At 60.2% G+C, this 55544-nt stretch carries 53 protein-coding genes and 1 pseudogene (2 of these 54 cut by a window edge); 24 read left to right on the top strand and 30 right to left on the bottom strand.

All coding sequences use genetic code 11. From position 1 onward, the window contains the following. Positions 1-1298, top strand: partial view of a SulP family inorganic anion transporter gene (locus AB5I78_RS00275; RefSeq protein ID WP_242200504.1) — the 3' portion only. The gene continues 250 nt to the left of window position 1, outside the view; the window shows 1298 of its 1548 coding nt (coding positions 251-1548); its start codon lies beyond the left edge, outside the window; the stop codon is at positions 1296-1298. 69 nt (positions 1299-1367) lie between these two features. On the opposite strand, the gene AB5I78_RS00280 is transcribed toward AB5I78_RS00275, so the two are convergent. Then, complete coding sequence (locus AB5I78_RS00280) at positions 1368-2015, bottom strand: hypothetical protein (protein WP_145158496.1); 648 nt, start codon at positions 2013-2015, stop codon at positions 1368-1370. Positions 2016-2383: 368 nt separating this feature from the next. On the opposite strand from AB5I78_RS00280, the gene coxB reads away from it, so the two are divergent. From coxB to AB5I78_RS00300, 4 genes are all read left to right on the top strand, one after another. After that, entirely contained in the window at positions 2384-3511 is a 1128-nt protein-coding gene (gene coxB, locus AB5I78_RS00285) for a cytochrome c oxidase subunit II (RefSeq protein ID WP_119741308.1), read from the top strand. A 58-nt stretch (positions 3512-3569) separates the two neighbouring features. Then, positions 3570-5156, top strand: a complete 1587-nt coding sequence (ctaD, locus tag AB5I78_RS00290) for a cytochrome c oxidase subunit I (RefSeq protein ID WP_106576019.1) — start codon at positions 3570-3572, stop codon at positions 5154-5156. A 150-nt stretch (positions 5157-5306) separates the two neighbouring features. Beyond that, positions 5307-5858 (top strand): cytochrome c oxidase assembly protein, encoded by a 552-nt coding sequence (locus AB5I78_RS00295; RefSeq protein WP_369302755.1) that lies wholly within the window; start codon positions 5307-5309, stop codon positions 5856-5858. Positions 5859-5893: 35 nt separating this feature from the next. Next, on the top strand, positions 5894-6781 hold the full coding sequence (locus AB5I78_RS00300; protein ID WP_145158502.1) for a cytochrome c oxidase subunit 3: 888 nt from the start codon (positions 5894-5896) through the stop codon (positions 6779-6781). Positions 6782-6787: 6 nt separating this feature from the next. On the opposite strand, the gene AB5I78_RS00305 is transcribed toward AB5I78_RS00300, so the two are convergent. Beyond that, positions 6788-6991, bottom strand: coding sequence for a twin transmembrane helix small protein (locus AB5I78_RS00305; RefSeq protein WP_016969525.1), 204 nt, complete (start codon positions 6989-6991; stop codon positions 6788-6790). A 28-nt stretch (positions 6992-7019) separates the two neighbouring features. Here AB5I78_RS00305 and AB5I78_RS00310 point away from each other — a divergent pair, with 28 nt between their 5' ends. Genes AB5I78_RS00310 through AB5I78_RS00330 form a run of 5 tightly spaced genes read left to right on the top strand, consistent with a single transcriptional unit; the run spans position 7020 to position 10943 of the window. Then, positions 7020-7784 carry an SURF1 family protein gene (locus tag AB5I78_RS00310; RefSeq protein ID WP_369302754.1) on the top strand — a complete coding sequence of 255 codons (765 nt, stop codon included), beginning with the start codon at positions 7020-7022 and terminating at the stop codon, positions 7782-7784. Next, entirely contained in the window at positions 7750-8334 is a 585-nt protein-coding gene (locus AB5I78_RS00315) for a hypothetical protein (RefSeq protein WP_262206030.1), read from the top strand. The genes AB5I78_RS00310 and AB5I78_RS00315 overlap by 35 nt, the downstream gene beginning before the upstream one ends. 10 nt (positions 8335-8344) lie before the next feature. Next, a complete protein-coding gene (locus AB5I78_RS00320) occupies positions 8345-9424 on the top strand; it encodes a heme A synthase (RefSeq protein ID WP_369302753.1) in 1080 nt (359 codons plus the stop codon). Next, positions 9412-10311, top strand: coding sequence for a heme o synthase (gene cyoE / locus AB5I78_RS00325; RefSeq protein ID WP_106576024.1), 900 nt, complete (start codon positions 9412-9414; stop codon positions 10309-10311). Before AB5I78_RS00320 ends, cyoE begins: the two co-directional genes overlap by 13 nt. Continuing rightward, complete coding sequence (locus AB5I78_RS00330; RefSeq protein WP_369302752.1) at positions 10308-10943, top strand: SCO family protein; 636 nt, start codon at positions 10308-10310, stop codon at positions 10941-10943. The genes cyoE and AB5I78_RS00330 overlap by 4 nt, the downstream gene beginning before the upstream one ends. Positions 10944-11753: 810 nt before the next feature. On the opposite strand, the gene AB5I78_RS00335 is transcribed toward AB5I78_RS00330, so the two are convergent. From AB5I78_RS00335 to AB5I78_RS00345, 3 genes are read right to left on the bottom strand one after another with little or no spacing between them, the layout of a single operon-like run. After that, positions 11754-12527, bottom strand: a complete 774-nt coding sequence (locus tag AB5I78_RS00335; RefSeq protein WP_106576026.1) for a MetQ/NlpA family ABC transporter substrate-binding protein — start codon at positions 12525-12527, stop codon at positions 11754-11756. A 50-nt stretch (positions 12528-12577) separates the two neighbouring features. Then, positions 12578-13252, bottom strand: a complete 675-nt coding sequence (locus tag AB5I78_RS00340) for a methionine ABC transporter permease (protein ID WP_106576027.1) — start codon at positions 13250-13252, stop codon at positions 12578-12580. Continuing rightward, a complete protein-coding gene (locus tag AB5I78_RS00345; RefSeq protein ID WP_145158580.1) occupies positions 13252-14259 on the bottom strand; it encodes a methionine ABC transporter ATP-binding protein in 1008 nt (335 codons plus the stop codon). The genes AB5I78_RS00340 and AB5I78_RS00345 overlap by 1 nt, the downstream gene beginning before the upstream one ends. Positions 14260-14524: 265 nt before the next feature. Between AB5I78_RS00345 and katE the strand changes: the two genes are divergently transcribed. Continuing rightward, the gene (katE, locus tag AB5I78_RS00350; protein WP_106576029.1) at positions 14525-16666 is read left to right on the top strand and encodes a catalase HPII; all 2142 of its coding nucleotides are present in this window, start codon (positions 14525-14527) and stop codon (positions 16664-16666) included. A 101-nt stretch (positions 16667-16767) separates the two neighbouring features. Here katE and AB5I78_RS00355 read toward each other — a convergent pair whose 3' ends face one another. From AB5I78_RS00355 to AB5I78_RS00370, 4 genes are read right to left on the bottom strand one after another with little or no spacing between them, the layout of a single operon-like run. Next, entirely contained in the window at positions 16768-17487 is a 720-nt protein-coding gene (locus tag AB5I78_RS00355; RefSeq protein ID WP_119741320.1) for a PA5502 family lipoprotein, read from the bottom strand. A 37-nt stretch (positions 17488-17524) separates the two neighbouring features. After that, entirely contained in the window at positions 17525-18313 is a 789-nt protein-coding gene (gene znuB, locus AB5I78_RS00360) for a zinc ABC transporter permease subunit ZnuB (protein WP_094949676.1), read from the bottom strand. Further along, positions 18306-19091 (bottom strand): zinc ABC transporter ATP-binding protein ZnuC, encoded by a 786-nt coding sequence (gene znuC / locus AB5I78_RS00365; protein WP_369302751.1) that lies wholly within the window; start codon positions 19089-19091, stop codon positions 18306-18308. Before znuC ends, znuB begins: the two co-directional genes overlap by 8 nt. Next, entirely contained in the window at positions 19091-19573 is a 483-nt protein-coding gene (locus AB5I78_RS00370; protein WP_106576033.1) for a Fur family transcriptional regulator, read from the bottom strand. Before AB5I78_RS00370 ends, znuC begins: the two co-directional genes overlap by 1 nt. A 58-nt stretch (positions 19574-19631) precedes the next feature. On the opposite strand from AB5I78_RS00370, the gene AB5I78_RS00375 reads away from it, so the two are divergent. Continuing rightward, the gene (locus AB5I78_RS00375; protein ID WP_145158520.1) at positions 19632-20561 is read left to right on the top strand and encodes a zinc ABC transporter substrate-binding protein; all 930 of its coding nucleotides are present in this window, start codon (positions 19632-19634) and stop codon (positions 20559-20561) included. Between the two features lie 142 nt (positions 20562-20703). On the opposite strand, the gene AB5I78_RS00380 is transcribed toward AB5I78_RS00375, so the two are convergent. After that, positions 20704-21657 (bottom strand): homoserine kinase, encoded by a 954-nt coding sequence (locus AB5I78_RS00380; RefSeq protein ID WP_369302750.1) that lies wholly within the window; start codon positions 21655-21657, stop codon positions 20704-20706. Between the two features lie 56 nt (positions 21658-21713). Next, a complete protein-coding gene (locus AB5I78_RS00385) occupies positions 21714-22004 on the bottom strand; it encodes a DUF2782 domain-containing protein (RefSeq protein ID WP_145158523.1) in 291 nt (96 codons plus the stop codon). Between the two features lie 74 nt (positions 22005-22078). Between AB5I78_RS00385 and polA the strand changes: the two genes are divergently transcribed. Then, a complete protein-coding gene (gene polA, locus AB5I78_RS00390; protein ID WP_242200483.1) occupies positions 22079-24874 on the top strand; it encodes a DNA polymerase I in 2796 nt (931 codons plus the stop codon). A gap of 268 nt (positions 24875-25142) precedes the next feature. Here the strand turns inward: polA and yihA are convergent, their stop codons facing one another. Continuing rightward, positions 25143-25784: a ribosome biogenesis GTP-binding protein YihA/YsxC gene (gene yihA / locus AB5I78_RS00395; RefSeq protein WP_242200480.1), complete on the bottom strand. Its 642-nt coding sequence runs from the start codon at positions 25782-25784 to the stop codon at positions 25143-25145. Positions 25785-25976: 192 nt separating this feature from the next. On the opposite strand from yihA, the pseudogene AB5I78_RS00400 reads away from it, so the two are divergent. From AB5I78_RS00400 to AB5I78_RS00425, 6 genes and pseudogenes are all read left to right on the top strand, one after another. Further along, positions 25977-26278 (top strand): annotated as a pseudogene (locus AB5I78_RS00400) (cytochrome c5 family protein). 33 nt (positions 26279-26311) lie between these two features. Beyond that, on the top strand, positions 26312-26938 hold the full coding sequence (locus tag AB5I78_RS00405) for a cytochrome c (protein ID WP_369302749.1): 627 nt from the start codon (positions 26312-26314) through the stop codon (positions 26936-26938). Between the two features lie 169 nt (positions 26939-27107). Then, positions 27108-27746: a thiol:disulfide interchange protein DsbA/DsbL gene (locus AB5I78_RS00410; protein WP_119741330.1), complete on the top strand. Its 639-nt coding sequence runs from the start codon at positions 27108-27110 to the stop codon at positions 27744-27746. A 10-nt stretch (positions 27747-27756) separates the two neighbouring features. Then, a complete protein-coding gene (locus AB5I78_RS00415; protein WP_119741332.1) occupies positions 27757-28635 on the top strand; it encodes an endonuclease/exonuclease/phosphatase family protein in 879 nt (292 codons plus the stop codon). Further along, positions 28632-30689 carry a diguanylate cyclase gene (locus tag AB5I78_RS00420; protein WP_369302748.1) on the top strand — a complete coding sequence of 686 codons (2058 nt, stop codon included), beginning with the start codon at positions 28632-28634 and terminating at the stop codon, positions 30687-30689. Before AB5I78_RS00415 ends, AB5I78_RS00420 begins: the two co-directional genes overlap by 4 nt. Before the next feature lie 88 nt (positions 30690-30777). Continuing rightward, positions 30778-31554, top strand: a complete 777-nt coding sequence (locus tag AB5I78_RS00425) for an N-acetylmuramoyl-L-alanine amidase (RefSeq protein ID WP_369302747.1) — start codon at positions 30778-30780, stop codon at positions 31552-31554. A 3-nt stretch (positions 31555-31557) separates the two neighbouring features. Here AB5I78_RS00425 and AB5I78_RS00430 read toward each other — a convergent pair whose 3' ends face one another. Continuing rightward, a complete protein-coding gene (locus tag AB5I78_RS00430; protein ID WP_369302746.1) occupies positions 31558-33345 on the bottom strand; it encodes a KinB sensor domain-containing domain in 1788 nt (595 codons plus the stop codon). A gap of 10 nt (positions 33346-33355) precedes the next feature. Next, on the bottom strand, positions 33356-34702 hold the full coding sequence (gene algB, locus AB5I78_RS00435) for a sigma-54-dependent response regulator transcription factor AlgB (RefSeq protein WP_369302745.1): 1347 nt from the start codon (positions 34700-34702) through the stop codon (positions 33356-33358). Positions 34703-35094: 392 nt separating this feature from the next. Between algB and AB5I78_RS00440 the strand changes: the two genes are divergently transcribed. The 5 genes from AB5I78_RS00440 to AB5I78_RS00460 all read left to right on the top strand — a co-directional run bounded on the left by AB5I78_RS00440 (position 35095) and on the right by AB5I78_RS00460 (position 39478). Continuing rightward, complete coding sequence (locus AB5I78_RS00440; RefSeq protein WP_369302744.1) at positions 35095-35379, top strand: hypothetical protein; 285 nt, start codon at positions 35095-35097, stop codon at positions 35377-35379. A gap of 78 nt (positions 35380-35457) precedes the next feature. Then, on the top strand, positions 35458-35622 hold the full coding sequence (locus tag AB5I78_RS00445; RefSeq protein WP_003170804.1) for a DUF1328 domain-containing protein: 165 nt from the start codon (positions 35458-35460) through the stop codon (positions 35620-35622). A gap of 2 nt (positions 35623-35624) precedes the next feature. Then, on the top strand, positions 35625-36092 hold the full coding sequence (locus tag AB5I78_RS00450; protein ID WP_119741338.1) for an inhibitor of vertebrate lysozyme family protein: 468 nt from the start codon (positions 35625-35627) through the stop codon (positions 36090-36092). A gap of 727 nt (positions 36093-36819) precedes the next feature. Next, a complete protein-coding gene (gene gltP / locus AB5I78_RS00455) occupies positions 36820-38151 on the top strand; it encodes a glutamate/aspartate:proton symporter GltP (RefSeq protein ID WP_369302743.1) in 1332 nt (443 codons plus the stop codon). A gap of 97 nt (positions 38152-38248) precedes the next feature. Continuing rightward, entirely contained in the window at positions 38249-39478 is a 1230-nt protein-coding gene (locus tag AB5I78_RS00460) for a nucleoside recognition domain-containing protein (protein ID WP_145158541.1), read from the top strand. 94 nt (positions 39479-39572) lie between these two features. Here the strand turns inward: AB5I78_RS00460 and AB5I78_RS00465 are convergent, their stop codons facing one another. From AB5I78_RS00465 to AB5I78_RS00540, 16 genes are all read right to left on the bottom strand, one after another. Further along, entirely contained in the window at positions 39573-40184 is a 612-nt protein-coding gene (locus tag AB5I78_RS00465) for an ABC-type transport auxiliary lipoprotein family protein (RefSeq protein ID WP_369302742.1), read from the bottom strand. Beyond that, positions 40181-41119 (bottom strand): MlaD family protein, encoded by a 939-nt coding sequence (locus tag AB5I78_RS00470; RefSeq protein WP_369302741.1) that lies wholly within the window; start codon positions 41117-41119, stop codon positions 40181-40183. The genes AB5I78_RS00465 and AB5I78_RS00470 overlap by 4 nt, the downstream gene beginning before the upstream one ends. Position 41120: 1 nt before the next feature. Beyond that, the gene (locus AB5I78_RS00475) at positions 41121-41924 is read right to left on the bottom strand and encodes an ABC transporter ATP-binding protein (protein WP_369302740.1); all 804 of its coding nucleotides are present in this window, start codon (positions 41922-41924) and stop codon (positions 41121-41123) included. After that, complete coding sequence (locus AB5I78_RS00480; protein ID WP_145158549.1) at positions 41921-43069, bottom strand: ABC transporter permease; 1149 nt, start codon at positions 43067-43069, stop codon at positions 41921-41923. Before AB5I78_RS00480 ends, AB5I78_RS00475 begins: the two co-directional genes overlap by 4 nt. A gap of 54 nt (positions 43070-43123) precedes the next feature. Then, positions 43124-44155, bottom strand: coding sequence for a DUF5924 family protein (locus AB5I78_RS00485; protein ID WP_106576053.1), 1032 nt, complete (start codon positions 44153-44155; stop codon positions 43124-43126). A gap of 70 nt (positions 44156-44225) precedes the next feature. Next, the gene (locus AB5I78_RS00490; RefSeq protein WP_369302739.1) at positions 44226-45608 is read right to left on the bottom strand and encodes a M16 family metallopeptidase; all 1383 of its coding nucleotides are present in this window, start codon (positions 45606-45608) and stop codon (positions 44226-44228) included. 57 nt (positions 45609-45665) lie between these two features. Then, positions 45666-47324: a Na/Pi cotransporter family protein gene (locus AB5I78_RS00495; RefSeq protein WP_106576055.1), complete on the bottom strand. Its 1659-nt coding sequence runs from the start codon at positions 47322-47324 to the stop codon at positions 45666-45668. A 210-nt stretch (positions 47325-47534) separates the two neighbouring features. Next, positions 47535-48302, bottom strand: coding sequence for a TerC family protein (locus tag AB5I78_RS00500; RefSeq protein WP_106576056.1), 768 nt, complete (start codon positions 48300-48302; stop codon positions 47535-47537). Positions 48303-48367: 65 nt separating this feature from the next. After that, positions 48368-49675, bottom strand: a complete 1308-nt coding sequence (locus AB5I78_RS00505; RefSeq protein ID WP_106576057.1) for a CitMHS family transporter — start codon at positions 49673-49675, stop codon at positions 48368-48370. Between the two features lie 274 nt (positions 49676-49949). Next, the gene (locus AB5I78_RS00510) at positions 49950-51911 is read right to left on the bottom strand and encodes a DUF4105 domain-containing protein (protein ID WP_262206015.1); all 1962 of its coding nucleotides are present in this window, start codon (positions 51909-51911) and stop codon (positions 49950-49952) included. After that, entirely contained in the window at positions 51908-52228 is a 321-nt protein-coding gene (locus AB5I78_RS00515) for a DUF2388 domain-containing protein (RefSeq protein ID WP_145158555.1), read from the bottom strand. Before AB5I78_RS00515 ends, AB5I78_RS00510 begins: the two co-directional genes overlap by 4 nt. 26 nt (positions 52229-52254) lie before the next feature. Next, positions 52255-52563 (bottom strand): DUF2388 domain-containing protein, encoded by a 309-nt coding sequence (locus tag AB5I78_RS00520; protein WP_106576060.1) that lies wholly within the window; start codon positions 52561-52563, stop codon positions 52255-52257. A 105-nt stretch (positions 52564-52668) separates the two neighbouring features. Then, the gene (locus AB5I78_RS00525; RefSeq protein WP_106576061.1) at positions 52669-52989 is read right to left on the bottom strand and encodes a DUF2388 domain-containing protein; all 321 of its coding nucleotides are present in this window, start codon (positions 52987-52989) and stop codon (positions 52669-52671) included. Positions 52990-53146: 157 nt separating this feature from the next. Then, complete coding sequence (locus AB5I78_RS00530) at positions 53147-53326, bottom strand: DUF1127 domain-containing protein (RefSeq protein ID WP_369302738.1); 180 nt, start codon at positions 53324-53326, stop codon at positions 53147-53149. 262 nt (positions 53327-53588) lie between these two features. Continuing rightward, positions 53589-53804, bottom strand: a complete 216-nt coding sequence (locus tag AB5I78_RS00535) for a DUF1127 domain-containing protein (RefSeq protein WP_003214752.1) — start codon at positions 53802-53804, stop codon at positions 53589-53591. A gap of 318 nt (positions 53805-54122) precedes the next feature. Continuing rightward, a protein-coding gene (locus AB5I78_RS00540; RefSeq protein ID WP_369302737.1) for an acetyl-CoA hydrolase/transferase family protein crosses the window boundary here: on the bottom strand, positions 54123-55544 show its 3' portion. It continues 72 nt past the right edge of the window; 1422 of the gene's 1494 nt are visible here — the last part of the coding sequence; its start codon lies off the right edge, out of view; it ends in the stop codon at positions 54123-54125.

The raw sequence follows: 55544 nt of genomic DNA on the forward strand, positions 1-55544 counted from the left end.
TGATGCTCGGCCCCATCCTGTTGCTGGCGGGGTTCCTGCAATTGGTGGCCGGGCGATTGCGTCTGGGCTGCTGGTTTCGCGTCACGGCGCCGGCGGTGGTGTACGGCATGCTGGCGGGGATCGGCGTGCTGATTGTGCTCTCGCAGGTCCATGTGATGCTCGACGGCGCGCCCAAGCCTTCCGGGCTGGATAACCTGGCGGGCTTCCCGGCCGCGGTGGTTGAGGCGATACCAACCCTGGGCGCAGGCCTTGGCTGGCAAGCGGGTTTGCTGGGGCTGTCGACGATGCTGGTGATGTACCTGTGGGATAAATTGCGCCCGCAAAAACTGCGGTTTGTGCCAGGCGCCTTGTTGGGCGTGGGCTTGGCGACGGTCACCAGCCTGGTGCTGGCGTTGCAGGTCAAGCGTGTGGAAGTCCCGGAAAACCTTGCCGATGCCATCGACTGGCTACGCCCCAGCGACTTGCTGAACCTGGCCGATCCGCAACTGTTGATCGCCGCGTTCGCCGTGGCCTTTATCGCCAGCGCCGAAACCCTGCTGTCGGCTGCTGCGGTTGACCGCATGCACAGCGGCCAGCGCTCGGATTTCGACAAGGAATTGTCCGCTCAAGGTGTAGGCAACATGCTTTGTGGCCTGGTCGGCGCGCTGCCAATGACCGGCGTGATCGTGCGCAGCTCGGCCAACGTGCAGGCCGGTGCGACCACGCGCTTGTCGGCGATGTTCCACGGTGTATGGCTGCTGGGGTTCGTGCTGCTGCTGTCGAGCGTGCTGCAAAGCATCCCGGTGGCGAGCCTGGCGGGCGTGCTGGTGTACACCGGGATCAAGCTGGTGGACGTGAAAGCATTTCGCGCATTGGGCCGATACGGGCGGATGCCGATGTTCACCTATGCCGCGACGGCGCTGGCGATCATCTTTACCGACTTGCTGACCGGTGTACTGGTGGGCTTCGGGCTGACGTTGGTCAAGTTGGCCTTCAAGGCGTCGCGACTGAAAATCAGCCTGATCGACCTGCCCCAGGACGGTGAGATGGAGTTGCGCCTGACCGGTGCGGCGACCTTCCTGAAAGTGCCGGCACTGACCCAAGTGCTGTCGACGGTGCCCGCAGGGACCACGTTGCATGTGCCGCTGAGCAACTTGAGTTACATCGACCATTCCTGCCTGGAGTTGCTGGAGGAATGGGGCCGGGCCAATGCGGCCAAGGGCTCTACGCTTGTGATCGAGGCGCGCGGCTTGAAGCGCAGGCTTGAAGGCCGGGTGCGCACGACCGTGGGGATAGGTTCGGCACCGTCCACTAGCTGACAGAACCCAATCAAAAATGTGGGAGCGGGCTTGCTCGCTCCCACATGGGTTTTGCATCATATTGAAGAGTTAAGCCGGCTGATCCAGCGCCAACTCAACCCCCAGCTGCCGCGACAGGCACGGCCAGCGCTTCCACGCCGCTTCCGTGTTCGGGCTTTTGAGCGTTTCGCGGTAAGCCTCGACCGACTCCAGCGCAAAGCTGTCTTCGTTGAGCATTTCATCCACCGCCAAATGCACGGCTTCGTCCAACTGGTTGGCAAATGCTTCGCCGATCAGCTGATGAGCGATCAAGTTGGCCACGGTGGTGTCCGCTGGAATCAACGGCTGACCGAAGTGCGTGATGTACAGATCGTTGACTTCTTCTACCAGGCGATGGGCCAGGTAGGCCTCGTCCAGCAGGCCGTCGAGGCCTTCGTGGCCGGCAAGAATCGCGGGCGGTTGCAGGAAGAAATGCTCGGCGATTTTCAGTACCGGCTTGATCTGGCTTTCGATGCCAGCTTCGCGCGCCACGTCATTGGCGGCTTCCAGCAAGTCAGGGACAAGCTCGATGTAGGCGGTAACAAAACGGGTCATGACAATGTTGCGATCACCGTCAGCCAGGGAAATGGCCGAATGCAGGTGCGGCAATTGTTTTTCCAGTTGCTGGGCAAGCTGGCCAGTGCTGGCTTCGTGTTGATGGGCACGGGAAATCTGCTCGCGCAATGCGGCGGTGTTCATGAAAGCTCCATTGAAACAGGCGTAGGAAAAGGGAAAGAACAAGGTAGCTCGTTTATACGAGGGCCTAAGACGCGTTTGTCATAATTATTTCATGGTTATGCGCATGCGTTATATCGAATCGCCATCGTTCGTCGGATAAACGTTTGCGCCCCCGTATTTATTGGGCCCGCCCGTCTGTTTGTGCTCATTTGCCCCTACACATTGCGGGGTTGCCCGGCTGTCTATACTCGATTTTGTACGCAATTAGCTGATGACGCCCAACTGCATGAAGCAGGCAAGGCTTGGCGGTTGTAAGCAGTATGGAAGCCGCTCCCTTCGCCGCAGGTGCAAACCGGCGGGATAACAAGAAACATAAAGGGGAACCCGCAATGACGCGACATCCACACGTTTGGATGGGCCTTCTGTTGTGGTCGGTATTCGGCCAGGCGCACGCCGCCTGGACAACGAATATGGCGCCAGGGGCTACTGAAGTCAGTCACGCCGTGTTTGACCTGCACATGACCATCTTCTGGATTTGTGTGGTGATCGGCATTGTCGTGTTTGGCGCGATGTTCTGGTCGATGATCCTGCACCGCCGGTCCACGGGCCAGGTGGCTGCCAAATTTCACGAGAGCACGACCGTGGAAATCCTCTGGACCGTAGTGCCGTTGCTGATCCTGGTAGCGATGGCCATTCCGGCGACCAAGACCCTGATCAACATCTACGACAGCACCGAGTCGGATATCGATATCCAGGTCACCGGTTATCAGTGGAAGTGGCATTACAAATACCTGGGCCAGGACGTGGAATTCTTCAGCAACCTGGCCACCCCTGCCGAGCAGATCCATAACCAGGCCACCAAGGGCGAGCACTATCTGCTCGAAGTCGACCAGCCCCTGGTGCTGCCGGTAGGCGCCAAAGTGCGCTTTCTGGTGACTGCCGCCGATGTGATTCATTCGTGGTGGGTACCGGCCTTTGCGGTCAAGCGCGACGCCATTCCCGGCTTCGTCAACGAGGCCTGGACGCGTATCGAGAAGCCCGGCATCTACCGTGGCCAGTGCGCTGAATTGTGCGGTAAGGACCACGGCTTCATGCCGATTGTGGTCGAGGTCAAATCCCAGGCCGACTACGACACTTGGCTCGGCGAGCGCAAGGCAGAAGCGGCCAAGCTCAAGGAGCTGACCTCCAAAGAGTGGACGCTTGAAGAGCTGGTGGCGCGTGGCGACAAGGTCTACCACACCACCTGCGTGGCCTGTCACCAGGCTGAGGGCCAAGGCCTGCCGCCGATGTTCCCGGCGCTCAAAGGCTCGCCGATCGCCACCGGGCCTAAGGAAGATCACCTGCACCGCGTGTATTTCGGCAAGCCCGGCACCGCCATGGCCGCCTTCGGCAAACAGCTGTCGGAAGTGGACATCGCCGCCGTGGTGACCTACGAACGCAACGCCTGGGGCAACAACAAAGGCGACATGGTCACGCCCAAAGACGTGCTGGCTTTGAAACAGGCGGAAAGCAAATGATGGCCTCAACTGCGTATGCCCTGAACCGCACAGCCCATTCCTTTGCAGGAGAACGGCCATGAGCACTGTGATCGATGACCATGGTCACGCCGACCATGCCCATGGCCCCGCCAAAGGCCTGATGCGCTGGGTGCTGACCACCAACCACAAAGACATCGGCACGATGTACCTGTGGTTCGCCTTCACCATGTTCCTGCTCGGCGGCTCGTTCGCCATGGTGATCCGCGCCGAGCTGTTCCAGCCCGGCCTGCAGATCGTGCAGCCGGCGTTCTTCAACCAGATGACCACCATGCACGGCCTGATCATGGTGTTCGGCGCGGTGATGCCGGCCTTTGTCGGCCTGGCCAACTGGATGATCCCGCTGATGATCGGCGCGCCGGACATGGCCCTGCCGCGCATGAACAACTTCAGTTTCTGGCTGCTGCCAGCGGCGTTCCTGTTGCTGGTTTCCACGTTGTTCACACCCGGTGGCGGGCCGAATTTCGGCTGGACCTTCTACGCCCCGCTGTCCACCACCTACGCGCCCGAAAGTGTGACGTTCTTTATTTTTGCCATCCACCTGATGGGCATCAGTTCGATCATGGGCGCGATCAACGTGGTCGCGACCATTCTCAACCTGCGCGCCCCTGGCATGACCCTGATGAAGATGCCGCTGTTCGTCTGGACCTGGCTGATCACCGCGTTCCTGTTGATCGCGGTGATGCCGGTGCTGGCCGGCTGCGTGACCATGATGCTGATGGATATCCACTTCGGCACCAGTTTCTTCAGTGCCGCCGGCGGCGGTGACCCGGTGCTGTTCCAGCACGTGTTCTGGTTCTTCGGCCACCCCGAGGTGTACATCATGATTCTGCCGGCCTTCGGCGCCGTCAGCTCGATCATCCCGACCTTCTCGCGCAAGCCGCTGTTCGGCTACACCTCTATGGTCTACGCCACGGCGAGCATCGCGTTCCTGTCGTTCATTGTGTGGGCGCACCACATGTTCGTGGTGGGCATTCCGCTGGTGGGCGAGCTGTTCTTCATGTACGCCACGCTGCTGATCGCCGTGCCGACGGGCGTGAAGGTGTTCAACTGGGTCAGCACCATGTGGCAAGGCTCGCTGACCTTCGAGACGCCGATGCTGTTTGCCGTGGCCTTCGTGATCCTGTTCACCATTGGCGGCTTCTCCGGTCTGATGCTGGCGATTGCCCCGGCGGACTTCCAGTACCACGACACCTACTTTGTGGTGGCGCATTTCCATTACGTACTGGTGCCTGGCGCGATCTTCGGCATCTTCGCCTCGGCGTACTACTGGCTGCCCAAATGGACTGGGCACATGTACGACGAAACCCTGGGCAAGCTGCACTTCTGGCTGTCCTTCATCGGCATGAACATGGCGTTTTTCCCGATGCACTTCGTGGGACTGGCCGGCATGCCGCGCCGGGTCCCGGACTACAACCTGCAGTTCGCCGACTTCAACATGGTCTCCTCGATTGGCGCCTTCATGTTTGGCGCCACGCAGATCTTCTTCCTGTTTATCGTCATCAAGTGCATCCGCGGCGGCCCGCCGGCGCCGGCCAAGCCGTGGGATGGCGCCGAAGGTTTGGAGTGGAGCATCCCCTCGCCCGCGCCGTATCACACGTTCACCACGCCGCCGGAGGTCAAGTGAATACCCGGTTCGCCATGCCTATACAAATCCCCTGTGGGAGCGGGCTTGCTCGCGAAAGCGGTGTTTCAGTCGCCGCAAATAGTGCCTGGCTTACCGCATTCGCGAGCAAGCCCGCTCCCACATTGACCGCGTTCGGTTCAGGTGATCGCCATGCTTGAGTCCATCCCCATCAAGCGCCTGGTCACCCGTCTGCTGATTCTGGTGGTGGCGATGTTCGCCTTCGGCTTCGCCCTGGTGCCGATTTACGACGTGATGTGCAAGGCGTTCGGCATCAACGGCAAGACCGCCGGGCAGTACGAAGGTGAGCAAGTCGTCGACCCCACGCGCCAGGTGCGAGTGCAGTTCCTGTCGACCAATGCCATCGACATGGTCTGGGAGTTTCACTCCAAGGCGGACGAAGTGGTGGTCAACCCCGGTGCGGTCACCGAGATGCTGTTCGTCGCCTACAACCCCACCGACAAGGTCATGAAAGCCCAGGCAGTGCCGAGCATTTCCCCGGCCGAAGCGGCGATGTACTTCCACAAGACCGAGTGCTTTTGCTTCACCCAGCAAGTGCTGCAGCCCGGTCAGCGCATTGAAATGCCGGTGCGTTTTATCGTCGACCGCGCCATGCCCAAGGATGTGAAGCATTTGACTCTGGCGTACACGCTGTTTGACATCACTGCGCGCCAACCGCCGGTGGCCGTCCATACCGGCGGCTAGCTACTGTTTGCCCCCTCAATCAGGAGAGCGAATACATGTCGTCTCATGATACGTACTACGTACCAGCGCAAAGCAAATGGCCAATAATTGCCACCCTGGGCATGCTCACCACCGTGTACGGTTTGGCTGTGTGGTTCAACGATCTGAAGGCGGCGCGCCCGGAATCCCACGGGCCGTGGATCTTTTTCGTCGGTGGGCTGTTGCTGGCCTACATGCTGTTCGGCTGGTTCGGCGCGGTGATCAAGGAAAGCCGCGCCGGTTTGTACAGCCCGCAGATGGACCGCTCGTTTCGCTGGGGCATGACCTGGTTCATCTTTTCCGAGGTGATGTTCTTCGTCGCGTTCTTTGGCGCCCTGTTTTATGTGCGGCACATGTCGGGGCCATGGCTGGGCGGTGAAGGGCACAAGGGCATCGCGCACATGCTGTGGCCGAATTTTCAGTTCACCTGGCCGCTGCTCAACAACCCTGACCCAAAAATGTACCCGCCACCGGAGGGCACCATCAGCCCCTGGGGCTTGCCACTGATCAATACGATCTTGCTGGTCAGCTCCAGCGTGACCATCACCCTCGCCCACCATGCCTTGCGCAAGGGCCATCGCGGCGCACTGAAAATCTGGCTGGCGCTGACCGTGCTGCTGGGCTGGGCGTTCCTGGCCTTCCAGGCCGAGGAGTACATGCATGCCTACAAAGAACTGGGCCTGACCCTCGGCTCGGGCGTGTACGGCGCGACCTTCTTCATGCTCACGGGCTTTCACGGCGCTCACGTGACCATCGGCACCATCATTCTGTTCGTGATGCTGATGCGCATCCTGCGCGGGCATTTCAATGCCGAGCACCAGTTTGGTTTCGAGGCGGCCAGCTGGTATTGGCACTTTGTGGATGTGGTGTGGATCGGCCTGTTCTTCTTCGTGTATGTGCTGTGAGGCGCCTTACCACGGCGCATGAGACACCAGCTGGCCGCTGAAAAAGCCCCAGGCGATCAAGCCCACGGTGATCGCGGCCAGTACGACACGCACGGTCAAGGCAGTGACGAGGCGGTTGGAGTTGCCCTCGTCCTTGACCAGAAAGAACAAACCACTGAACAGGCTCACGACAGTCGCGATCAGCATCAGGGCAATGGCTGCTTTGAGCATGGTCAGGTTCCCTTCGGATGGGCGGGCAATGAAAACAAGTATAGCCAGCGCCATAAAAGACTTTCGCCCAGGACTCGCACCCACGCTGGTGGTGCTGGTGCTGCTGCCGTTGATGGTGGGCCTGGGGTTCTGGCAACTGGCGCGCGGCCATGAAAAACAGTTGCTGGTGGACAGCTACGCCGAGCGGCGCGTGGCCGACCCCATCAGCAGTGTCCAGCTCAATGAGATGCCCGACCCCGCCTTTCGCCGCGTGCGCCTGCGCGGCCAGTTCGACGCCGAGCACAGCGTGTTGCTCGACAACCGCATGCGCGACGGCAAGGCCGGCGTCGAGTTGCTGCAACCCTTTCATGATCAGGCCAGCGGCCAGTGGCTGTTGCTCAATCGCGGCTGGCTGCCGTGGCCGGACCGGCGCACGCCACCGGTCTTCACCACACCCGGTCAACCGTTGAATCTCGACGCCTGGGTCTACGTCGCCCCCGGCGAAACCTTCCAACTGCACGCCGACCCAGCCACCACGCAATGGCCGCGCTTGCTTACCGCGCTGCACCCCGCCGCCCTGTGGAGTGAGTTGGGCCGTGGCGGTTTTGCCTACGAACTGCGCGCCGAACCCGGCCCGGGCACGTATGACACCACGTGGCCGGTGGTCGCCATGGGCCCGGAAAAACATTTGGGGTACGCCGTGCAGTGGTTCGCCATGGCCTTGGCGCTGCTGGCGCTGTACCTCTACCTCGGATGGCACAACAAAAAGGAGAAGTCCCATGGGAGCGGCCATGAATCCACCCAGCATGTCTGAGGCGCCCGACCGGCGCAAAGGCCGCTGGCAGCTGATTTTGATCCTGATGATGGTGATCGGCCCGATGGCGCTGGCCACCTTCATGTACAAGTTGCAGTTCTGGGTGCCGGACAGCCGCAGCTACCACGGCGAACTGATCGGCAACGGCCAGACCCGCGCCGACATTGGCGTGCAGGCCGATGAAGATCGCTGGCAACTGCTGGTCACCGCGCCCACCGCCTGCGCCGCTGAGTGCCAGCAGTTGGTGTACCTGGCGCGCCAACTGCAAATCAGCCTGGGCCGTGATGCCTCGCGCGCCAGCCATGCCTTGGCCAGCGCGCAGCCAGTGAGCAGCGCCTACGCGGCCAAGCTCAAAACCGAATACCCGCAACTGCACCGCTATCCGCTGGACCTGTCGACCTTCACCAAGGACGCCGCCGCACCCGGCGATGCGCAACTGTGGATCGTCGACCCGCACGGCAACTTGGTGCTGCGCTACGACGCCAAGGTCAAGGGCAAGGACCTGCTCAACGACCTGCGCTTGCTGCTGAAACTGTCGAACATCGGATAAGGGCATCGTCATGGCCAAACCTGGATTTCGCCTCGCGTTGTTTGCCACCTTGCTGGCGCTGATCGTCGTGCTGCTCGGCGCCTATACGCGCCTGACCCATGCCGGCCTCGGTTGCCCGGACTGGCCCGGCTGTTACGGTTTTATCAGCGTGCCGCAGAGCGAAGCCCAACTGGCGCACGCCGAGCTGCACTTCCCCGATACACCGGTGCAGGCCGACAAGGGCTGGGCCGAGATGACCCATCGCTATTTTGCCGGCACCTTGGGGTTGCTCATCGTGCTGTTGGCGGCGCGCTCTTGGAGCCATCGGCATGATCCAGGTCAGCCGGTGAAACTGCCGCTGTTTTTGCTGGCGGTGGTGTTCGCCCAGGCCGCGTTTGGCATGTGGACGGTGACATTGAAGTTGTGGCCGCAAGTTGTAACCGGCCATCTGCTCGGCGGTTTTGCCACCTTGAGCTTATTGTTTCTGCTGACCCTGCGACTGTCCGGCGTGCTGCCCGCGTTGATCGTGCCCAAGCGCCTGCAATATTGGGCGACCGCCGGGTTGGTGTTGGTGATCGGCCAGATTGCGCTGGGCGGCTGGGTGAGTTCCAACTATGCGGCGGTGGCCTGTATCGACCTGCCCACGTGCCATGGCCAGTGGTGGCCGGCGGCGGACTTTGCCAACGGCTTTCATCTCACTCAGCACATCGGCCCCAATTACCTCGGTGGCCAGCTCGACAGCGAAGCGCGTACGGCTATCCACCTGACCCATCGCCTTGGCGCGATGTTGGTGACACTGGTGCTGTTGGGGCTGGCCTGGCAATTGCGCGCAGTAGGCATGACGCGACTGGCGGGCTTGTTGCTGATCGCCCTGGCGGTGCAAATCAGCCTGGGCGTGAGCAATGTGGCGTTCGGCCTGCCGCTGCCGGTGGCGGTCGGCCATAACGCAGGCGGCGCAGCGTTGCTGCTGACATTGGTGCTGGTCAATTACCACGCGCGCACCAGCCTGGTCCGGGTGCGCCATCAGTTGCCGTTCGGCTGGCGCTTCATTCCGCGCAAACACGTTTCGGGCCTCATCACCCTTAAAGGAGAGACGCCATGGCGACCTTGATCGACGCGCGCCGCGATCAGGCGATCTGGCGAGATTACCTGGAGCTGACCAAGCCAAAGGTGGTGGTGCTGATGCTCATCACCTCCTTGGTGGGCATGTTCCTCGCCACCCGCGCCGGGGTGCCATGGGCGGTGCTGATTTTTGGCAACCTGGGCATTGCGCTGTGTGCCGGCGGTGCGGCGGCGGTCAACCATGTGGTGGATCGGCGCATCGATGCGGTGATGGCGCGCACGCACAAACGGCCGATGGCCGAAGGGCGGGTGTCGCCGGTGGCGGCATTGGCCTTTGCTTTGTTTCTGGCTGTTGCAGGCTTGGCCTTGCTGCTGGCGTTCACCAATCCATTGGCGGCCTGGTTGACGCTGGCTTCGCTGCTCGGCTACGCGGTGATCTACACCGGCTTCCTCAAACGCGCAACGCCACAAAACATCGTGATCGGCGGCCTCGCTGGCGCGGCGCCGCCGCTGTTGGGCTGGGTTGCCGTGACCGGGCATGTCAGCGCCGAGCCGCTGCTGCTGGTGTTGATCATCTTCGCCTGGACCCCGCCGCACTTCTGGGCCCTGGCCATTCACCGCAAGGAGGAATACGCCAAGGCCGACATCCCGATGCTGCCGGTCACCCACGGCGAGCACTACACCAAGGTGCACATCCTGCTCTACACCTTCGCCCTGCTGGCGGTGAGCCTGATGCCGTATGTGATTCACATGAGTGGCCTGCTGTACCTGGCGTGTGCGCTGGTGTTGGGCGCACGCTTTCTGCAATGGGCCTGGGTGCTGTACCGTGGCAGCCAGCCGCACGCGGCGATCAACACCTTCAAGTACTCTATCTGGTACCTGTTTGTGCTGTTTATCGCCCTGCTCGTAGACCACTACTTACTGTTGAACCTATGACTCGAACTCAAAAAACCGTCTTTATCCTGGTGGCCATCGTCGCGTTGATCATGGGCCTGACCGTCAACAAAGTGCTCAGCGGCAAAGGCCAGGGCGACCCTACTGCGCTGATCGACGCGGGCATCATCCTGCTGCCGCAAAGCCGCCAGCTGCCGCCGGTGACCATGACAGACCAGAACGGCCAGCCGGTGCTGGTCAACGAGTTGAAAGGCAAATGGAGCCTGCTGTTTTTCGGCTACACCTTCTGCCCCGACATCTGCCCCACCACCCTCGCCCAACTGCGCCAGATCAAGAGCGAGCTGCCCAAAGAGGCGGTGGATAAGTTGCAGGTGATTCTGGTCAGTGTCGACCCGAACCGCGACACGCCGGCTCAGCTCAAGCAATACCTGGGCTACTTCGACCCGCAATTCGAAGGCCTGACCGGCGCGAATGTGGACGATGTGCAGAAGGTCTCGAATGCGGTGAGCATCCCGTTTATTCCAGCGGATACCAGCAAGCCCAACTACACCGTCGACCACAGCGGCAACCTGGCGCTGATCGGGCCGGACGGCACGCAGCGCGGGTTTATTCGTGCGCCGCTGAACAATCAAAAGCTGGTGGCGCAGTTACCGGGGTTGCTGCAGCGTAAATAACAGGCACCGCACCGTACATGTGGGAGCTGGCGTGCCTGCGATGGCGGTGGATCAGAGGCTGATAGGCTGACTGACCCACCGCCATCGCAGGCAAGCCAGCTCCCACAGTGCTTTGTGCAAGGTTTGAACAACGCGTAGCGGGTAAGTGCGCCGGCCTGATCTTCCAAACAACACAAAAACAAATGTGGGAGGGGGCTTGCCCCGAAGGCGGTGGTTCAGTCAATAAATTCGGTGACTGACACTGCGCCTTCGCGAGCAAGCCCGCTCCCACAGGAGTTTTGTGCAAGGTTTGAACAATGCGTAAGCAGGCAAGTGTGCCGGCTTGATCTTCCAAGCAACATAAAACAAATGTGGGAGGGGCCTTGCCCCCGAAGACGGTGGTTCAGTCGATAAATTCGGTGACTGACACTGCGCTTTCGCGAGCAAGCCCGCTCCCACAGGGGTTTTGTGCAAGGTTTGAACAATGCGTAAGCAGGCAAGTGCGCCGGCCTGATCTTCCAAACAACACAAAAACAAATGTGGGAGGGGGCTTGCCCCCGAAGACGGTGGTTCAGTCGATAAATTCGGTGACTGACACTGCGCTTTCGCGAGCAAGCCTGCTCCCACAGGGGTTTTGTGCAAGGTTTGAACAACGCGTAAGCAGGCAAGTGTGCTGGCTTGATCTTCCAAACAACACAAAACAAATGTGGGAGGGGGCTTGCCCCCGAAGACGGTGGTTCAGTCGATAAATTCGGTGACTGACACTGCGCCTTCGCGAGCAATCCCGCTCCCACATTTTTTGATCTTCAGAGTTTTGAAGATCGGGGCAGATCAGAACGCCGGCAGGATCGCGCCTTTGTACTTCTCAAGAATGAACGCTTTCACTTCCGGCGTGTGCAGGGCTGCAACCAGCTTCTTCACGGCGTCCGAGTCTTTGTTGTCTTCGCGGGTCACCAGGATGTTCACGTAAGGCGAGTCGTTGCCTTCGATCACCAGGGCGTCCTTGGATGGGTCCAGTTTGGCTTCCAGGGCGTAGTTGGTGTTGATCAGCGCCAGGTCGACCTGGGTCAGCACGCGCGGCAGTGTGGCGGCTTCCAGTTCGCGGAATTTGAGGTTTTTCGGGTTACCGGAGATGTCCTTGATGGTCGACAGGATGTTGGTCGGGTCCTTCAGGGTGATCAGGTTGTGCTTGGCCAGCAGCAGCAACGCGCGGCCACCGTTGGTGGCGTCGTTCGGGATCACGACATTGGCGCCATCCGGCAGGTCTTCGAGTTTTTTGTACTTGCTGGAGTAGGCGCCCAAGGGCTCCAGGTGCACGGCACCGACGCTCACCAGGTGAGTGCCCTTGGCCTTGTTGAACTCATCCAGGTACGGCTGGTGCTGGAAGAAGTTGGCGTCCAGGCGCTTTTCAGCCACTTGTACGTTCGGCTGCACGTAGTCGGTGAAGACTTTGACCTGCAGGTCCACGCCTTCTTTGGCGAGTGCGGGCTTCACAAACTCCAGGATTTCCGCGTGCGGCACTGGCGACGCGGCGACCGTGAGGGTCTCGGCAGCGTGGGCGGAAAACGCGGCAACGGCAGCGAAAGCAACCAGTAGTTTTTTCATCCAGCAAGCTCCTTGTTCGGGCATGCGCCGGCGGGGGCCGGCCATGGCCGTTATTTTCGAGAAAAGTGCACCACCAGCTTATCGCCGACGGTTTGCAGAATTTGCACCAGGATCAGCAGCATCACCACAGTGACAACCATCACGTCAGTCTGGAAGCGCTGGTAACCAAAGCGGATCGCCAGGTCGCCCAAGCCGCCGGCGCCGACAACACCGGCCATGGCCGTGTAGGAAACCAGTGTAATGGCCGTCACCGTAATCGCAGCGAAAATACCGGGCCGCGCTTCGGGCAGCAGTGCATTGATGATGATCTGACGCGTGCTGGCACCCATGGACTGCGTGGCTTCGATGATGCCGCGGTCCACTTCACGCAAGGCGGTTTCCACCAGGCGCGCGAAGAACGGCGTCGCGCCTACGACCAGTGGCGGAATCGCACCGGCCACGCCCAGTGAGGTGCCGGTGATCAGTATGGTGAACGGGATCATCACGATCAGCAGGATGATGAACGGCAGCGAACGCAGGATGTTCACGATCAGCGACAGCAGCGCGTACAGGCCTTTTTGTTCGAACAGTTGGCGCGGGCTGGTCAGAAACAGCAGCACACCCAGTGGCAGGCCGAGCAGGATGGTAAAGAACAGCGAACCGAGCAGCATGGTCATGGTGTCGCCGGTGGCGAGCCAGATCTCGGACCAGTCGATATTGGCGAAGAAACTCAACAGGATTTCCATTAGCGCAGAACCTCCATGTGGACGTCTGCCGCGGTAAAGCGGGCGAAAGCGGCGTCCATGTCCCCACCGGTGACGGCGAGGGTCAGTTGGCCGTAGGGAATGTCTTTGATGCGGTCAATACGACCGGCGAGGATGCTGTAGTCCACGCCGGTTTCGCGGGCGACGGTACCCAGCAGCGGCGCGTAGGTTGCTTCGCCCTGGAACGTCAGACGCACGATACGGCCTGGCACGTGAGCAAAGTCATCGCGCTGCTCGCTTTCGTCGACCTGATCCGCTTCTTGCACAAAGCGCTTGGTGGTCGGGTGCTTGGGGTGCAGGAACACATCGGCCACCGAACCTTGCTCGACGATCACGCCAGCATCCATCACCGCCACTTGGTCGCATACGCGGCGGATCACGTCCATCTCGTGGGTGATCAGCACGATGGTCAGCTTCAACTCGCGGTTGATCTCGGCCAGCAGTTGCAGCACCGAGGCGGTGGTTTGCGGGTCGAGGGCGCTGGTGGCTTCGTCGCACAGCAGAATTTTTGGCTTGGTTGCCAGGGCGCGGGCGATACCGACGCGCTGCTTCTGGCCACCGGACAACTGCGCCGGGTATTTCTTGGCGTGGTCCGACAAGCCGACACGGGCGAGCAACTCAGCCACGCGCTGGTCGATTTCCTTGCGCGACAGTTCGCCAGCCAGCGTCAGCGGCAGCGCCACGTTGTCGGCAACGGTCTTGGAGGCCAGCAGGTTGAAGTGCTGGAAGATCATCCCGACTTGCTGGCGGAAACGGCGCAGGCCATTGGCGTCCAGGGCGGTGACTTCTTCGCCGTCGACATTGATCTGGCCACCGCTGGGTTGCTCCAGGCGGTTGATCAGACGCAACAGGGTACTTTTTCCCGCACCGGAGTGGCCAATCAGGCCGAACACCTGGCCGTTTTCGACACGCAGGCTGGTGGGGTGCAGCGCGGGGATTTCCTTACCGGCGACGCGGTAGGTTTTATGGACGTTATGAAACTCGATCACGTAGCGAACCTTGTGGGGCGCATGGAAAAGGGATCAGCGGTTAGCCGGGCGCGCATTTTAGCCTGTCCGTATAGTGTTTCTTAGCATTTATTTCGCATTCAACCAGCGATTTGGCAATAACGCGATCAAAGGTCATAAAAAAGGAACGGTGCAAATCCGTGTCAGTCACTACTTAAGCAACTCAATTTCCCAGGTGCCGTGCCTGGGGGTTTGCTCAAACGAGCCGGGGACCGCTCTGGCCAATTTGAATAAGGAGTTTTGACTGATGAGTACCAAGAAGCCAGCTACCCCGCCGAAGAGTGAGCTCGCGGGCACCGATACCCTGGACCGTGGCAACACCAACGCCAAGCTGCAGGCCCTGGAAGAGTTCCGTTCCGACGCAACCGGCCAGGCGCTGCGCACCAATCAAGGCGTAAAGATTTCTGACAACCAGAACACCCTGAAAGTCGGTGCCCGTGGCCCATCGCTGCTGGAAGACTTCATCATGCGTGAAAAAATCACGCACTTTGACCATGAGCGTATCCCGGAGCGCATCGTGCATGCTCGCGGCACTGGCGCCCACGGCTATTTCCAGACCTATGAGAACCATTCGGCGCTGAGCAAGGCCGGTTTCCTGCGCAACCCCGAGCATAAAACCCCGGTGTTTGTGCGGTTCTCCACCGTGCAGGGCCCGCGTGGCTCGGGCGATACGGTGCGTGACGTGCGCGGTTTTGCTGTGAAGTTCTTCACCGACGAAGGTAACTTCGACCTGGTGGGCAACAACATGCCGGTGTTCTTTATTCAGGACGCGATCAAGTTTCCTGACTTCGTGCACGCGGTCAAACCTGAGCCGCATAACGAGATTCCCACCGGCGGTTCTGCCCACGACACGTTCTGGGATTTCGTCTCGCTGCAGCCAGAATCCGCGCACATGGTGCTGTGGGCCATGTCCGACCGTGCCATCCCCAAAAGTCTGCGCGCCATGCAGGGCTTTGGCATTCACACCTTCCGCTTGATCAATACCGAAGGTAAGTCGAGCTTTGTGAAATTCCACTGGCATCCAAAAGTGGGCACCTGCTCGCTGGTGTGGGACGAAGCGCAAAAGCTTGCCGGTAAAGATACCGATTACCACCGTCGCGACCTGTGGGAAGCCATTGAAAGCGGCGACTACCCTGAGTGGGAATTGGGCGTGCAAATCGTTGCGGAAGAAGACGAGCACAAGTTCGACTTCGACCTGCTCGACCCGACCAAGATCATCCCTGAAGAATTGGTGCCGATTACGCCGCTGGGCAAAATGGTGCTTAACCGTAACCCGGATAACTTCTTCGCTGAGGTTGAACAGGTGGCTTTTTGCCCAGGCCATATCGTGCCGGGTATCGACTTCACCAACGACCCACTGCTGCAAGGCCGTCTGTTTTCCTACACGGATACTCAGATCAGCCGTCTCGGTGGCCCGAACTTTCATGAGCTGCCGATCAATCGGCCGGTCACGCCGTTCCATAACGGTCAGCGCGACGCTCAGCATCGCACCGTGATCGACAAGGGTCGCGCGGCCTACGAGCCGAACTCGATTGACGGCGGCTGGCCAAAAGAAACGCCACCGGCTGCGCAGGATGGCGGTTTCGAGACCTATTACGAACGTGTCGACGCCAACAAAGTGCGTGAGCGCAGCGAGTCGTTTGGCGATCACTTCTCGCAAGCCACGCTGTTTTTCCACAGCATGAGCCACCACGAGAAAGAGCACATCATCGCGGCGTACAGCTTCGAGTTAGGCAAGGTGGAGCGTGAGTTTATCCGCGCCCGTCAGGTCAACGAGATTCTGGCCAACATCGACCTGGAGCTGGCCAAGCGCGTAGCACAGAACCTCGGTTTGCCGGCGCCAACCAAAGGCACCGTGCCACCGCGTGAGTCTTCGCTCAAAGAGTCGCCGGCGCTAAGCCAGGTGAACCTGCTGTCGGGCGATATCAAAACGCGCAAAGTTGCGATCCTCGCGGCTAACGGCGTGGACGGCGCGGCAATTGCTGCGTTGAAGAAAGCGCTGGAGGCTGAAGGTGCACACGCCAAGCTGCTGGGGCCAACTTCGGCGCCGGTGACCACCGCCGATGGCAAGAGCCTGAAGGTGGATGCGTCGATGGAAGGCATGCCGTCGATTGCCTTTGACGCGGTGTTCGTACCGGGCGGCGCCAAGTCGGTGCAGGCATTGAGCGGTGATGGTGTGGCGTTGCACTTCCTGCTGGAGGCGTACAAGCACCTGAAGGCGATCACGGTTGCCAATGATGCCAAGCCGTTGCTGGATCTGCTGAAGCTTGAAGTGGATGCGGGGCTGATCGTGGGGTCGGATGCGAAAGCGTTCAAGGCGTTCTTTGCCGCGATTGCACAGCACCGGGTTTGGGATCGTGAGCCGAAGGCTAAGGCTATTCCGGCTTAAGTTATCGGCTGTTTGTTAGATCGCCATCGCGGGCAAGCCCGCTCCCACATTTGAATGTATTCACAGTTCAAAATGTGGGAGCGGGCTTGCCTGCGATGCTTTTATTGCGCCTTGCGCGGAATCAGCACTACCTGCGCCGGAATGTGTTTCACAATCTGCCGGTGAATCTTCAGGTCATACCCCGAATCAATTCGCTTCACCCGTTTGGTCAGCAATGTGGCCAGCCACGGGTAGTCCTGCGTGCGCGGCGCCTGAATGGTCACGTCGCACTGGTAATTCACCACGTCGGTGGCGATCGCGTCCAGTTGATGGCGAAGTTCTTCGATATCGACGAGGTTCAGCGCCACAGTGGTGCTTTCAGCGGCCGGGTCGATGACCTTGGCCGGCGGCTTGGCTTCAGCGGCTTTCAAGGCGGCTTCGGCTTTATCCAGCTCGGCTTTGCGCGCATGGCTGATGGCGCTGTTGACGCCACCGGTCAGTGCCGGGGCCTTGGGCATCAGCGCACGTGCACGGCTCAGGGCCGTGGCGGCAGCGTTGACATCGCCTTTTTGCAGCACAATCTGGCTGCGCTGCAAGTAGGCTTCGGCCAATTGACGCTGGTAAGGCTCAAGGGCCGGGTCGTTGGGCGACTGGGCCTGTAATGCGGCCAATTCGTCTTCGGCAGTGGCAAGCTCGCTGCTGGCCAGGTTTTGCTCCAGCTGCGCGATGGCCGCAGCGCGTGCGTCCGGTACCTCGGGGGCGGCGGGCGGCGTACTTTGACAGGCGCCCAGCAGCAGGGAAAATGCGGCAAGGAGCAGATAACGGGCGTTGAACAGCTTCATTCCTGCGACTCTCTAGTTGCGCAAAAAGCGAGCAAGTCTACACCCCTCGACGGGGCAGGACAAAACTCAGCAGAAAGAGGGCGGCCGCCGTGACGACAATCGACGGGCCGGCTGGCGTGTCCTTGAACCACGACAGCGCCAGGCCCCCGCACACCGCAAGCATGCCCAACAGGCTGGCGCCGATCGCCATTTGCTCGGGTGAGCGCGCATGGCGTTGGGCGGCGGCTGCGGGAATGATCAGCAGCGAGGTGATCAACAATACGCCGACAATCTTCATCGCGACAGCAATCACCACCGCGATCAACAGCATCAGGGTCATGCGCAGGGCGGGCACGGGCAAACCTTCCACCGTGGCCAGCTCTTCATGCACGGTGATCGCCAGCAACGGGCGCCACAGAGCCACCAGCAAGAGCAGCACGGCGGCGCTGCCACCGAGGATCCACGCAAGGTCTGTAGGGCTGATCGCCAGCAGGTCGCCGAACAGGTAGGCCATCAGGTCGATGCGCACTTCATGCATGAAGCTCAGCACCACCAGGCCCAGGGACAGGGTGCTCGGCGCCAGGATCCCCAGCAGTGTGTCGGAGGCCAGCGGTTGGCGCTGTTGCAGGGTCACCAGCAGCACCGCCAGCAGCAGGCAGCCCACGGTGACGGCGATGGTCGGGCTCACGTCCAGCAAAAAGCCCATGGCCACGCCCAGCAGCGCGGCATGCGACAACGTGTCGCCAAAATAGGCCATGCGCCGCCAGACCACAAACGAGCCCAACGGGCCCGCCACCAGCGCCAGAGCCAAGCCTGCCAGCAGGGCGTAGAGCAGAAAATCAGCCATGCTTGCAGCTATCTCCATGAACGTGTGTGTGACGGGTGGCGGGATCGTCAACCACGGCGCCGTGCAAATCATGGGCGTGGTCGTGATGGTGGTGATAGATCGCCAGGCTCGGGGCATTCTTGCCGAACAGCTCGACAAACGCCGGGTCGCTACTGACCTGCTCCGGATGGCCGGAGCAGCAAACGTGGCGGTTGAGGCACACCACCTGATCGGTGGTGCTCATGACCAGGTGCAGGTCGTGGGAGACCATCAACACGCCACAGCCGTGGCGGTCACGCAGGCGGGTAATCAGGCTGTACAGCTCGGCCTGGCCGGCAACGTCAACGCCTTGCACGGGTTCATCAAGCACCAGCAGTTCAGGCTCGCGCAGCAAGGCGCGGGCCAGCAGCACGCGCTGCATTTCGCCGCCGGAGATGCTTTGCACCGGGCTGTCGATCACCTGTTCGGCACCGACCTCCTTGAGCGCAGCCTGCGCGCGGGCGCGGTCTACACCGGGCACCAGGCGCAAAAAGCGCAGCACGGACAGCGGCAGTGTCGGGTCGACGTGCAATTTTTGCGGCATGTAACCGACGCGTAGCTTGGGCTTGCGCCATACGCTGCCACTGTCCGGCTTCAACAAACCGAGTACTGCGCGCACCAGCGTGGTCTTGCCGGCGCCATTGGGGCCGATCAGCGTGACGATCTGGCCCGGCTCGACGCTCAGCCCGATGTTATCCAGCACGTTTTGCCCGGCGAACGTGACACCAACCCCTTCGAGGCGGATTAACGCATTGCTCATCAAGCCCCCTGGCAACCCGAGCAGAGCCCGACCACTTCGACCGTTTGCCCTTCGACCCTGAAGCCGACGTCGGCCGAGCTTTTGATGATGGCGTCGCTGATGCTTTTTTGTTCAAGCTCGATGGCCGCATGGCACTCGCGGCAGATCAGGAACTGGCCCTGATGCGCGTGTTCCGGGTGGTTGCAGCCAACAAAGGCATTGAGCGAGGCGATGCGGTGCACCAGGCCGTTTTCCAGCAGGAAATCCAGCGCGCGGTACACCGTTGGCGGCGCGGCGCGACGGCCGTCCTGCTCGCTGAGCACGCCAAGAATGTCGTAGGCGCCCAGCGGCTTGTGGCTTTGCCACACCAGTTCCAGCACCCGACGACGCAACGCGGTCAGGCGCAGGCCCTTCTGTGCGCACAGGGTATCGGCCTCCGACAGCGCGGTGTGCACGCAGTGAGAGTGGTCGTGGGGGCGGCTGGCAATGGGTGTTTTAGGCATGAGCGGCGACAGACATTTGATAGAGACGTTATTATGTTACCCGTTCCTACGTCATTGAGTGGTCATCGTGTCCCGACTTTTTCCCGTTTTTGTCGTATTTGTCACCAGTTTGTTCATTGCTGGGGCCGCTCAGGCCGAGGTCAAGGTGCTGACGAGCATCAAGCCGTTACAGTTGATTGCCGCGGCTGTGCAGGACGGTGTGGCCATTCCCGAGGTGTTGTTGCCGCCCGGCGCTTCGCCGCACAACTACGCCCTGCGTCCATCCGACGTACGGCGCGTGCAGTCGGTGGACCTGCTTTATTGGATCGGCCCGGACATGGAAAGCTTTCTGCCGCGCGTGCTTAAAGGCCGAAGCCTGCCAACCGTGGCGGTGCAGGATCTTGCGGGGATGAAGTTGCGGCGTTTCGCCGAAGATAGCCACTCGCACGCCGATGATGCTGACGAACATGACCATGATCACCGCCCAGGCAGCCTGGATGCGCATTTGTGGTTGTCGACGGTCAACGCTCGGGTGATTGCGGCGCGCATGGCGGCTGACCTGAGCACTGCCGACCCGGCCAATGCCGCGCGGTATCAGAGCAACGTGCAGGCATTCGATGAGCGTCTGGATGCGTTGGATGCCCGTTTGAAGGCGCGCTTGGCGAGTGTGGGCGACAAGCCTTACTTCGTGTTCCACGAGGCCTTTGATTACTTCGAAGACGCTTACGGGCTCAAGCACGCTGGCGTATTCAGCGTGGCCGCCGAAGTGCAGCCCGGCGCCCAGCACGTGGCAGCAATGCGTACGCGGTTGCAGGAAGTCGGCAAGACCTGTGTGTTCAGCGAGCCGCCGTTGCGTCCGCGCTTGGCTGAGACGTTGGTGGCGGGGTTGCCGGTGAAGTTGGCGGAGTTGGATGCGTTGGGCGGTTACACCCCGGCCACAGCGCAGGGTTACGAGCAGGTGCTGGAGAAGTTGGGGAATGACCTGGCTGGGTGCCTGGAGTCGTTGTAATAGACGACACAGAACCACTGTGGGAGCGGGCTTGTGTGGGAGCGGGCTTGCTCGCGAATGGGAGTGTCAGTAAATACCTCTGTTACTGACCCACCGCATTCGCGAGCAAGCCCGCTCCCACATTTTCTGACCGAGTGCAGCTTTAGAGCGCGAACGGCAGATGGAGCGTGACCTGCTGACGCTGCGCCAGCCGATGCTCGAACTCCGCAGGGTCATGAATCAACACGTCCTGCCCGGCAAACGACTCCGCGGCGATCAGGCGTGACAGCCAGAAGCGCACACACGCCACCCGCAGCATCGTTGGCCACAATTCCGCTTCCTTGGCCGTGAATGACCGCAGGCCCGCGTAGGCACCTAGCAGTGCACGGGCGCGTTGCCCATCAATCGCGCCCTCGGCGTCCGAACACCAGTCATTCAAGGCGATCGCCACGTCGTACAGCATCGGGCCTGAGCAAGCGTTGTAAAAGTCGATCAGCCCGGTCAGGTGTGTGCCTTCGAACATCGCGTTATCGCGGAACAGATCGGCGTGAACGTTGGCGCGTGGCAGCGCGAGAATGTGAGCCTTGTGGGTTTCGATCTCGCTCAGCGCGTCTTGCAGCAGGCGCTGCTGCGCGTCGTTAAGGTGCGAGATCAGCTGCGCACCTTCGGTGAGCATCCAGTCCAGCCCGCGATCAGTCTTGCGCTCCAGCACTTTCTCGCCCTGAGTGGCCAGGTGCAAATGGCCGAGCAGGTCGCCAACCTGGGCGCAATGCTGCGCGTTGGCTTCCTTGATATGTTTGCCGGCCAGGCGTGGTTGCAGCAGCGCCGGTTTGCCCTTCAATTCGCGCAAGGCCACGCCGTCGGTGGTGCGCAGCGCATAGGGCACCGGCAAGTCAGCGTCATGGAGCACGTCGAGCAGTTCGATGAAAAACGGCATTTCTGCGACTGGGCCGCGCTCAACCAGGGTCAGGACGAATTCGCCCTGTTCCAGGCTGACAAAGAAGTTGGTGTTTTCGCTACCGGCGGCAATCCCCTGGAAATCAAGCAGGCGGCCGAGCCCGTAAGGGGCGAGAAAGGTTTCCAGCTCGGGCCGAGCCAGCGGGGTGAACACAGACATGGTTAAAACTGCCAGTACGGGCGCCGCGAGGGGCGGCGCCAATTTAAGTTAAGAAATCATTTCCATTCGAAGATCTTCCATGACGGAATCAGCATATCCGGCTGGTCAGAACGGATGAAGTTCGCATCGGTTCCGTCCGCGCGCACCAGGAAATATGGCGGCGCGCCCTTTACGGTGACCTTGATCGCGTACAGGAAACCGTTTTGGCGGTACTCCTGGATGGTTCTATCACCTTCGGTGCGGATCGTGACTTCCGGGTCTGCCGAGGGTGCGCTGTCAGCTGCCGTGGCGGCCAGCGGCAAGAACGCAATCAAGCCGGTCAACAACAGGCGATTTACTGTACGCATGATAACCTTGTCCCTTTGTCGTCATTGGTCCGGCTATTCTAGCGCCTGACCCGCCGAAAAGGTTGATCCTGCTCATGAGCCAAGCCCCCCTCGTCCTGGTGGACGGTTCTTCTTATCTGTACCGCGCCTTTCACGCGCTGCCACCGCTGACCACCTCCAAAGGCCTGCCGACCGGTGCGGTCAAGGGCGTGTTGAACATGCTCAAAAGCCTGCGCAGGCAGTACCCGGACAGCCCGTTCGCCGTTGTTTTCGACGCCAAGGGTGGGACCTTTCGCGATGAAATGTTCGCCGAATACAAGGCCAACCGCCCGAGCATGCCCGATGACATGCGCCTGCAAATCGAGCCGCTGCACCAAAGCGTCATCGCGCTGGGCTTCCCGCTGCTGTGCGTCGAAGGCGTCGAGGCCGATGACGTCATCGGCACTTTGGCCCGCAGCAGTGCGGCGGCAGACCGCCCGGTGGTGATTTCTACTGGCGACAAGGACATGGCGCAGTTGGTCGACGGGCACATTACCTTGGTCAACACCATGACCGGTAGCGCGATGGACATTGAGGGCGTGAAGGAGAAATTCGGTGTCGCTCCCGAGCAGATCATCGATTACCTGGCACTGATGGGCGATTCGTCCGACAACATCCCGGGCGTTCCGGGCATTGGCCCGAAGACTGCGTCCGGCTTGCTCGTAGGCGTGAATGGCGGCCTCAAAGAGCTTTATGAGCAGTTGGATATCGTGCCGACCCTGCCGATTCGCGGGGCCAAGAACCTGCCGGCCAAGCTGGAAGAGCACAAGGAGATGGCGTTCCTGTCCTATCAACTGGCGACGATCAAAATCGACGTACCGCTGGATGTAGGCCTGGAAGATCTGCACCTGATCGAGCCTGACCGTGAAAAGCTGCTGGAGCTGTACACGCTGCTGGAGTTCAAGAGCTGGATTGATGAGATTCAGCGCGACGCCAAGCGTGTCGAGCTCAAGGCTTCGACCGAGGCGGCGCCGTCTGCCGAAGCCGTGGCTGAGGTAGTAGCGGCCGCGCCGGTGGAGGCGTCCTACACGACCATCCTGGACCAGGCGACTTTCGATAGCTGGCTGAAGAAGCTCAACGACGCCAAGCTGTTCGCATTCGATACCGAAACCACCGGGATCGACGCGCAAAAAGCGCAGTTGGTTGGGGTTTCCTTCGCCGTGCAGCCGCATGAAGCCGCCTACATCCCGTTGACCCATTCCTATGTCGGTGCGCCCGAGCAGTTGGATCGCGACACGGTTCTGTTGGCGTTGAAGCCGCTGCTCGAAGACCCGACCAAACTCAAGGTCGGCCAGCACGCCAAGTTCGACATGAACATCCTGGCCAATTGCGCCATCGGTGGTGACCCTGCGCACGGCATCACCGTGCGCGGCATCGCCTTCGACACCATGCTTGAATCCTACGTGTTGAATTCCACCGCGACCCGGCACGACATGGACAGCTTGGCCAAGAAGTACCTGGACTACGACACTGTCAGCTTCCAGGACATCGCCGGCAGAGGCGTCAAGCAACTGACATTCGACCAGATCGCGCTTGAGCAGGCCGGGCCATACGCAGCTGAAGATGCGGATATAACCCTGCGCCTGCACCAGGCGTTGCATGCACAGCTGTCAGCCATACCGAGCCTGGCCAGTGTGCTGACGGATATCGAAATCCCGTTGGTGCCGGTGCTGGCGCGTATCGAGCGCCAGGGCGCATTCGTGGATAAGGACCTGTTGGGCATCCAGAGCATCGAGCTGGGTAACAAGATGGTTGAGCTGGAGCGCCAGGCGTTCGAGATCGCCGGTGAAGAATTCAACCTGGGTTCGCCCAAACAGCTCGGGGCGATTCTCTACGAGAAGCTTGGGCTGCCGGTGTTGAAAAAGACGGGCAAGGGGCAGGCGTCCACGGCCGAGGAAGTGCTGGCCAAGTTGGCTGAAGACGACTTCCTGCTGCCCAAAGTGCTGATGCAGTACCGCAGCATGAGTAAGCTGAAAAGCACCTACACCGACCGGCTGCCCGAGCAGATCAACCCGCGTACCGGGCGTATTCACACCTCTTATCATCAGGCTGTGGCGGCGACCGGGCGATTGTCTTCGAGCGATCCGAACCTGCAGAACATTCCGGTGCGCACCGCTGAAGGGCGGCGGATTCGCCAGGCGTTTGTCGCGCCCAAGGGCTACAAGCTGCTGGCGGCGGACTATTCGCAGATCGAGCTGCGGATCATGGCGCACTTGTCCAAGGACGAGGGCTTGATGAACGCGTTCCGTAACGACTTGGACGTGCACACCGCTACAGCGGCCGAGGTGTTCAAGGTTGAGTTGGCTGAGGTCAGTTCCAACCAGCGTCGCAGTGCCAAGGCGATCAACTTTGGACTGATCTACGGCATGGGCGCGCAGAAGCTTGGCAAGGATATCGGCGTCGATACCAAGACCGCCAAGGCGTATATCGACGTGTATTTCGCGCGCTACCCTGGCGTTCGCGAGTACATGGAGCGCACGCGTGCTCAAGCGGCCGATCAAGGCTATGTAGAAACCTTCTTCGGGCGTCGGCTGTACTTGCCGGATATCAATTCCAACAAGCCTCAGGAGCGAGCAGCTGCAGAGCGCACGGCGATCAACGCGCCGATGCAGGGCACCGCGGCGGACATCATCAAGAAGGCCATGGTGTTGGTGGATAACTGGCTGACGGAGTCAGGCCTGGATGCCAAGGTCATCCTGCAAGTGCACGATGAACTGGTGCTTGAGGTGCGCGAGGATTTGGTTGCGCACGTCAGCGAGAAGGTCCGCGAGTACATGAGCGCAGCGGCCAAGCTGGATGTACCGTTGGTGGTGGACGTAGGCGTGGGCGATAACTGGGACGAGGCGCACTGATTTCGCGGCTCTGCCACTGCCGGGGTGGTGGCAGAGCGCTTTAGATCGGAAAACGGTGTCAGTTATTTCCAATAGTTTTTTTAACCTGCCGGAACTTAACCTGTGAACTGCTACTCAGAGTTACTGAATGGGTGGTGAAGCCCTTCAATGCTCCTATGTTGTGTTAAGTGTTGGCAGATATCTGGACCCCGCCCTAGCGGTCCGGAACTTGGACCCCGAACTTCCCCTCCCCATACGAAGTCCGGGGTTTTTTTTGCCTGCAGAAAAGTTATTCCGCGACTTCCGCGCCCTTGTCCGCCAATTCCATCCAACCGGCCAACACAGTGTAGGCGTCTTCCAGGCCCATGCGCTTGGGCGCCGAGAACAGCTGGATGGTGATCGCATCACCCCAACCCTTACGGATCTCGGACTGCACTTTGAGCAGGGTGTTCTTGGCTGCGCCGTAGGTCAGTTTGTCTGCCTTGGTCAGCAGGATATGCATCGGCATGCCGCTGGCCACGGCCCAATCGAGCATCAGCAGGTCGAAGTCGGTCATTGGATGACGGATGTCCATCATCAAAATCAAACCCTTCAAACTCTCCCGGCCACCCAGGTAAGCCTCCAGGTGACGCTGCCAGTGCAGCTTCAACGGGATAGGTACTTTTGCGTAACCGTAGCCCGGCAGGTCGACCAGACGCCGATCATCGTCTAGCTTGAAGAAATTGAGAAGTTGCGTGCGGCCCGGGGTTTTCGAGGTGCGTGCCAGGCTGGCATGGGTCAGGGTGTTCAACGCGCTGGACTTGCCGGCGTTGGAACGACCGGCAAAGGCGACTTCAAAGCCTTCGTCATCGGGGCATTGGTCTACTTTGGCGGCGCTGAGCATAAACGTGGACTGTTGGCACAGGCCGAGGATGGGATTCTTGAGTTGCATGAGATTTCCGATGTGGGCGGTGCCGAAAAAGGGTGCGGCAAGCGGTGTCGTTTCCGTTTCAGTAGCGCCAGTATATAATGCCGCAGATTTTGTGTGTGCTTTGTCCCAGCGAAGGATGAGGTTCACGGGAGCGAAAGACCTTCATTGCGCATTAGAACGCAAAACGCTCTCAAACCCTGAAAAGGTCGATGTATGACCCGATGGTTGCTCGCTTTTGGTGTCCTGATTCCGCTTTACGGCGCTCAGGCTACACAGGATCCGGAGGCGGTGTACAACCGAGTTTGCGTAGCTTGCCATGCCGGCCAGCTGCCTAACGCCCCAAACGGGGTGACCAGGCAGCCTGGCAGCCAAGACTGGCTAAGGGCATGGACACGTTGGTGCAACACGTGACCCAGGGTTTCAAGGCAATGCCGCCGCGTGGTTTGTGCATGGACTGCAGTACTGAGGATTACCAGGCCATCATTGAATTGATGGTGAGTAAACCCGGTAGATAACTCTTAAACCCTTAGCCGTAGTTGGATTAGCTGATGAACAAACTGATCGTGAGTCTGCTGTTGACCTTGGGCATCACCAGTGTTGCCCATGCTGCAGGCGACGCTACAGCGGGTCAGGCGAAAGCCGCCGTGTGTGGTGCTTGCCATGGACCGGATGGCAATAGCCCGGCGCCGAACTTCCCCAAACTCGCCGGCCAGGGTGAACGTTACCTGACCAAGCAGATGCACGACATCAAGGACGGCAAGCGCACGGTGCTGGAAATGACCGGCTTGCTGACCAACCTCAGCGATCAAGACCTGGCGGACATCGCGGCGTATTTTGCCAACCAGAAAGGCAGTGTGGGAGCTGCCGACCCGAAACTGGTCGAAAAAGGCCAAGCGTTGTTCCGTGGCGGCAAACTCGCCGAAGACCAGCCTATCGGCGGCATGCCGGCGTGCAAGGCTTGCCACATTCCGGACGGCGGCGGTGTCGCAGCGGCGGGCTTCCCTCACCTGAGTGGTCAACATGCTCAGTACACGGCCAAGCAATTGAAGGATTTTCGCGAGAAGGTTCGCTATATCGATGGCGACGCGGGTAACAAAATGATGACTGATATTGCGGCCAAGCTGTCGGATAAAGACATCGAAGCGCTGTCCAGCTACATCCAGGGTCTGCACTGATCCGGGCAGGACGTTAACGCTCGATTAATCCATCGATGCAAGCATAAAAAGGGTGGCTTAGGCCGCCCTTTTTTGTGGCCGGTGCCGTTACACTAACGAACTCATGCCCGCGTAGACCTGTCACACCTAAAGGTCGCGTGAGGCGACTTTATTTGTCCAGGAGTAAAGCATGCGTAATCTGATCCTCAGCGCCGCTCTCGTCACTGCCAGCCTCTTCGGCATGACCGCACAAGCTGCCGATAATGTGCCGCTTGAAGCCGGTAAAACCTACGTTGAATTGGCCAACCCGGTGCCGGTTTCGGTGCCAGGCAAGATCGAAGTCGTGGAGCTGTTCTGGTATGGCTGCCCGCATTGCTATGCTTTTGAGCCGGTCATCAATCCATGGGTCGAGAAGCTGCCTGAGGATGTGAATTTCAAACGCGTTCCAGCGTTGTTCGGCGGCCCATGGGATGCTCATGGTCAACTCTTCATCACGCTGGACACCATGGGTGTAGAGCACAAAGTGCACGCAGCGGTGTTCAATGCCATTCAGAAAGAAGGCAAGCGCCTGGTCAAACCTGAAGATATGGCTGATTTCGTCGCCACTCAGGGCGTCGATAAAACCAAATTCCTTGAAACGTTCAACTCGTTCGCTGTGAAGGGCAAGATGGCCCAATACAAAGAGCTTGCCCAGAAGTACGGCGTACAAGGCGTACCTACGCTGATCGTTAACGGTAAATACCGTTTCGACATCGGCAGTGCTGGTGGCGAAGAGCAAGCGCTGAACGTTGCCGACCAACTGATCGCCAAAGAGCGCGCAGCCAAGTAAGGGGCCTACCATGCGCCGCTGGGGTACTGAACGTGTCGTTGGCCTGCATGATGCGAAGGTCAACGAGCATCACCTGGAATCCACAGGCCTTCCGGCAGATAGCCGCCTGCGCTTGCTCAGCTTCAATATTCAGGTGGGCATCAGCACCGAAAAGTATCGGCACTACCTCACCCGTGGCTGGCAGCATTTGCTGCCCCACAATGGGCGTGCCGTTAACCTGCAAAAAATCGGCAACCTGCTGAACGACTTCGATTTGGTCGCCCTGCAGGAAGCTGACGGCGGCAGCATACGCTCCGGCTACATCAACCAGGTGGAACACCTGGCGCAGCTCGGCGCGTTCCCGTACTGGTATCAGCAACTCAACCGCAACCTCGGGCGTCTGGCGCAGCACAGCAATGGTGTGCTCAGCCGCTTGAAACCGACCGCCATCGAAGATCACCCCTTGCCAGGCCCCAAAGGGCGCGGGGCGATCCTCGTGCGTTTCGGCGAAGGCCCCGAAGCCTTGGTGGTGGTGATGATGCACCTGGCGCTCGGGGGGCGTACGCGCAACCTGCAGCTCGCCTACATTCGTGAATTAATTGGCAACTACAAGCACCAGGTACTGATGGGTGACATGAACACCCATGCCAACGACCTGCTGCAGAATTCCCCGTTGCGGGACCTCGGGTTACTGGCGCCGCAAGTCGAAGCCACGTTCCCCAGTTGGCGCCCGCAACGCTGTCTCGACCACATCCTGCTCAGTCCGACACTCACACTCGAAAGTGTGCAAGTACTGGCGCAGCCCATCTCCGATCACCTGCCGGTCGCGGTAGAGATTCGTCTGCCGGGTTCGCTTACGGCTGATGCATTACCCGCGTTGAGCCCAGGCCCTCGCGGACCCCTTGCATGAGCGACGACGCCCAGCGCTGGAAAGAGAAATACCTGAAAAGCGTCGAGCAGCAAGACAAGCTCGAACGTCGCTGGGCTGCCCGTCTCGACCTGTTACGTCGAGGCCTGGTGCGCAGCACGCTGGCGGCTGAGGGCACCGATCGCGCGGTTGACCAGTGCATGAAAGAGATGCGCGACGTCGTGCGTACCGACGACATGGACGCCGCCCTCGCGGCCCTGCTGCCGCGCCTTGAAAAGGCGGTGCTGGATTCGGAACAGCGCCGCGAAACCCGGGTTGACCAGATCAGCACTGCGCTCACGGCCCTGGTTGCGCAGCTGCAAAAACTGCCGCTGCCGCGTGAAGTGGCACGCCCGCTGAAAACCTTTGCCAAGCAACTCGATGGTCGAGTCGGCCAGGCACGCGAGATTCCTTTGTTGCTCAGCGAGCTGAGCAGCCTGCAAGGTCAGGCGCTGAATAACCTGGACCCGGATGGCGAAACCCCGCGCCCTGGGCCGGGTTTGCTGCAACGCCTGTTTGGCGCGAAAGAGGGTTCGAATGAAGCGCCGGTGGCTGAAGCTGTACCCGCGCCGGCTGCGCCAAAATCCGCTGCGCCCAAGCCCACCCCTGAGCCTCAGGAGCCGGAGCAATCCGAAGAACTGACACAAGCCTTGCGCGCCTTTGCGCCACTGCCGCAAACGCCGGCAGCGTCACAACCCGAACACGTTGTGCCTGTCAAAGTAGCGGAGGTTGCCGGCGAAACCTTTGTCTTCGAGGCGCCGGCTGCAGAGGAGCCTGTCGTTCTGCCCGCCGAGGTACCTGAACCTGAAGCAGTGGAGGCGCGGGTTGAAGAAACCGCTCCAGAAAGCGCACTTGCCGCCTTTATCGAAGAAGCGCAGGTCGAGGTCGACACTCCGAACGAAACCGCCATTGGCAGCTTGTCTCTCCCGCCTGTGCTGGAAAGTCCCGAGCCTGACCCGGATGCGTTGGAATCGGATGGCGTCTACGCACTGCCGGACTCGCCGGAGCCTTCGTACAGCTCGGTTGCCAAGCACATCGAAGACACCTTGCTTGGCCTGCTGGAAGACCTGTCACTGCCCGAGCGTCACCGTCCTCAGGCTGAAGCCATGCGCGAGCGCCTGGCTCATGGCTTGAACTGGTACGAACTGTTGCCGATTCTTGATGACCTGGCGGTGTTGATGCTGGCGATCACCGACAGCGGCCAGCACGAGTTCGAGGCTTACCTCAAACAGCTCAATGAGCGCCTCGAAGCGTTCCAGGGCCATCTGCAAGTGGCCAGTGATGGCCACGCTGACAGCCGCTCGGCTGCGCGCGAGCTGGACACGCAGATTCGCGAGCAAGTCGACGGCCTGCAAAGCAGCGTGCAGGAGGCGGCCGACCTGGACAGCCTCAAGCACGTGCTGGAGAGCCACCTTGAAGGCCTGCTCGGCACCATGGATCAACATCAGCAGCAGCGTGATCAGCGAGAGCAGGAAGTGGCGGCGCGCCTCAAGGGGCTGGCTGAGCGGGTGGCGAATATGGAACAGGAAGCCCAGGGGTATCGCGAGCATCTGGAAGTCCAGCGCCAGAAGGCGTTGATCGATCCGCTCACCGGCCTGCCCAACCGGGCGGCCTGGAGCGAGCGTCTGGACCACGAAGTCAACGCTTGGCACCAGCGCGGCAACAGCCTGTCGCTGGCCATGCTGGACCTTGATCACTTCAAGCGCGTCAACGACGGCTATGGGCACTTGGCGGGCGACAAAGTGTTGAAGATCATCGCCAATGTGCTGCGCAAGTACCTGCGCCCGACTGACTTTATTGCGCGGTTTGGTGGTGAAGAGTTTGTGTTGCTGATGCCTGACTCCGCTTTGGCGGATGCCTTGGGCGTGGGCGAGGTGCTGCGCGCGGCGATCGAAGCGTGCCCTTTCCATTTCAAGGGCGAGCCGGTGACGATTACGGTGTCCATGGGCGTGGCGCAGTTCCAGCCGGGTGAGCGCAGTGACTTGGCGCTAAAGCGTGCCGACGAAGCACTTTATCGAGCGAAGGCCGCGGGACGTAATCAGGTGCAGGCGGCGTAAAAGATGTTCCATTTTGTAATTTGACCGCTCAAGCACAATCCGTACGTTACACTGTTGCATTATCGTCTTCAGCGTAATGTCTTCTGCCATGAAATCCCTTTACCTCGCCTTCGTACTGCTCCTGCTCGCCGGCTGCGCGAGCGGCCCTCGCCTGAACACCAGCCATCCTTCGCTCAATCACGACAATCGTGTGCAATTCGTTGTCGTCCATTACACCTCCACCAACCTTGAACGCTCCCTGGCGCTATTGACGCATGGCCAGGTCAGCAGTCATTACCTGATTGGCGATGATGCTTCAGGCACCATCTATAAGCTGGTGGATGAGAGCCAGCGTGCCTGGCACGCCGGGGAAAGCGAGTGGATGGGCCGCACCTGGCTCAACTCCAGCTCCATTGGTATCGAGATCGTCAATCCGGGTTATCGCGACACGCCGACTGGCCGCGTCTGGTACCCGTATTCCGAGGCGCAGGTGCAGTCGTTGGTGGTGTTGCTCAAGGACATCAGCAAGCGCAATGGCATCGATCCCAAGAACATCATTGGCCATAGCGATATCGCGCCGTTGCGCAAGCTCGATCCGGGCCCGTTGTTCCCGTGGAAGCGCTTGGCGGCTGAAGGGCTGGGAGCCTGGCCGAATGCGCAGGTCGTCGCTCGATTCCAGATGCAGTACGCCGCTAATCTGCCGAGCATTACTTGGTTCCAGGAAGAGTTGGCACGGTTGGGCTATCAGACACCACAGACCGGCGAGCTGGATGTTGCCACGCGGCACGTGATCGCGGCGTTCCAGATGCATTTCCGGCCGTCGCTGTTTGATGGCACGCCGGATGCCGAAAGCGCCGCAATCCTGCGCGCATTGAACCGGAGTTAGGCGCTAAAGCGGCAGCGCCATGTAGAACTGCGTGCCCTGCCCCGGCCTCGAGTAGACGCCCATGCGCCCGCCGTGCAGTTGCACGATTTCCTTGCACAGCGCCAGCCCCAGGCCGGCGCCGCCTTTCTTGCGTCCAACCTGCACGAAAGGTTCGAAGATGCGTCCCTGCTGGCCATAGGCGATACCTTCGCCGTTATCCTCGACGCTGATAATCACCCGCTCGCCATGCCGGCGCGCCTGCAGGCGAATTTGCCCGCCATCGGCGGTATGGCGCAATGCGTTGCCTAAAAGGTTGTCGAGTACGCGCTCAAGCTGGGCCTGGTCTGCGTACAGCCTGGGCAACCCGGATTGGGCTTCGACCAGCAATTCGACGTGCTGAGCATTTGCCAGCTCAGTAAAGCGTGCCCGTGCGTGTTCCAGCAAGTCGGTGACATCGCACGGCCCTAGCGTGAGTTTTTGCAGGCCGTTCTGGTAGCGCGAGAAGTTGAGCAAGTCGTTGATCAGCTGCATCAAGCGCTGCATTTCTTCATTAACCGTATCCAGCAGGTCCGCTTCACGGGATTCTGCGGGAAACTTCGCACGCTCGCGAAACAGACCAAAGGCCATGTGCATGCCGGTGACGGGCGTGCGCAGTTCGTGGGAGGCCCGCAAGACGAATTCGCTCCGCACGCGCTCGAAAGCGCGCTGCTCGGTCACGTCGTGCAGCACCATCACCGCCCCAAGAATATGCCCTTGGGTATGACTGACTGGCGTCAGGCTGTAGGTCAGCAGGCGCAATTCGCCCTCGACCTCCACTTCCAAATCCTCAGGTGCCCGCTCCAGGTTGCCGCCGCGCAGCACCAGTTGCAGTTGCTCATCCATTTCGGGGCGACCCAATGCTTCGCCCAAGCCCTGCCCCAAGCGTGCCTCGTCCCAGCCCAGCTGGCGCTGTGCCACAGGGTTGAGATGTTCGAGGCGACCTTGGCGATCGATCATCAGCAGGCCATCGTCGATGCTGTCGAGCACCGCTTGCAGACGCTGCTGGCCGGCCAGCAGTTCGTCGACATTGGTTGCCTGATGTTGGCGCAACGCTTCGGCCATGATGCCGAAGCGGCGGGTCAGCTGGTTCATTTCCGCGGCCGACGAGATGGGCAGCGTCACTTCGAAATCACCCTGCCCGATCTTGTCGGCGGCCTTGGCCAAGGCTTCGATGGGGCCACCAAAGCGTCGGGCGATACCGTGTGCCGTAATGAAGCCGATGATCAACACTGCCAGCCCGACCAGGCCCAGAAGACCGGCAATCAACAGCGCCCGGTCGCGGGATTTGTGTTCACTCTCGTTGATATTATCCAGCGCGTGCTTGTGCTCGGCGATCAGGCCATTGCGCAAGGCGTTAAAGGTTTCGGTCAGCTTCGGGTTTTTGCTATTTGCCACTGAGCTTTGCTGGGCTTCATCAAATGCCTTGAGGAAGTTCAGGTAGTCAACGCGTGCCTGGCTGAACCCGCTGAGCTTGCCGTCTTGCTGTTCATGGGCGATGCCCTCATCCAGCAAGGCGAAATACTGCTCTTTTGAGGTTTTCAGTACCTCGGGGTCCGGTTGCTCCTGCAGCATCAGGATCAACTGGTCGCCCAAGGTCTGACGCAGCTTGAGGCCAAGGTCCAGCGTGATGAAGTTGCTGCGGATCAGCGACTCCTGACTCTTGGCCATTTGCATGACACTGACCAGTCCCAGAACCAGTCCCAGCAGGGCGACGGTGATCAGCGCTGAGATACTCAGGAACAAACGAGTGCGCAGTTTCATCGCTAGCTTCATAGGGTACAGCTCACAGGTTGTACTGTTTACGTTTGCGGTACAGGGTCGACGCGTCGATACCGAGAGTGCGGGCCGCCTGATCCAGCGTGTCACTGGTGGCGAGTACCGCGCCGATGTGGGCTTTCTCCAGCTCATCCAGACTCAGCGCTGCCCCAATGCGCGGCGCATTGTTGGTCGGCTGCTCGGCCATCCCGAGGTGGCTGATTTCAACCTTTTCCTGGGGGCAGATGATGCTGGCTCGCTCCACAACGTTTCGCAGTTCTCGGATATTCCCCGGCCAGCGGTAATTGAGCAGTGCTTCGCGCGCTTCATCGCTGAAGCCGCGTGCCGGTCGGGCATATTCCTTGACGAAGCGCGCCAGGAAGCGGTCGGCCAAGGTCAGAATGTCTTCACTGCGCTCACGCAACGGTGGCAAGTGCAAGGTGATGACATTCAGGCGGTAGAGCAAGTCTTCACGGAAGCGGCCTTCGCGCACCATGTCTTCCAGGTTCAGGTTGGTCGCCGCGAGAATGCGTACATCAGCGCGTCGGGTGACCGGGTCGCCCACGCGTTCATATTCCTTGTCCTGAATGAAGCGCAGCAACTTTGGTTGCAAGGTGAGGGGAAAATCTCCGATCTCGTCGAGAAACAGCGTGCCGCCATCCGCCTGGTTGACTCGGCCCAAGGTGCTTTCGCTGGCGCCGGTAAAGGCGCCACGGCTGTGACCGAACAGTTCGCTTTCCATCAGCTCTGCCGTCAGCGACGGGCAGTTGATGGTCACGCAGGACTTCTTCGAGCGCTTGCTCCAGCCGTGAATGGCGCGCGCCAATTCACCCTTGCCCGTGCCTGACTCGCCGAGGATCAAGATGTTGGCGTCGGTGCCCGCGACTTGGCGCGCGGTTTCCAGCACTCCCATCATGGCCGGGCTGTGGGAATCGAGGCCGTCCTTGGGCTGGCGAACTTCGCCTTCCAGGGCTTCGAGGCGAGCGGAGAGTTGGCGCACTTCCAATTGCTTGGCCGTAGCGAGGCGCAGTTGGTCTGGGCTGCATGGCTTGACCAGGTAGTCGGCGGCGCCAGCCTGGATCGCGTCGACTGCGGTATCCACGGCGGAGTGTGCGGTCACAATCACCACGCGCATCCACGGCGCCTGGATGCGCATCTGCGCCAACACGTCCAGGCCATTATCCTCGCCCAGGCGCAGGTCCAGGAAGCACAGGTCGAACACCTGGCGCTGCATCAGTGCATCCGCCTGCGCGGCGCTGTTGGCGGTGGCTACGGTGTAGCCTTCATCTTCCAGGCAGTAACGGAAGGTGCGAAGGATCGCGGATTCGTCATCCACTAAAAGAATGCGGCCTTGAAGTTCCTTGGCTGATTCCATCTGTCCCGCGCTCCCCTTAACTATGAATGATGGTGTTTAGTCCCGGAATAATCGGGCAAGTTGCATGGTTTATTCTGATCGATAAAAGCCGTCTTCGCGCAGGTATCTGCACAACCTCCTACAAACGCGCGATTTGCTGGCCTTTTCATGCCTCGTAGCCACTTCGGCAAAGCTATTTCTCTTTTCGATCCCCTGACCCGACCACTGACCATCGTGCATTTCGCACGGCCTGGATAGGGGCATCGTGCAGGATGCTGGGCTATAGATTCGAGATGTATTGTTAACTCATTGATTTTGTTGAGTTTTATTTTGTAAAAAAACTGGCACGCGCCCTGCAATATCCCTCTCAACAGTGTCATGACCGAATAATCAGAATGCGGGAGAAATGCAGCATGACTCGCCAAAGCCTCAGCCAATTGCGTGTATCGCCACTGCGCTTGCAGCAAGGTCTGTTTGCCAGCTTGGCCTTGATGGTCACGTTGATTGCGGGCCAGCAATTCCAGCATTGGCAGCAGAGTCAGCAGCAAACCCTGCAATTCGAACGTCCGGTGATGACCCAGCACCATTTCAGTTCCGTCAGCAGCGTGACTGCCGACGTTACCGCCCCGCAATTGAGAGTGGCAGACCAGGATTCGACTCTTGGCGAGTTGCCTGCTCAAGAACGTTGGGTGTTCTAGGCAACAAAAGGCCGCTTATGTTGAGCGGCTGCACGGCACTACCGCTGTTACCCCTATAAAAGCGTAAGGAGAATCACCATGTTGAGTTGGGCAATCACATTTCTGATCATCGCCATTGTGGCTGCAGTCCTGGGCTTCGGTGGTATCGCGGGCACCGCCACGGGTATCGCAAAAATTCTGTTTGTGGTCTTCCTGGTGATGTTCATCGCTTCGTTCTTCTTTGGTCGTCGCGGCCGAGGCTGAATATGACCACTTTGTTTATCAAAGCCTGTGCTGCCGCCCTGATTCTGGGCGGTAGCGGCCTGGCGATGGCCGCCAATGACGGTCAATCCCGGGCTAACGAATTGCTCAGTGCGGACAAGCAGTACCGCGAAACCTGGCAAAGCGTGGTGAAGAAAGAACAACGCCTGCCGGAATGGGTGATGAACCTGTCCGGTACGGCCGAACAAATGAATGCCGTGGAAGAAGATGGCGATAAGTACCTGGTCGGGCCACTCTGCGAGACTGCAGACACCTGCCTGAACAAGCGCCTGATCGTTGCCTTCAGCTACGACAAGGAAGACGCCTACGCCATGTTGGTGGAAGTCCCGGCCGGTTTGCCGGCAGACAAATCCCCGACGCGGCACGCCGATTACCGTTTTATCGGTAAGCCGAACGAAGGCATGAAACAACTGCTGATGGAACAGCTTAAGAAAGATCCGAATTGGTACTAGGTTCCGTCTGACGCATCTGTCGTCAACGGAGCTGGCGTCCATAGAAAGAAGCCCTTTGCTTCTTTCTGTCTGCACCACTCGCCAAGGGTGGTGCATGACCAGGGGGCCGGGTTGCTCTGATCGAGTCGGATCGGCGTGACCTACGGGTACAGGGAGTGCCTGCGCAAGGGCCGGGTCAGGCGAAAAGCTGCGACGCAAGTTCACAAGTCCTCAAGCTTGCTGAACTTGCGGCGGGCTTATCGCGCATTAATCCTCTCGTATGTCGCCCATAGTCGCTATTTTCTATCTCGCCTCCTCCCAAGCGTTACCGGGTGTGTCGGTGCGACCTTCTATCTAGAAAATTAAGCTCGCGCTATAGGACTCTTCGGACGCCAACCCCATCTAATTCCAGGCATTTTTGCCAGTGACTCACAGACGTCCAACCTCTCTGAGCGAGCCGCTCGTGGCCGGTTCACGGCATATTCACCGGACGGAATGGCGGAATCGAACTGACCGTTCAGACAACTATTTTCAAAAAAAGCCATGCCGATTCGGCATAGGGTAGGCGTTTACGGCATTAGACGTCGCCCCCTTGCATGGGAATAGTTGCGCCTTTTTTCGCCTGCCAGTAAGCCATTTCGGCCACGCTGCGGTGACCTTCTACGGAGGCAGATGCACACACTTTTTCGCTTCCGAGCGTTCCAGATGGCGCATGTGCCTTAAGTCCACTTGAAGTAAGGGTAATGACATGAAGAAGGCAAAGCTAAGCCTCGCCTGGCAGATCCTCATCGGTTTGGTGCTGGGGATCGCAATCGGTGCAGTGCTCAACCATTTCAGTGCTGAAAAAGCCTGGTGGATCAGCAATGTGTTGCAGCCGGCGGGCGATATCTTTATCCGCCTGATCAAGATGATCGTGATCCCGATTGTGATTTCCTCGCTGATCGTCGGCATCGCCGGCGTGGGTGACGCGAAGAAGCTCGGTCGCATCGGCGTCAAAACCATCCTTTACTTCGAAGTGGTCACCACCATCGCCATTGTGGTCGGTCTGTTGCTGGCCAACCTGTTCCACCCAGGCGCTGGCATCGATATGAGTACCCTGGGTACCGTCGATATCTCCAAGTACACCGCCACCGCTGCCGAAGTGCAGCATGAGCATGCGTTCATCGAGACCATCCTCAACCTGATTCCCTCGAACATCTTCGCTGCCGTCGCCCGTGGCGACATGCTGCCGATCATCTTCTTCTCGGTGCTGTTCGGCCTCGGCCTCTCGAGCCTCAAGCCGGAACTGCGTGAGCCTCTGGTCACTATGTTCCAGGGCGTTTCCGAGAGCATGTTCAAAGTCACCCACATGATCATGAAGTACGCCCCGATCGGCGTATTCGCGTTGATCGCGGTGACCGTCGCCAACTTCGGCTTCGCCTCGCTGCTGCCGCTGGCCAAGCTGGTGATTCTGGTTTACGTCGCCATTCTGTTCTTCGCCTTCGTGGTGCTGGGCCTGATCGCTCGCCTGTTCGGCTTCTCGGTGATCAAGCTGATGCGCATCTTCAAGGATGAGCTGGTGCTGGCCTACTCCACCGCCAGTTCCGAAACCGTGCTGCCGCGCGTCATCGAGAAGATGGAAGCCTACGGCGCGCCGAAGGCCATCTGCAGCTTCGTGGTACCGACCGGCTACTCGTTCAACCTCGACGGTTCGACCCTGTATCAGAGCATCGCGGCGATCTTCATCGCCCAGCTGTACGGCATTGACCTGTCGATCGGCCAGCAGCTGATGCTGGTGCTGACCCTGATGGTGACCTCCAAAGGCATCGCCGGCGTACCGGGTGTGTCCTTCGTCGTATTGCTGGCTACCCTGGGCAGCGTGGGCATTCCGCTGGAAGGCCTGGCGTTCATCGCCGGTGTCGACCGTGTGATGGACATGGCGCGTACCGCACTCAACGTGATCGGCAACGCCTTGGCCGTGTTGGTCATCTCCCGCTGGGAAGGCATGTACGACGACGCCAAAGGCGAGCGCTACTGGAACTCCCTGCCGCACTGGCGCAGCAAACAGGCCTCGTCAACCGCCCAAGCCACTCGCGGCTGATAGCCCGCGGCGTGAACACAAACCCCGGAAAATTCCGGGGTTTGTCGTTTCTGTCAGCCCCGCTATCATTCGCCCCATCTTTCGGGGGATTCAACAGATGCTCAATGGCCTGTGGCTTGGCTTCTTTGTCGTGGCAATGGTGTCAGCACTGGCGCAATGGCTGATTGGCGGTAATGCCGGGATTTTTGCGGCGATGGTGGAAAGTATTTTCGCCATGGCCAAATTGTCGGTGGAAGTCATGGTGCTGCTGTTCGGCACCCTGACCTTATGGCTGGGCTTTTTGCGCATCGCCGAAAAAGCCGGGATCGTCGACTGGTTGGCCAAGGCCCTTGGCCCGCTGTTTCGCCGCCTGATGCCGGAAGTGCCGGCCGGCCACCCCGCTATCGGCTTGATCACCCTTAACTTCGCCGCCAACGGCCTTGGGCTGGACAACGCTGCCACGCCGATTGGCCTGAAAGCCATGAAGGCGCTGCAGGAACTCAACCCGATCCCCAACACCGCCAGTAACGCGCAGATTCTGTTCCTGGTGCTTAACGCGTCGTCGCTGACGCTGTTGCCGGTGACCATCTTCATGTACCGCGCCCAGCAAGGCGCAGCGGACCCGACGCTGGTGTTTCTGCCGATCCTGCTGGCAACCAGCGCCTCGACTCTGGTCGGCTTATTGTCGGTGGCGGTGATGCAGCGCCTGCGGCTGTGGGATCCGGTGGTGCTGGCCTACCTGATTCCCGGCGCATTGATCCTCGGTGGCTTTATGGCGTTGCTGGCGACCTTGTCCGCCACGGCGCTGGCCGGTTTGTCATCGATCCTTGGCAACCTGACGCTGTTCGGGTTGATCATGCTGTTTTTGCTGATCGGTGCGCTGCGCAAGGTCAAGGTGTACGAGGCGTTCGTCGAAGGCGCCAAAGAGGGTTTCGACGTTGCCAAGAACCTGCTGCCGTATCTGGTGGCGATGCTGTGCGCGGTGGGCGTGTTACGCGCCTCGGGTGCCTTGGACTTTGGCCTTGAAGGCATTCGCCACCTGGTGGCCTGGACGGGTTTGGACACGCGTTTTGTCGACGCGTTGCCGACCGCCATGGTCAAGCCCTTCTCCGGCAGTGCTGCGCGGGCGCTGCTGATCGAGACCATGCAAACCAAGGGCGTGGACAGCTTCCCGGCGTTGGTGGCGGCGACGATTCAGGGCAGTACGGAAACCACCTTCTACGTGTTGGCGGTGTACTTCGGCTCGGTGGGGATCCAGCGGGCGCGGCATGCGGTGGGGTGTGCGTTGCTGGCGGAGTTTGCCGGTGTCGTGGCGGCGATTTCGGTGTGCTACTGGTTCTTCGGTTAAGGCTTAAATGGCTATCGCAGGCAAGCCAGCTCCCACATGTTGATGTGTAAATACATTCAAAAATGTGGGAGCTGGCTTGCCTGCGATGAGGCCCTTAGCCTTTCGGTGCCGCATTGCCCTGCTGTACCACCCAATCCACCACCTGCTTATTCAACTGATCCCCCGCCTGCCCAAACGCGGCCACCACCGCCGGCACTTTGGTGTCACCCACCGGCTGCTTCACCTCAAACCGCCGGCTGGCAATAATGCGCTGATCACTCCCCCGCACCAGCCTTGCGTCCAGTCGGACGACTACCTCTACAGCACTGCCGTGGTACTCGCTCTGAAACGCCTGCAATTGCCCGCCCAGCTCGTAATCGGCCTGCAAGTTGGTCTCGTCGGTACTCAACAGCGTCACCCGCCCATCGCGCTGGAAACCGTCCATGAACCGGTTGCGCAGCAACACCGGCGTCGGGTCGCTCCAGCGTGAGTTCGCATAGCTGCTGATCAGGTCACCGTTGGGCACCACGGCAATGCGCGGGCTGTCGAGAAACTCGCTGCTCTGCGGCTTGCTCACGCGCAGCGACCAGCTCACCGGCGCGCCTTGGGTGGTCGTCTGGGCCGAAGCCAGGCGGTACACGTCCGAAGGGTCGGGCTTGGGCAGGATCGAGCAGGCGCTGACCAGCACCAGGGCCACAGGGGCGATCAGTTGATAAGCGCGCTTCATGGCGTGAACTCCTTATTCTTGTCGCTGCCCAGCAGGTAGCCGCTGGGGTTGGCTTCCAGGCGGCGGGAGATGGCGCGCAGCGAACCCAGGGTTTCGCGCAGTTCGCGCACGGCCGGCGCCAGTTCATTGAGGCCCTGCATGCCGCTGTTCACCGAGTCCTTGTTATTGGTCAGCAAGGTGTTGATGGTTGCGGTGCTTTGTTCGAGCGATCTCATTGCCTGCTCGGCGCTGCCGAAGGCTTGCTTGCCTTGATCGTTGAGCAGGCCGTTGGCGTTGCGCATCAGCACGGTGGTTTGCTCCAGGGCGGCCGTCGCCTGTTTGCTCACCTGCATCAATTGCTGCATCACCAGCTTGATGTCACCGCGTTGCTCGGCGATGGCGCCAGTGGTTTGTTGCAGGTTGTCCAGGGTGTTGCTCAGGCGCTCGACGTTCTCCCGGGAGAACATGTGGTTGGCGTTGTGCAGCAGCAGGTTGATGCTGGTCATCAGGTCGTTGCTGTTAGTGAGCAGGCGCGCGATCGGCGATGGCGAGGCGATGATTTCCGGCAGGTTGCCGTCCTTGCCCTTCAGTTCCGGGCTTTGCGGTGTGCCGCCGCTGAGCTGGATGATCGAGGTGCCGGTGATGCCGGTCAGGGCCAGCTTGGCCTGCGTGTCTTCCTTGATCGGCGTCTGCCCGGCCAGGCGGATACGTGCCAGTACGCGGCGCGGGTCGTTGGGGTCCAGGCGAAGGCTGGTGACGTCGCCCACCTTGATCCCGCTGTACTGCACCGAGCTGCCTTGCGACAGGCCGCTGACCGCCTCGTTGAACACCACTTCATAATCCTGGAAGGCACTGTCGACGCTGGACTTGGCCAGCCACAGGCCAAACAGCATCGCGCCGACCACCACGATTACGCTGAACAGACCGATCATCACATGATGGGCTCGGGTTTCCATGTCATACCTCGTTGAGCGATTGAGCGGCATCCAATGCCGCGCGGCCGCGGGGGCCGTGGAAATATTCGTGAATCCAGGGGTCGTTCGTTTCCGAGACGACATCAATGGCATCGGCCACCAGCACTTTCTTCTGCGCCAGCACCGCCACACGGTCGGTGATGGTGTACAGCGTGTCGAGGTCGTGGGTGACCAGGAACACGCTCAGCCCCAGCGCATCGCGCAAGGTCAGGATCAGTTGGTCGAATTGCGCCGCGCCAATCGGGTCGAGGCCGGCGGTGGGTTCGTCGAGAAACAGGATGTCCGGGTCCAGCGCCAAGGCTCGGGCCAGAGCCGCACGCTTGATCATGCCGCCGGAGAGTGACGCCGGGTACTTGTCGGCCGCCGACAGCGGCAACCCCGCCAGGGCAAGCTTGACCGCGGCCAGGTGCTCGGCGTCGGCGCGGCTGAGGCCCGCGTGCTCGATCAGCGGCAGGGCGACGTTTTCGGTGACGGTCAGCGAGGAAAACAGCGCGCCCTTCTGAAACAGCACGCCAAAGCGTCGTTCCACCTGTGAGCGTTGCTGTTCCGGCAGGCTCGGCAGGTTCTTGCCGAACACCCGCACCTCGCCTTCGCTGGGGCGGCGCAGGCCGACGATGCTGCGCAGCAACACCGACTTGCCGCTGCCGGAACCGCCCACCACTGCGAGGATCTCGCCCTTGTACAAATCCAGATTGAGGTTCTCGTGCACGCTCTGGCTGCCAAAGCGGTTGCACAGGCCGCGCACTTCGATCACCGCCTCGGTGGGCGCACGGTGTAGACGACTCACCAGCCCATCTCCATAAAGAACAGCGCGGCAACCGCGTCCAGCACGATCACCACAAAAATCGATTGCACCACGCTGGAGGTGGTGTGGGCACCGACCGATTCGGCGCTGCCGCTGACCTTGAAGCCTTCGAGACAGCCAATGGCGGCGATCAGGAAGGCAAAGATCGGCGCTTTCACCATGCCCACCAGAAAATGTTGTACACCGATGTCCGATTGCAGCAGCGAGAGAAACATCGCCGGTGAAATATCCAGTGCCACCGCACACACCACGCCGCCGCCGACGATCCCGGAGAGCATCGCCAGAAAGGTCAGCATCGGCAGCGACACCAGCAGCGCCATCACGCGCGGCAGCACCAGCAGCTCCATCGGGTCCAGGCCCAGGGTGCGGATGGCGTCGATTTCTTCGTTGGCCTTCATCGAGCCGATTTGCGCGGTGAAGGCGCTGGCGGTGCGGCCGGCGATCAGGATTGCAGTGAGCAGCACGCCAAATTCACGCAGGAAAGAGAACGCCACCAAGTCCACGGTAAAAATGGTCGCGCCGAAACTCTTGAGCACCGTAGCGCCGAGAAATGCCACCACTGCGCCGACCAGGAAGGTCAGCAAGGCCACGATGGGGGCGGCGTCGAGGCCGGTCTGTTCGATATGCGCGACCATGGGCGTAATGCGCCAGCGCTTGGGGCGCAAGATGCCGCGGGCGAAGGTTTCCAGGATCAGGCCGATAAAGCCGAGCAGCTTCTTGCTGTCTTGCCACACGGTGTCCACCGCGCGGCCGATGCGCGCCAGCACCTGGATGCCGGCGGCCTCTTCCGGGGCTTTGTCCGGCACACAAAAATCATTCAGCGAGCGGTAGACGGTTTTCAGCAGCGCGCGGTCGGCGGCGGACAGGCTGCAATCGGTCTGTTCGGCCGATTGCTCGATACGGTGCGGCCCCAGCAGCTCTACCAGCAGTGACGCGCCGGCGGTATCCAGGGCGCCCAAGCCATTGAGGTCGATGCGTGCGCCGGCGTCGTATTGGCCGTCGAGTGTGTCCGACAGCTTCTTCAGGTTTGCGTAGTGGGCAAGCGTCCAGTCCCCCGTAATCCTGAGTAACGGAGGAGCGGTAGTCGTGTCGAGATGGGCGGCGCCCGCCGTGGTACTGGTGGTCATAAGCTCCGAGCTTGTTTGGCTATCCAGAATTCCTACGTAATAGCACGATACGGCCTACTTTGGCGTGTCCGTTTGTGCTGTGTCAGTGACTTTGAATCGCAGCACGCCAATGACCTGGCCGTCCTCCGTCAGCACCCGCACTTGCCAGCGGCCTACCGCGTCGGCGGGGAAGTTCTGCTTGTGCGTCCAGGCGCGGTAGCCTTCGTCCCGCCCGCCGTGGATATCCAGGGCAATGCGGTCGACCTCTTTGCCGTTGAATTTCCACACATGGTAAATCCGCTCATCCAGCCCGCGCGGCGCGTTGATCGCGGTGTAGGCGTACAGCCCGCCACTGCGCAGTTGGGCGGCGGTGACTTCCTTGAGGTCATCTCCGGGCGTACGGTCCTGCAGTTGGGTGCTGATCGCCACTTCGGTCATCCACAGCGTGGCCGGCGGCACCCACGTGCGCAGGAACCAGCCGGCACAGCCAATGGCGGCCGTCACCCCCAGCAGCATCGCCCAACCTTTGAAGCTGCGCAGCGGCAAGCTGACCGCCAGGCTCGGGATCGACAGCGCCATAGCCACACCCAGCGCCAATTTGTAACTTTCGGCGGTGGTCAGGTGCAGGATGATCGGCAGCGCGGTAAGCAGCGCGGCGAACAAGGTCAGTGTGTGCAGCGCCAGGAACAGTGAGCGTTTCGGCGCCAGCCACTTGTAGTACAGCGGGTCGGTGATCGACACCAGTGCCGCCGCGCCGAGCAGGCCGGTGAAAACCGACTGGCCGCTGTTCCAGGTGGTGGTGACGAAAAAGAAGGGCAACACAAAAAACAGACTTTCCTGGTGGATCATCTGGGTGGCGTAGCGCAGCAGGGGTTCGGGGATTTCGCGTTTGAAGACCTTGGCGAACAGCTGGGTGAAGCTGTTTTCCAGCATCAGCCACAGCCAGCTCACCAGCATGATCACGGCGATCCAGCTGGCCATGCCCTGCTGGCGATCCACCAGCATGAAGCTGCACACACCCGAGATAAAGCCGCCGAGTGCGATGACCCCAGGGTAGCGCTTGATCAGGACGAGAATGCGCTGGATAAGGGGCGGCAGCTTTGGCATGAGCGATCCACAATGTGTGTAGGAAAAAACCCGGACAGAATAACGTCTTAGTCCTGTGTTCGGTGCCTCATTACGCGATCCGTTTGCGATAAAGCCGCAGGCCGCCCAACACAATGGCGATCAGCCCGAGCACGCCCGCGCCGATCCAGGTCAGGCTGTCGTAGCTCAACAGCGGTTTTTCGATACGCCAATAGCCCGCCTGGTCAAACACTTGGCGCATGGCCTGGTTGGCCTGTTTCAGGTTGACGGCCTTGATGCGTTTAACCGGGTCGCTGAAGTGGCCGTCGGCGTAGTCGCCGGATGCACTCCAGTAGTAATCGGCCAGCGCACTGTTGCCCTGCACGGCCCACGCCTGGCGCGCGATAGCAGCTTGCTGCAGGCGGGCGAAGGTGGCCGCGTCGAGGCCGTCCTTGAGCAGTTGCGCCTTGAGCGCTTGCAGCACCTGTTCGGCCTGCGGCAGGTTTTCGCGCTCAAGGTCGGCATTCAGGCTCAGGAAACCGACGCCACCGAGCACTTCACGCTCGCTCCACGGGCCGTAGGACAAACCGTGCTTGAGGCGCAGTTGGCGGTACAACGCCCAGTCGAGGTAGTCCTTGAGCAGGTCGTAGGTTTCATCATGCTGGTCGTCCAGTACTGGTTCCGGGAACAGCCAGTGCAGTTTGGCGCTGTCACCGATCCAGCCGTGGATCAGGTCGCGATGGCTGGCGGCGGCGTGTTGAATTTCCGGAAGCGGCAAATGCTCGCTCGGCTCGATGGGATCAAGTTGGCCGTAGGTGCGTTCCAGGTAGGCCGGCAGCAGTTTGTCGAGGTCGCCGACGATGATCAGGGTCATGTTGTTGGGCGCGTACCAGTTTTTGCGCAGCGCTTGCAATTGATCGCGGGTCAAGTGGTCGACCTCGGCGCGCTCAGCGCACTTGAGCCCCAGCTCAACGGCCAATTGGTTGCTGGCGGTGTGGCCAAGGTCCTGGCGGTCGAGCAGGCGTTGCAGGTGCGAGTAATGCCCGCCGTCTTCGCGTTCGACCACGCGCTTGGCCGCAGAGATGTTGGCGTCGGTCAATTCTGTGCGAGTGATGATGGCCAACAGCAAATCCAGCACTTTGCGCTGGTTTTGCGCGGGCGCTTCAATCACGAAAGTGGTGTCGGCGTTACTGGTGTAGGCGTTCCAGTCGCCGCCCAAGGCCTGCATGCGTTCTTCGAGGTCGCCTTCGCCGCCGCCGTCGATGCCACTGAACAACAAGTGTTCGAGCAGGTGCGGCAGCTCTTTTTCTTCACAAGGGAAGTCATCCAGGCCTACGCCTACCACCAGGCGGATAGCCACGTGCCCGCGCTCGGTGCCCGGTTTGAGCAGCAGCTGCAGGCCGTTGGGCAAGGTGTAGCCCTCGACTTGCAGGCGGTCAAAGGCAAAGGTATGTGCCGAGCCCATGAGCAGGCAGGCGAATAACAGGCGACGCATAACAGCTTCCTGGCGAGTGAGGTCCACTGTTAACTGACTTCACTCACCGTCGTACGTTCAGGGTGAATGGGTGATGTCGGCGATATCTTCGGCCGAGAGCGCGCCGGTGTCGGACGTTTCGAGTACGACGTAGGCGCTGCTGCAGAACAGCGAGTTGAGGCGTTTCATGTCGGCAATCAGCTCCAGGTGCAGGGAACTGGTTTCCAGGCTCTGTACGATCTTGCGTTGCAGACGGCTGACGTGGGCGTGGGCCAGGCGGCGTTCCTGAGCGCGGAAGCGGCGCTTCTCGCGCAGCAGTTGGCGGGCGCTTTCCGGGTCGGCACTGAGGAACACCGACAGGCCCAGACGCAGGTTGGCAATCAGCTGGGTGTGCAGGCCGGCCAGCTCCTCCAGACCTACTTCGGAGAACTGCCGACGTTGCGAGGTTTTCTGCTGCTGAACTTTGCGCAGCATGCGCTCGATCAGGTCGCCAGCCAGTTTCAGGTTGATCGACAGCTCGATGATCTCGGCCCAACGACGGCTGTCCTGTTCGCTGAGGTCTTCACGCGGCATTTGCGCCAGGTAAAGCTTGATCGCGCTGTACAGGGCTTCAACGTCGTCACTGAGGCTGCGCATTTCCTGAGTGATGGCGGTTTGCTTGCCGCGCAACACTTCGAGCATTGCGGTGAGCATGTTGTCGATCAGGTCGCCCAGGCGCAGGGTTTCGCGCGCGGCGTTGGCCAATGCCAGGCTTGGGGTGTCGAGCGCGGCAAGGTCGAGGTGGCGCGGTTTGGCTTTGCCGTTGGTCTCGGCCTGTTCCGGCAGCAACCAAGCGCACAGGCGCGCCATTGGGCCGATCGTCGGCAGCAGGATGAGGCAGCGGCTGACGTTGTAGAGCAGGTGGAAGGTAATGACCATGCCTTGGGCGCTGTAGTCCAGGCCGTCCATCCAGCCTACGAGCGGGTCGAGCACCGGGATGATCAGCAGCAAGCCGATCAGTTTGTACAGCAGGCTGCCCAGTGCCACTTGTCGACCGGCCGCGTTCTGCATGCTGGTACTCAGAAACGCCAGCACGCCACTGCCGATGTTGGCGCCGATCACCAGGCCGATGGCCACGTGCAGGCCGATCACGCCCGCCCCGGCCAGGGTTGCCGTGAGCAGTACGGCAGCCAGGCTGGAGTAGGAAATCATCGCGAACAATGCACCGACCAAGGCATCCAGCAGGATGTCGCCGGTCAGCGAGGCAAACAGCACTTTGACGCCTTGGGCGTGGGTGATGGGCCCAGCGGCTTCGACAATCAGTTGCAGTGCCAGAATGATCAGGCCCAGGCCGATGCCGACGCGGCCCATCTGCCCTGCTCGCGTCTGTTTGCGCGACAGGAAGAAAATCACCCCGAGAAAAATCAACAGCGGCGACAGCCAGGACAAGTCAAAGGTCAGCACGCGCGCCATCAACGCTGTACCGACGTCGGCACCGAGCATGGTCGCCAAGGCAGGCGTGAGCCCCATCAGGCCCTGGCCGACAAAAGATGTCACCAGCATTGCCGTGGCGTTACTGCTTTGCACCATGGCCGTCACCAGGATACCGGCGACAAACGCCAGCCAGCGCTTGGACATGTTCTGCCCGATGACTTGGCGCAAGTTAGAGCCGTAAACCCGCAAGATGCCGGTACGGACGATATGCGTGCCCCAGATAAGCAGGGTCACGGCGGAAAGCAGATTGAGCAAGGTCAGCATGCTCGGCCCCCGTGTGGGTTAGCTCAAAAAGAGCAAATAAGAATTGCCGCGTGCCGCTCTACGTCTTGTACTTAAGCTGTAGTTGGCGAATGGGCTGCGCGCCAGCATCGCATAGCTAAAGTCGTGTTTGAAATAAAACTGTCATGAAATCAGTTTTTTGCAGATGAAAAAAAGGGGCTCGAAAGCCCCTTTTTCAGCAGCGGGTCAGTGTTATTGACCCGGAATGTCCTTGCGCAGTTTCACTGGATCCTGCTGTTTCTTCTTTTTCGCGATGGCGGTGCGCATCTTGATATTGATCGCCTCCACCGCCAGCGAGAACGCCATGGCGAAGTAGACGTAGCCTTTTGGCACATGCACGTCGAAGGATTCGGCAATCAGCACCGTACCCACCACCAGCAGAAACGACAGCGCGAGCATCTTCAGCGACGGGTGCTTGTCGATGAACTCGCTGATGGTGCCGGCAGCCAGCATCATCACCAGAACGGCCACCACGATCGCCGCCACCATCACCGGCACGTGAGAAACCATGCCGACCGCAGTGATCACCGAGTCCAGCGAGAACACGATGTCGATGATGGCGATCTGAATGATGGTGTAGATGAACTTGCCGCCGGCGCCTTTCGGCTCGTCGTGGGTTTCGTCTTCGCCTTCCAGTGCGTGGTACATCTCCTGGGAGCTTTTCCACAGCAGGAACAGGCCACCGAAGAACAGGATCAGGTCGCGGCCGGAAATGCCTTGGCCGAAGACCACGAACAGGTCGGCGGTCAGTTGCATGACCCAGGTGATCGACAGCAGCAGCAGGATTCGCGTGACCATGGCCAGGGCCAGGCCGAAGATCCGGGTGCGCGCCTGCATATGCTTGGGCATGCGGCTGACCAGGATCGAAATCATGATGATGTTATCGATGCCCAGGACGATCTCGAGGGCCGTCAGGGTGAAGAAGGCAATCCAGATTTCCGGATTGGTCAGCCATTCCATGTGTATTCCTTTGAGCAAATGTTAAACCGCGCAAGCTGCAGCGCCGCGCGGGTGAGTGGGTACGATTATAGAGTGCTGAACAGCGGAAAAATCCCCATCAGCAAAGCGGCGAACATTATGCACAGGCATACCAGCACTGCCCACTTGAGGGTAAAGCGTTGGTGATCGCCAAATTCGATACCGGCCAGGGCCACCAGCAGGTAGGTCGAAGGGACCAGTGGGCTGAGCAAATGCACGGGTTGGCCGACGATAGACGCGCGGGCCATCTCCACGGCGGTGATGCCATAGTGGCTGGCGGCTTCGGCGAGTACCGGCAGTACGCCGTAGTAAAACGCGTCGTTGGACATGAAGAAAGTAAACGGCATGCTCACCAGCGCGGTGATCACCGCCAGGTAAGGGCCCATGGCTTCAGGGATGACGGCCAGCAGGCTTTTGGACATGGCGTCGACCATGCCGGTGCCCGACAGGATGCCGGTGAAAATACCGGCGGCGAAGATCAGCCCCACCACCGCCAGTACGCTGCCTGCGTGGGCAGCGACGCGGTCTTTCTGTTGTTGCAGGCACGGGTAGTTGACGATCATCGCGATGCTGAACGCCACCATGAACAGCACTGGCAGCGGCAACAAGCCGGCGATCAGGGTGCACATCAGGGCAAAGGTCAGGGCGCCGTTGAACCAGATCAGCTTCGGACGGCGAGCATCCGGGAACTGCGATACGCTGATCTCGCTGTGGTCGATCTCGTCACCCTGCAGGTGCAGTTCGCCCAGGCGCGCTCGTTCGCGTTTGCCGTACATATAAGCAATCGCCAGGATTGCCACGACGCCGGCGGCCATGGCCGGGATCATCGGTACAAAAATATCCGAGGGGTCTACGTGCAGCGCACTGGCGGCGCGGGCGGTCGGGCCGCCCCATGGCGTCATGTTCATTACGCCACCGGCGAGGATGATCAGGCCGGCCATGATCCGTGGGCTCATGCCGATGCGCTGGTACAGCGGCAGCATGGCGGCGACGCAGATCATGTAGGTAGTCGCGCCGTCACCGTCGAGGGACACCACCAGCGCCAGCACGGCGGTACCGACCGACACTTTCAGCGGGTCGCCCTTGACCATCTTGAGGATCTTGCGCACGGCCGGGTCGAACAGGCCGGAGTCGATCATCAGGGCAAAGTAGAGAATGGCGAACATCAGCATCACGCCGGTCGGCGCAAGCTTGGTGATGCCCGCAAGCATCATCGGCCCGATCTCGGGTGCAAAGCCACCAAACAGGGCGAACAGGATGGGCACGATGATCAAGGCAATCAGCGCAGAAAGGCGCTTGGTCATGATCAGGAACATGAACGTGATGACCATGGCAAAGCCAAGGAAAGTCAGCATAGAAATACTCCAGGCGTAGCGCGGCTAGGGAATGGCGAACCGGTTTGGGGTCAGCGCAGTACGAAAGGCACGTGGCGTACGGGTGGAGTTGGAGCGAAAGGGCAAGGACGAGCGGACATCGGGAATCACCATTGTTGTTGTTAACAGCCGGTCTGTTGCCGACAGTGGGGGCGATCCTAGACGTGGAAGCTTTCAGCCAGCTTTCGCTGTGTAATCAGGTGATGAGAGGTTTTTCTGTTTCTTCTGTAGGGCGAGTCAGCTTGTGTGGGGCGAATTATGGAAGCTCAAGGCCGCCCGCCGCTTTGTGCAGCGCGCGCAGGTGCTCGCCCACCTGTTTGAGATTGGCTTCACACGCAGCAATTTCGGCGGCGCGGGAAGGCTCGAGCAGCACCCTCACCTCTTTATCCAGATCGCCGGTCAAAGATTGCAGCTGCTTCTGGCGCTCGGCGCTTTCCGATTCCAGGCGTTTGGATTCCGAAGGTTGTGGCAGGCCGTAGCCACTACTGCCCAGTAGTTCCGCCGGGCGGCTGAGGAAACCGCTGTTGGCGAGGATCTGTTGCAGTGTGTTGTTAGCTTTTTCCATGCCGCCGTTTTTCAGCTCGCGGGCACCGAGGTAGCGTTGTTTGACTTCATCCTGGGCCAGCATCAGCTGTTTGCGATAGCTGGCCTGTTCCAGCAGCAACAGCGCGGCGCTGGTGCGCAGGTCGGCCTGGCTGAACCATTGGCGGCGTTCTTCTGCGCTGAGCGACAGCCAGTCTTCGACCTCGGTCTGCTTGATCGGCAAGTGTTTGCGCAGGACATCGAACATCGCCTGGTAACGCTCGCGGAACGAGTCGAAGTGATAACCCCGGCGCAATGCCTCGCGTTTATCCTTGAGGACGCTGGTGTCGGCCAGGCCGCGTGCACTGAGCACTTCCAGCAGACCGTTGGGGGTGATGTTGTCGAGCCCGGTCAGCTGTGGGTTGGCGCTGCCACTGCGCAGGAGTTTCAGGCTTTCGACCGCGCAGTTGTTGGAGATGAAGAAGTAGTTGCCGTCGTAGCTCCAATGCATTTCGGCGGCATGCTCGACGGTGTCGTTGATCTCTTGGCGGGTGAGTTTCAGCGGTACGGAGGCCAGCCCGCGCAGCTCGGTCTTGGTGTATTCGTCGATGACCTGGGCCAGTGGCAGCACGAACAGGCGTGACGGGTATTTGCCCACCAGGCCATCCCAGCTCGACAGCTGTACGTCACCGACAAAAGCGCGGTAGGACAGGACCAAGTGTTGGTCCAGGTCCAGGCGGCAATCCGGGCCGCGCGGGCGACCGGGCGCGCAGATCACCAGGCGCAACATGCTATGGCCCCAGCGGCTGACCAGGTTCTGGTTGGCTTCGGCCAGCAGGTAGTCGATTTCGTACACGCGCTCCGGATCGATCTGACCCAGAGGCGTCTTGGCGAAATCGTTGCCTGCATTCAGGAATGCGTAGGTTTTGGCGCAGGTGTCTTGCGCAGGCGGCGCCCAGCCGAAGTGTTCCTTGTAGTAGCGAAACAGCGCGGGGCGACGGCAGGCGTAGCTCGGGTCGAGGAGGAAGTACTCCATGTTGACTGCCACAAACTCCAGCGGGCTGGTGGTTTCGTAGATGTCCGGGCTACGGGCAACCTGGTGGTTATGTTGTTCACGTTCGCCGCGACGGCCCACGTATTGCGGCCAGCCGGCGAGGTCCAGCAGGCGCGGGTCGTCACTCAAGGTAAAGCGGCGATCATTCTGGCCACGGCATTGATCGGGCAGGCCGATCAGGCCGGTGATGTTGTTTTGGCGGCTGCAGCGCTGGATGAGCGTGCGGTCGTCTTTGGACCACAGGCGCGCACGGTCATAGATGTGGGTCAGCTCATGCAGCACGGTGGCGAGCATTTCGCGGCGCACAGTGCCGTGTGGGCGATTGGTTTTTTGGGTGGCGGCGCTGCCGTCGGTCAGGCTGGCGAGCAGGTTCTGATTCAGATCAAGCTCAGACACCAGTGAGGCCTGACCATAGGCGTTTTCAGGCATTTTGTCGGTCCAGCCGACATCGATACGTCGGTCCAGTTGCTCGACAAAGCGCGGCGGCAAAGCGCGCATCGCTTCATCAAGCAATGCCTGGCTGGCCTGCTGTTCGGCCGGGCTCAAGCCATCGGTCTTGAGCCGCAGTTGCAGGCTGGCCTGGGCTGCGCCTGCACAGAGCAGTACAGTCCCGGCCAATAGCCAGGCGACCAGGCGCCTCACAGAGCGAGGATGGCTTCGGCGAGCGTCTGGTCACTGGCATCTCGAGCTTCCGGCACACGGGTTCGCAGGGTGTCGAAGGCGGCTTCCAATTGGGCGCCACGGATCTCGCCATTGGTGGCGACGAAACTGGCGGCATCGTCGTGGGCTTCGCGCACGACTTTGGAGTCGCGTATGGAGGTGGTGGTGTCCGAGGTGAAGTCGATGGTGCGGGCCGAGGCACGCACGACGATGTTACTGGTGGCCTTCAAGGTTTGCGCGTGGGCAACATCGGCCAACAACAGCAGGCCGAGAGCGGCGGCGATCAGCGGGCTACGCATGAAATAACTCCAAAATACAAAGATGATTATTGGACGAGAATTGCTTGCGCCAGTTCAAGGTCGCTTGCATGAAGTTTTGGCTGGGTGCGGCGCAGATAATCCAGCGCGGATTCCAGACGAGCGCCCCGCCATTGGCCGTCAGTGGCGATAAAAGCGGCAGCGTCATCCTGGGCGGCCATTACCAACTTTCTGTCAAAGGGCGCTGACGTCACCTTGCTGGTGGCGTACGCACTGATGACGGTGCTCTGGGTGGACACATCAAAGGCCGAAGCCAAGGGTGACCAGCAGACGGAAAATAATACGGGAACGATCAACAGGCGGTATGAAAAAACCATAAGACTCGACAACTGAAAGCGAGCGCCAAGGCTAGCGCAACGCCCGGGCGAGAGCCAGCGCTGACACATGAGGTAGCAGCTGGCGCCCTTCTGTGTCGATCTGCGTCAGATAGCCAGGATCGCTTGAGCGAGCTGCGTGTCACTCGCCGCATTCAGTTGGGGGGCTTGTTGGCGGATCTGGGCCAAGGCGCTCTCCAGCTTTACGCCACGGATGGCGCCTTCGCTGGCAACAAAACTGGCGGCGTCATCGCGAGCGGCCTGGACGACCTTGTTGTCACGCAGGGAGGACGTGGCATCCGAGCTGGCATCGGAGGTGGCTTTCAGCGCGCCGACGATCGAGTCGGTGGTCACGATAAGGCTGCTTGCGTTGGCATTGGCAGCCACGGCCAACAGGGCTGCAGCACTCAGCAGGCGAAGACGGGACATGGAATGACTCCTGTAAATGAACAAATAAAGCGGCGCAAAGCGGCCACTGTGAAACCGACGTTGTTGCAATTGAGCATCAGACGTCGGTTCTACAAGGTTCGCCACGTGATGACGCGATCTTAAGCTGCCGTTTATCTATTCGGAAAGCCCCACCGTTTTAGTCGCGCCAGAACGGTTTGGACAGCTCGGCGATTCGGTCGCCCTGGCTGATGCCAGCGTCGGACAGCTCGCGAGCGTCGAGTCGTGCCAGTTGTTGGCGCTCATGGGCCTGTTTCGCCCATCGAGCCAGGGCACTGGCAGTGCGAATAATCAGTTGTTTACTGGACGAGGCTCGCATGGGGATGGCCTTTCATGAGGTAGTGGAACTCCATGTTGGGCGTGTCTCTGACACCAATACAGATACACCAACTCTAAATTGTACTTCTTAACTGTAGTGTTTTTTAAGCTGTACTGGTCACGAAGCAGCTCATCTGTTTGTGATCTAAAAAGCTGAATCCCAGAAACAGCAAAGCCCGCCTCCGGTTACCCGGGGCGGGCTTTGCTTTGACAAATCTGGATGCTGGCGGTGGACCCGGCGGGTCAGGGCCAGCGGGCGCCAATTAGCGCCAGAACGGCTTGCTCAGCTCTTCGTAGCGTTGAGCTTCGCTGATACCGGCGTCAGCCAGCAGACGCGAATCCAGACGAGCCAGTTGATGGCGGCTGGAGATGCGGCGCTGCCACAACATCAGGTTGGCGAGAACGCGCAAAGGCAGGGAAGCCTGGGTGTTTACAGCTTTTTCTTCGAAGAACAGATCGGAACTGAGTGTACGTTCCATGATGACATCCTTCCGCTTGTGGCGGGATTAGGTAGTGGTTTAACTGATGCCAATGATCCTCCTCCGACGCAAGACTCTGTAGATACAGTTCACCTGTATTGTGAAGGGCCAGTTAACTGTTTATACCCGCTGTACTGTACGGAAATGGGGCAACTGTACCTGTCCGCACTGAAACAGTGCGAAATTGGCAATTTCGATGATGTATGTAGGAATATACGGCGGGAAATGACCGGTACAGCAGTACAGTTTTTTGCAGATCTGATTCTGATGCATTCGAGCTGATGCAACTGTATAAGCATCAGCTCGAATCTGTATCAATCACGCCTTGAGCATGTGCCCGGTTTCTTCCAGGTTAATGTGCCAGCTCAGTGCCTCGCGCAGGATATGCGGGGTATGCCCGCCCATAGCACAGGCCGCATTGAAGTAGCTGTTCAGCGCATCGCGGTACGCCGGGTGCACACAGTTGTCGATGATCACCCGAGCCCGTTCCCGTGGCGCCAGACCGCGCAAGTCGGCAAGGCCCACTTCGGTGACCAGAATGTCGACATCATGCTCAGTGTGGTCCACATGGCTGACCATCGGCACGACGCTGGAAATGGCGCCGCCCTTGGCGATCGACTTGGTCACGAAGATGGCTAGGTGCGCATTGCGCGCGAAGTCCCCGGAGCCGCCAATACCGTTCATCATCCGCGTGCCACACACATGGGTGGAATTGACGTTGCCGTAAATGTCGAATTCCAGCGCGGTATTGATGCCGATAATACCCAGGCGCCGCACCACCTCAGGGTGGTTGGAGATTTCCTGTGGGCGCAGCACCAGCTTGTCCTTGTAGTGCTCCAGGTTGCCGAACACGTCGGCGTTGCGCCGTTCCGACAAGGTAATCGAGCTGCCGGAGGCGAAACTCAGCTTGCCCGCATCAATCAGGTCGAAGGTCGAATCCTGCAGGACTTCCGAATACATCGTCAGGTCTTCGAACGGCGATTCGATCAAACCGCACATCACGGCGTTGGCGATGTTGCCAATCCCGGCCTGCAACGGGCCGAGCTTGTTGGTCATGCGACCGGCGTCCACTTCCTGCTTGAGGAAATTGATCAGGTGATTGGCGATGCCTTGGGTATCGGCGTCCGGAGGCGTCACAGTGGATGCGGAATCAGACTGGTTGGTGATTACGATGGCGACAATCTTTTCCGGCGGGATCGGAATTGCGGTGCTACCGATGCGGTCGTCGACCTTGACCAGCGGGATCGGCGTGCGCGTCGGCCGGTAGGTGGGAATATAGATGTCGTGCAACCCTTCCAGGTTCGGGTTGTGCGCCAGGTTGATCTCAACGATCACGTGCTTGGCGAAAATCGCAAAGCTCGCCGAGTTACCCACAGAGGTGGTCGGCACAATATGGCCTTGCTCGGTGATCGCGACGGCTTCGATCACGGCAATATCCGGCAGCTTGAGCTGGTTGTTGCGCAGTTGTTCGACGGTTTCGGACAAATGCTGGTCGATGAACATCACCTCGCCGGCATTGATCGCCTTGCGCAGGGTGCTGTCGACCTGAAATGGCATGCGTCGGGACAGCACACCGGCTTCTGTCAGTTGCTTGTCCAGGTCATTGCCCAGGCTGGCGCCGGTCATCAAGGTGATTTTCAGCGGCGAAGTCTTGGCGCGTTCGGCCAGGGCGTGAGGGACGGCCTTGGCTTCACCGGCGCGGGTGAAGCCGCTCATGCCGACGGTCATGCCGTCCTCGAT

The sequence above is a fragment of the Pseudomonas sp. N2-3-1-14 genome, from assembly GCF_041228395.1.
In the GTDB taxonomy this organism is placed as follows: Bacteria; Pseudomonadota; Gammaproteobacteria; order Pseudomonadales; family Pseudomonadaceae; genus Aquipseudomonas.

What these genes read in the sequence shown, in the direction of transcription:
- AB5I78_RS00280 (WP_145158496.1), bottom strand. Translation starts at nt 2,015, where the DNA reads ATGAACACCGCCGCATTGCGCGAGCAGATTTCCCGTGCCCATCAACAC.
- coxB (WP_119741308.1), top strand. Translation starts at nt 2,384, where the DNA reads ATGACGCGACATCCACACGTTTGGATGGGCCTTCTGTTGTGGTCGGTA.
- ctaD (WP_106576019.1), top strand. Translation starts at nt 3,570, where the DNA reads ATGAGCACTGTGATCGATGACCATGGTCACGCCGACCATGCCCATGGC.
- AB5I78_RS00295 (WP_369302755.1), top strand. Translation starts at nt 5,307, where the DNA reads ATGCTTGAGTCCATCCCCATCAAGCGCCTGGTCACCCGTCTGCTGATT.
- AB5I78_RS00300 (WP_145158502.1), top strand. Translation starts at nt 5,894, where the DNA reads ATGTCGTCTCATGATACGTACTACGTACCAGCGCAAAGCAAATGGCCA.
- AB5I78_RS00305 (WP_016969525.1), bottom strand. Translation starts at nt 6,991, where the DNA reads ATGCTCAAAGCAGCCATTGCCCTGATGCTGATCGCGACTGTCGTGAGC.
- AB5I78_RS00310 (WP_369302754.1), top strand. Translation starts at nt 7,020, where the DNA reads ATGAAAACAAGTATAGCCAGCGCCATAAAAGACTTTCGCCCAGGACTC.
- AB5I78_RS00315 (WP_262206030.1), top strand. Translation starts at nt 7,750, where the DNA reads ATGGGAGCGGCCATGAATCCACCCAGCATGTCTGAGGCGCCCGACCGG.
- AB5I78_RS00320 (WP_369302753.1), top strand. Translation starts at nt 8,345, where the DNA reads ATGGCCAAACCTGGATTTCGCCTCGCGTTGTTTGCCACCTTGCTGGCG.
- cyoE (WP_106576024.1), top strand. Translation starts at nt 9,412, where the DNA reads ATGGCGACCTTGATCGACGCGCGCCGCGATCAGGCGATCTGGCGAGAT.
- AB5I78_RS00330 (WP_369302752.1), top strand. Translation starts at nt 10,308, where the DNA reads ATGACTCGAACTCAAAAAACCGTCTTTATCCTGGTGGCCATCGTCGCG.
- AB5I78_RS00335 (WP_106576026.1), bottom strand. Translation starts at nt 12,527, where the DNA reads ATGAAAAAACTACTGGTTGCTTTCGCTGCCGTTGCCGCGTTTTCCGCC.
- AB5I78_RS00340 (WP_106576027.1), bottom strand. Translation starts at nt 13,252, where the DNA reads ATGGAAATCCTGTTGAGTTTCTTCGCCAATATCGACTGGTCCGAGATC.
- katE (WP_106576029.1), top strand. Translation starts at nt 14,525, where the DNA reads ATGAGTACCAAGAAGCCAGCTACCCCGCCGAAGAGTGAGCTCGCGGGC.
- AB5I78_RS00355 (WP_119741320.1), bottom strand. Translation starts at nt 17,487, where the DNA reads ATGAAGCTGTTCAACGCCCGTTATCTGCTCCTTGCCGCATTTTCCCTG.
- znuB (WP_094949676.1), bottom strand. Translation starts at nt 18,313, where the DNA reads ATGGCTGATTTTCTGCTCTACGCCCTGCTGGCAGGCTTGGCTCTGGCG.
- znuC (WP_369302751.1), bottom strand. Translation starts at nt 19,091, where the DNA reads ATGAGCAATGCGTTAATCCGCCTCGAAGGGGTTGGTGTCACGTTCGCC.
- AB5I78_RS00370 (WP_106576033.1), bottom strand. Translation starts at nt 19,573, where the DNA reads ATGCCTAAAACACCCATTGCCAGCCGCCCCCACGACCACTCTCACTGC.
- AB5I78_RS00380 (WP_369302750.1), bottom strand. Translation starts at nt 21,657, where the DNA reads ATGTCTGTGTTCACCCCGCTGGCTCGGCCCGAGCTGGAAACCTTTCTC.
- AB5I78_RS00385 (WP_145158523.1), bottom strand. Translation starts at nt 22,004, where the DNA reads ATGCGTACAGTAAATCGCCTGTTGTTGACCGGCTTGATTGCGTTCTTG.
- polA (WP_242200483.1), top strand. Translation starts at nt 22,079, where the DNA reads ATGAGCCAAGCCCCCCTCGTCCTGGTGGACGGTTCTTCTTATCTGTAC.
- yihA (WP_242200480.1), bottom strand. Translation starts at nt 25,784, where the DNA reads ATGCAACTCAAGAATCCCATCCTCGGCCTGTGCCAACAGTCCACGTTT.
- AB5I78_RS00405 (WP_369302749.1), top strand. Translation starts at nt 26,312, where the DNA reads ATGAACAAACTGATCGTGAGTCTGCTGTTGACCTTGGGCATCACCAGT.
- AB5I78_RS00410 (WP_119741330.1), top strand. Translation starts at nt 27,108, where the DNA reads ATGCGTAATCTGATCCTCAGCGCCGCTCTCGTCACTGCCAGCCTCTTC.
- AB5I78_RS00415 (WP_119741332.1), top strand. Translation starts at nt 27,757, where the DNA reads ATGCGCCGCTGGGGTACTGAACGTGTCGTTGGCCTGCATGATGCGAAG.
- AB5I78_RS00420 (WP_369302748.1), top strand. Translation starts at nt 28,632, where the DNA reads ATGAGCGACGACGCCCAGCGCTGGAAAGAGAAATACCTGAAAAGCGTC.
- AB5I78_RS00425 (WP_369302747.1), top strand. Translation starts at nt 30,778, where the DNA reads ATGAAATCCCTTTACCTCGCCTTCGTACTGCTCCTGCTCGCCGGCTGC.
- AB5I78_RS00430 (WP_369302746.1), bottom strand. Translation starts at nt 33,345, where the DNA reads ATGAAGCTAGCGATGAAACTGCGCACTCGTTTGTTCCTGAGTATCTCA.
- algB (WP_369302745.1), bottom strand. Translation starts at nt 34,702, where the DNA reads ATGGAATCAGCCAAGGAACTTCAAGGCCGCATTCTTTTAGTGGATGAC.
- AB5I78_RS00440 (WP_369302744.1), top strand. Translation starts at nt 35,095, where the DNA reads ATGACTCGCCAAAGCCTCAGCCAATTGCGTGTATCGCCACTGCGCTTG.
- AB5I78_RS00445 (WP_003170804.1), top strand. Translation starts at nt 35,458, where the DNA reads ATGTTGAGTTGGGCAATCACATTTCTGATCATCGCCATTGTGGCTGCA.
- AB5I78_RS00450 (WP_119741338.1), top strand. Translation starts at nt 35,625, where the DNA reads ATGACCACTTTGTTTATCAAAGCCTGTGCTGCCGCCCTGATTCTGGGC.
- gltP (WP_369302743.1), top strand. Translation starts at nt 36,820, where the DNA reads ATGAAGAAGGCAAAGCTAAGCCTCGCCTGGCAGATCCTCATCGGTTTG.
- AB5I78_RS00460 (WP_145158541.1), top strand. Translation starts at nt 38,249, where the DNA reads ATGCTCAATGGCCTGTGGCTTGGCTTCTTTGTCGTGGCAATGGTGTCA.
- AB5I78_RS00465 (WP_369302742.1), bottom strand. Translation starts at nt 40,184, where the DNA reads ATGAAGCGCGCTTATCAACTGATCGCCCCTGTGGCCCTGGTGCTGGTC.
- AB5I78_RS00470 (WP_369302741.1), bottom strand. Translation starts at nt 41,119, where the DNA reads ATGGAAACCCGAGCCCATCATGTGATGATCGGTCTGTTCAGCGTAATC.
- AB5I78_RS00480 (WP_145158549.1), bottom strand. Translation starts at nt 43,069, where the DNA reads ATGACCACCAGTACCACGGCGGGCGCCGCCCATCTCGACACGACTACC.
- AB5I78_RS00485 (WP_106576053.1), bottom strand. Translation starts at nt 44,155, where the DNA reads ATGCCAAAGCTGCCGCCCCTTATCCAGCGCATTCTCGTCCTGATCAAG.
- AB5I78_RS00490 (WP_369302739.1), bottom strand. Translation starts at nt 45,608, where the DNA reads ATGCGTCGCCTGTTATTCGCCTGCCTGCTCATGGGCTCGGCACATACC.
- AB5I78_RS00495 (WP_106576055.1), bottom strand. Translation starts at nt 47,324, where the DNA reads ATGCTGACCTTGCTCAATCTGCTTTCCGCCGTGACCCTGCTTATCTGG.
- AB5I78_RS00500 (WP_106576056.1), bottom strand. Translation starts at nt 48,302, where the DNA reads ATGGAATGGCTGACCAATCCGGAAATCTGGATTGCCTTCTTCACCCTG.
- AB5I78_RS00505 (WP_106576057.1), bottom strand. Translation starts at nt 49,675, where the DNA reads ATGCTGACTTTCCTTGGCTTTGCCATGGTCATCACGTTCATGTTCCTG.
- AB5I78_RS00515 (WP_145158555.1), bottom strand. Translation starts at nt 52,228, where the DNA reads ATGCGTAGCCCGCTGATCGCCGCCGCTCTCGGCCTGCTGTTGTTGGCC.
- AB5I78_RS00520 (WP_106576060.1), bottom strand. Translation starts at nt 52,563, where the DNA reads ATGGTTTTTTCATACCGCCTGTTGATCGTTCCCGTATTATTTTCCGTC.
- AB5I78_RS00525 (WP_106576061.1), bottom strand. Translation starts at nt 52,989, where the DNA reads ATGTCCCGTCTTCGCCTGCTGAGTGCTGCAGCCCTGTTGGCCGTGGCT.
- AB5I78_RS00530 (WP_369302738.1), bottom strand. Translation starts at nt 53,326, where the DNA reads ATGCGAGCCTCGTCCAGTAAACAACTGATTATTCGCACTGCCAGTGCC.
- AB5I78_RS00535 (WP_003214752.1), bottom strand. Translation starts at nt 53,804, where the DNA reads ATGGAACGTACACTCAGTTCCGATCTGTTCTTCGAAGAAAAAGCTGTA.